Genomic DNA, 54,376 nt, shown 5'->3' on the forward strand with positions numbered 1-54,376 from the left:
GGGCGAAGGGGTGGGTGGAAGAAGAGGTAGACGCGTAGGTTTATCGGCGACGTTCGTGGTTACCCCCTCACCCCACGCTCGCCGCCACCACGGCCATCACCGACAGCAGCAGCACGATCGTCACCAGTTGCAGCGAGGCGACGGGCTGGGTGCGCCAGGCCGTGATTTTGTCGGAGAGCGACAGATGGGCCTCGAAGAATTTCGGCTCGTAGACGGTCTTGAACAGGTGCGGGAAGCTCGGGCCGAGGGTCACGGCGATCAGGGCGTGGGTGAACGAGGCGAAGGCGACGAAGATGGCGACGCCGGGATCGCCGACAAGGTCGTGGTTGCCAACGAGCTTGAGCAGGAAGGCCGCAGTGGCGAAGGTCGGGAAGCTCTGCAGGGCCGCGGTCAGCGCGAGGCCTTCGAGCGCGTTATGCAGGCGGGACTTTCTCGTGGCGGCGATGGTGGCCATGGCACGTCTCCCTGATGACTTGGGGATGACGGTAGCGGCGTCTGGACAGGCGCGACGTGAGATGGATCACGCAGGCCGGCGATGCCGGCTGCGTCTCTCCCCTCCACGTTCACGCAAGCTTCGGCGCACGAGAGCGGGCCGCCTATGTTCCCGGCGCGCGGCTTTGCGGGTTCGTCCACGCGGGCTTGCACACCAAGCAGCCGAAGACGCCGCGAACCCCATGAACCGGGCATTGCGCTCGCACGTCAAAACCTCTGCAAACATTCCTGTGATCTTGCGGATTGCGCCGGCGTGAGACCACGCGCTAGGCTTGCAAAAGGCACAAGACCAAGGAGAGCGGGTGGGAATGACGGTGGAGCAGCTGAATCGCCAACGCGTCGTGCACCTGCTCGATGCCTTCGCGCGCGGCGACATCGAGACGGCGCTGGCCAGCTGCACCGACGACGTCTATTTCCTCACCCACGCCCCGATTGACGTGCTGCCACATCTGGTGCCGCGCCACGGCAAGCAGGAGCTGCGCGAGCTGTGGCAGACGGTCTGGTCGCGCTATTCGGAGGTTCGTTACAAGACGCCGCATATCGTCGCCGAGGGCGAGGCCGTCGCGACCTACATGCACGCTTTTTTCAAGAAGCGCAGCAACGACCGCATCGTGCAGTTCGACATGGCGGTGTTCTACACGTTTCGCGGCGGACTGGTGGCGGAGATGCGCGAGATCATCGATTCCTACGACCTGGTGCAGCAGGTGCTGGAACGGGAGATCGGGCCGCTGATTGCCGGGGCGGACTGAGCGCCGGGACCCGGACAATTACGGGGTTGTATTGTAAATCTCACAAAACCCGTTCAAGTGTGCATTGCGAAAACGTGAATTGCGTTTTGGCCGAAATCTGCTAATTTGTTCGTATACAAATGAGTTGAGCCCTGGCGCCTTGGTGCGCATGGGGTTGTTTGCCGTTTTTTTCCGTAAAGCCAGCTTCAGGACTGCCCCAAATGACAGAGCACAGCCTCTGGCGTTTCTCGCGTGCGTTGCACCGCGCGATCAACGACCGGGATTTTAGGGAAATCGAGGCCCTGATCGACGAGGACGTCGAGTGGGCGCTCTACGGCCCGATCGACATGTTTCCGTTCCTCGGCGCGCGCCAGGGCAAGGATGCCGTGCTCGACGTCATCCGCCAGCTCGCCGACAATTTCCAGGTCCGCCGCTTCGACCGCGAGAGCATCATGCTGGGCGTCGATTCCGCCGCCTCGATGGTGCGCTATTCGCTGACGGCCCTGGATTCCAACAAGCCGATCAGCCTGCGCGTGGCGCAGTTCGCCCAGTTCAAGGCCGGCAAGCTGATCAGCATGCGGGTGCTGATCGACACCTTCGACCTGGTCGAGCAGGCACTCGGCCGCGCCATTCATCTGCCGAAGATGACCAGCGTCGGCTAACGCATGATCCGGCTCCGAAGGGCCGCGTTAGCGCAAAGTGCGAAGCGGTTTTCCGAGAAGATCATGCGCAAACAACAACCTGAAGCGCGACGATGATCATCGCGCTTCAGGGGGGACGCCAACGGGCCCCGCTGTTCGGGACCGATGACGAGGCGATCGCGACGTCCTGGCCTCCAGCCCCGCCGGATGCCGTCGCATCACGAACCTGTCATCGGGCGCGCGCCTTTCGCGCGGCCCGTTGGTTCGCCTCCCCTTGCGAACCGCCACAATTCCGCAACGATAAACCGGCACTTTCAGCGCCGGAATGGCGCATGGTCATTGCGACCGCTATAGTGGGGCGGACAGCATGCGCTGGGGTTCGTGGGCAGGACGATGGAATTCTCGACAGGGTTTGGCTGGACCAGGCTGCCGTTGCTGGCGGCCGCATTCATCTTGGGCTCGGTGCTGACGTTACAGGCACAGATCATTCCGCCCTTCTCGTCACCCGCATCCGACGACGAGGCCGAGGCGGCCGAAGTCCCCGACGTCAATGGTCCCGACATCATGAAGGGCATCGACGTCGACAAGCTCGACTGGAGCCAGATCGGGGTCGATGCGGGGACCGGCATCGACCCGATGGCCGCCAAGAAGTGCGCGCAGGCCGCCGCAAGGGAAGGCCTCGACTGGTCGTCGAATCCCAATGCCAACGGCTCCTCGGCGGTGACCGTGAAGCAATCGGTGTCCTCGTTCTGGGATACCCGAGTCGGCGCCGACATGACGCTGGCGAGCGAGCCCAGGACGATGTCCGAGCTGCTGGCGCAGAAGGCCACCAACGGCGGCAACCTGCCGCAATCCTCGGGCAGCGCCTGGGCGACGGCAACCGCGCCGGGCGCGGGCGCGATCTGGGACAAGACCGCGGTGGAAGCCAGGGTCGATCCCGGCGCCGAGCACAGCAAGATCGGGGCATCGCTGACCAAATCGGTGCCGCTGTCAGGCGACACCTCGCTGACGCTGCAGAACGGCTACAGCGTCAACCAGCAGGGCACCAGTGCGGTCCCCGGCATCGGCGGCCACGTCACGCGCAATTACGAGACCGACCAGAGCGCCAAGGTCACCGTGACCGACACCGGCACCAGCATCGTTGCCGGCCAGACGCTGTCGACCACCGACGACAAATGGCTGCGCAAGCTCGGCGCCGAGCAGAAGCTGTTCGACAACGTCACCGTATCAGGCTCGGTCGGTGAAACCTCGCAAGGCACGCTGAACAAGAGCGTGACGGCGGGCTTCAAGAAGAGCTGGTGAGGCCGGCGCCTCTCCCCGCCTGCGGGGAGAAGGCCATCACCGCGGCAGCATTCACCCTTCCCTAACCATACGCCACGGCAAAACCCCCGAATGGTCCGGCCTTGCCGCATCTCGGCCCATTTGCGGTCAAAATCGGACGCCCTGATACGGCCTGCCTCACAGACGTCGTCGTGCGGGGGACACTCGCGCTGCGCTCAACGCGAACAGGGGAATAACGATGAACGCCATGCGTCCCGAAAAGATCGAAGCCACCGAGACCGAGACGGTCGACACTAACCTCGCCGCCGTGACCGAGGTCGAAGCCGGCATCCGCGACTTCGTCCGCAACGACATCGCCTATCTGCGCCGTCCGGCCGCGACCACCACCGATGCGCCGCCGCTCGATCCGAGCGCGGAAGCCACCGTCAATAACGTCAACTCGCTGATCCAGCGCGTCGCCGGCACTTCGCTCGCCGAGATCGAGAATTTGATCTCCGAGCTCGAGAGCCTGCGCGACCTGCTCCACGCCGAAGGCCAGCGCGTCCAGCGCGAGATCTCCGGCTACGCCCAGCTCAGCCAGGCCGCGATGAAATCGACCCGCATGATCGCCGACAACGTCGCGCAGTGGAAGCGCGCCGCCGACGGCCTGCGCAACAGCTGATCGCCGGTACGAACGCATCATTGGCCGCCGCGTTCCGGAAGGGAGCGCGGCGGTTTTGATTTGTTGGTGGGTCACGCAGCCGTTTCTCCAACACAGGTGTCATCACCCGCCTGTGCGCAATTGCGCACAGGGGCGGGTGATCCAGTATTCCACCAGCGCCGGTGATTGAATCGATAGGCCGCGGCGTACTGGATGCCCCGGACAAGCCGGGGCATGACAGCGGAGAATGTGGCGCGGCCAACGGCCACCATTGAACCCTCCGGCCCACCCCGGCGACCAACGCCAAGCGCCCGTGCTACGGCCGGGCTCAGGGGACATTTCAGATGGAAAGCATTCGGCCCGACACCACGGACCCGATCCCGTTGCGGCCCGCGCCGAATCAATTCGGCACGATCATGCTGCGCTTTGTCGGGCTGGTGGCGGTTGCGATCGCCATCCTGGCGTTCGTCTATAGCCGCTGAGCTGCGGCCGGATGCCGGCCGCGATCGTTAACGAATTCTTACCGGGCCGCTTCCGCCGTCGAGGCTTCCAGCGTGTAGGCGCCATCGGCGTAGCCCTTCGCCACCATGCCCGCGACCAGCATCACGGCCAGCGTCGCGGTCGCGAAGATGAATCCAACAAATTTGAGTGCGCCGCGATCAGCCATGGTCCTCGTCCCCTGTCGTCTGCCTATTCGTTTCAAATAGACAGCGACAGGTTCATAATTAGTTAGCAACTGACTGGTTCCGCGAAACTGCTTCGCCGTAACCATGTTGCGCAGGCTTATGGCAGCCACCCGGAATCGCGTCCATAGCGCGCGGGCAACACTCGCGCACTCATTTGCCCGTTCATCTTGGAACAGATCTAACCGCCCTTGCGCAGCGGCACGAAGGCGGAGGCGGTGATGGAATAGACCTCCTCGCCGCGCTGGTTGGTGCCGGTGGTGCGGGCCGTCAAAATGCCCCAGCCGGGACGGGAGGCGGAGGCGCGCTTGTCGATGACTTCATTGACGTAAGCGACGGTGTCGCCGGCGAGCACCGGCCTGATCCAGCGCAGGTCGCGAAAGCCCGGCGACGGGCCCCACACCGCGACCTCCTCGCCGCGCGAGGCGGCCTCGCGTGCCAGGCGCTGGCCGTCGGCGACAAGCAGGCTCATGCAGGCCGAGCCGACATGCCAGCCCGAGGCCGCGAGCCCGCCGAACAGCGAGTTCTTGCCCTCCTCCTCGTCGAGGTGAAAGCGTTGCGGATCGAACTTGGCGGCGAAGGTCTTGATCTTTTCCGCCGTGAACGTATAGGCGCCGATCTCGCGGCGCTGACCGATCGCGATGTCTTCGAAGAACCGCATCAGGCCGCTCCCTCGCGCCGCTTGATCAGGATCGGCGAGGTCATCTCGGCGAGCGCCTGCCCCGCCGCATTGCGCGCGGTGCATTTGAACTTGACAATGCCGAGCTCAGGTCGGCTCTTCGAGGCCCGCGCCTCCAGGACATCGACGTCGAGCGTGAGATCGTCGCCGGGCCGCAGTGGCGACAGCCAGCGCACCTCGTCGACGCCGGGAGATCCCAGTGACGCGGCGCGCGTGATGAAGCCGTCGGCCATCATCCGCATCATCAGCGAGCACAGGTGCCAGCCCGAACCGGACAGGCCGCGCAGCATGCTCTCAGCTGCTGCCGCCTCGTCGAGGTGCATCGGCTGCGGATCGAACTCGGCGGCAAAGGCCAATATCTCGTCGCGGGTGACGTGGCGCGGGCCGAACGTTCCGAACCGGCCAGGCGGGAAATCTTCGAAGGTCAGGGTCATCTCGGAAAGCTTTGCGGGAATGACAGATTGTGGCCGCACTTTGCGGCAATCTCAACCCGCCGGCCCGCATGGCTCGTGCTACATACTTGAGATCGGCGTTGATTTGAGTCGGATCGATCGACGGCCGAAGCCCGATTTGAAGTCCCGATTTGCCTTGCGATTTGCCTTGGGGAGAGCAATGTTCTCATTCAGCGACCTGTTCCAGTGGGACCGCTTCATCACGCCGACGATCATCAAGACCTTCTACTGGCTGGTGATCGCGCTGATCTGCCTGTTCGGGCTCTCCGGCATCTTCTCAGGGTTGGCCGCGATGGCGATCAGCCCATTCGGCGGCTTCCTGGTGCTGCTGTCGTCGATCGCCAGCGTCGTGGTCGGCATCGTGTTCTCGCGCATCGTCGCGGAGCTGATCCTGATCGTCTTCCGCATCAACGAGCATCTCGGCGCGATCCGGGACCAGGGATCAGGGATGCGGTGATTCCCGTCATTCCGGGGCGCCTCGAAGAGGCGAGCCCGGAATCCATTGAGCCACAGAACAAGCGTATAGATGGATTCCGGGCTCGCGCTTCGCGCGCCCCGGAATGACCAGCTCCTACGTATTAAACCTGAAATGCATCACGTCGCCGTCGGCGACGACGTAATCCTTGCCTTCGAGGCGGAGCTTGCCGGCATCGCGGGCACCGGCTTCGCCGCCGAGCGCGACGTAATCGTCATACGCGATGGTCTCGGCGCGGATAAAACCCTTCTCGAAATCGGTGTGGATCACGCCGGCCGCCGCCGGCGCCTTGGTGCCGCGATAGATGGTCCAGGCGCGCGCTTCCTTCGGGCCCACGGTGAAGTAGGTGATGAGGTCGAGCAGGGTGTAGCCGGCGCGGATCAGGCGATCGAGGCCGGCTTCTTCGAGGCCCAAGGTCTCCAGGAAGTCCGCGCGCTCGTCACGCGAGATGGTCGCGATCTCGGATTCGATCTTGGCGGAGATGACGACGGCAACCGCGCCCTCCTTCGCCGCCTGCTCCTCGACCGCCTTGGAGAAGGCGTTGCCTGTCGCGGCCGAGCCTTCCTCGACGTTGCAGACATAGAGCACGGGCTTGGACGACAGCAGGCCGAGCATCGAGAAGGCCCGCTCCTCCTCCGCCTTGCGCTCGACGAGGCGCGCGGGCTTGCCTTCGCGCAAGAGCACCAGGGTGCGGTTGACGAGATCGAGCTGCTCCTTGGCGTCCTTGTCGTTGCCCTTGGCCTTCTTGGTGAGATTGTCGACGCGCTTCTCGAGGCTGTCGAGATCGGCGAGCATCAGCTCGGTCTCGATGGTCTCGATGTCCGCGAGCGGGGCGATCTTGCCTTCGACATGGGTGATGTCGGAGTCTTCAAAGCAGCGCACGACATGCGCGATGGCGTCGACCTCGCGGATATTGGCCAGGAACTGGTTGCCGAGGCCTTCACCCTTGGAGGCGCCGCGCACGAGGCCTGCGATGTCGACGAAGGTCAGCCGGGTCGGGATGATCTGGCCCGACTTGGCGATGGCCGCGAGCTTGTCGAGCCTGGGATCGGGCACGGCGACCTCGCCGACATTCGGCTCGATGGTGCAGAAAGGATAGTTCGCGGCCTGCGCCGCGGCCGTCTCGGTCAGCGCATTGAACAAGGTCGACTTGCCGACATTGGGCAATCCGACGATCCCGCATTTGAATCCCATGGTGGTCCTGGCCTCCGCGCTTCGCGCGCAAATGTCTTTCGAACTCGTCATGCGCGGGCTTGATCCGCGCATCCATCGTCTTCGAAGGATGGATCGCCGGATCAAGTCCGGCGATGACAGGTGTTATTCCTTGCCGTTCTCGTCCTTGGTCAAAAACCCCTTCGCCTGCATGGCCAGATGCACCCTGTTGGCGAAGGTCGCGTCCGTGCCCTTGGCAAGCAGCGCGGCATGCTCGGCCACCGCATCGCAGAGCGTCGCCACCCATTCGTTGTCGGCCTTGGCGAAGTCCGACAGCACATGGCCGTGCACCAGCTCCTTGACGCCGGGATGACCGATGCCGAGCCGCACCCGGCGATAATCGTTGCCGATATGCGCCGAGATCGAACGCAGGCCGTTATGGCCGGCAATGCCGCCGCCGATCTTCACCCGCACCTTGCCTGGCGGCAGCTCGAGCTCGTCGTGGAACACGGTGGTGTCGCCCGCGGCGATCTTGAAGAAGCTCGCCGCTTCCTGAACGCTGCGTCCGGACTCGTTCATGTAGGTCGTGGGCTTGAGCAGGATCACGCGCTCGGGTCCGAGCGCACCTTCCGAGGTCTCGCCCTGAAAGCGGCGGCGCCACGGCGCAAAACCATGACGCCGCGCGATCTCGTCGACGGCCATGAAGCCGATATTGTGCCGGTTACGTGCGTATTTCGCGCCGGGATTGCCGAGCCCAACAAAGAGTCGCATGACGCGGCGCGCCCCCCGCTCGGCGCGCGGTCAAGGACCGCGCGCCAGCTTCGAGAGATTACTTCTTCTTGTCGCCGCCGGCGGGAGCCTTGGCAGCAGCGGCAGGAGCAGCAGCCGGAGCCGCAGCACCAGCGGCCGGAGCAGCCGCAGCGCCCGGGGCCGCACCAGCAGCGGCAGCCGCAGCAGCGGCCTTCTGCTCTTCGGCGTAACCGGACGGCGGCACGATGGTGACGAGGGTCGCGTCCTCGCGGGTCAGCGCCTTGACGCCGGCCGGTAGCTTGACGTCGGCCAGATGCAGGGAGTGACCGATCTCGAGCGAGCTGACATCGGCCTCGATGTATTGCGGGATGCTCTCGACGCCGCATTCGAGCTCGATCGCGTGGGCGACGATGTTGACGGTGCCGCCGCGCTTCACGCCCGGGGAGGTTTCGGCCTTCACCACGTGCAGGGGAACGCTGATGCGGATGGTGGCGCCTTCGCCCAGCCGCATGAAGTCGACATGGATCGGGAAGTCCTTGACCGGATCGAGGTGATAGTCGCGCGGAATGACGCGGTGCTTCTTGCCCTCGAGGTCGATGTCGACCAGCGTGGTCAGGAACCGGCCGGCAAGGATGCGCTGGCGCAGTTCACGATCCTCGATCGAGATCGTCAGCGGGGGCTGGTTGTTGCCGTAGATCACTCCGGGCACTCGCCCGGCGCGACGCTCAGCCCGGGCGGCCCCCTTGCCGCTCTTCGGACGTGCGGTCGCCTTCAATTCCTTGACGGTCGTCGCCATGTCGTTAAGTCCTTGTTTTTGCAAAAGTTAATGGGCCGCAAGGCGGCCCATGGCATGGTCCACAGCAAGCCTCCAGGGGTGCGGGGGCCGCGGACGTGGCGGGCTTTTACCCGGAAGCTGCGGAAATGACAAGGAGAATGGGCTGGCAGCCCGCGGTTCGCACCCTCCCCTGGAGGGCCAGGTGCTTACCCTCCCCTGGAGGGGGAGGAGTCAGAGACCGCGCTTAAGACGTCGGAGTCCCCCCCAGCCTCGCCTCCAGCGCCGCGATCCGCACCTTCAGCGCCTCGTTCTCCTCGCGTGCCAGGCGTGCCATGTCCTTGACCGCCTCGAACTCCTCGCGCTTGACGAGGTCCATGTCGCGCAGGAATTTTTCGGCCTGGCTGCGCATCACGGAATCGAACTCGCGCTTGACGCCCTGGGCAGCACCGGCGGCGTCGTTCATCAGGCGGCCGATCTCGTCGAAAAACCGGTTATTGGTCTGGGTCATTGTGGGCCTCCGATAAACTTTGCGCGAACACGCAGAATGACAATGGCAATCCGACGGGGCCGGTTCAAGGGCGAAGCGGCGGTATCCTTGTCATGCATCGGTTTCCTTGCAATCGTATTCAACGTCCCCGCATAAGAGGAATCACGGGGCGTCTGCCGGCGCCGACCGCCGCGATCCCGCTTGGACATAGAAGGCGCGATGCCGTTTCTGCTCATCGACTTCCCCGCCTTCAACCCGATCGCGCTCGAGATCGGTCCGTTCGCGATCAAATGGTATGCCTTGGCCTATATCTGCGGCATCGTGTTCGGCTGGCTTTATGCCCGCGCGCTGCTGAAGAGCGAACGCCTGTGGGGCGGACCCGCGCCGATCTCGCTGCTTCAGATCGATGACTTCATCCTGTGGGTCACGCTCGGCATCATCATCGGCGGCCGCGCCGGCTACGTGCTGTTCTACAACCTGCCCTTCTTCATCGACCATCCCGCCGCGATCTTCAAATTGTGGGAGGGCGGGATGTCGTTCCACGGCGGCTTCCTCGGCTGCGTCGTCGCGGTGATGTGGTTCGCCTGGCGCAATGGCATCTCGATCCTGTCGCTCGGCGACATCACCACCGCGGTCGCCCCGGTCGGGCTGTTGCTCGGACGCATCGCCAATTTCATCAACGGCGAATTGTGGGGCCGCGCCACCGACCCGACCCTGCCCTGGGCGATCATCTTCCCCAACGATCCGACGCAACTGCCGCGGCATCCGAGCCAGCTCTACCAAGCCGGCATGGAGGGCATCCTGCTGTTCACGGTGCTCGCGATCATGATCCGGTTCGGTGCCTTGAAGCGCCCCGGCATGATCCTCGGCGCCTTCATCCTGGTCTATGGTCTGGCCCGCATCGCCGGCGAGCATTTCCGCGAGCCGGACGCGCAGCTCGGTTTCCTCTGGGGCGGATTAACCATGGGCATGCTGCTGTCGATCCCGATGCTTATCGTCGGCCTCATTCTTATTGTATTGGCAGTGAGGCGCGGTGCGCCGACGCCCTTCCAGGCCATTCGTTAATTCATTTCGAGAAGATCGCCGTGACCGACCAGCCGCTGCTCAACGAGATCAAGGCGCTGATCAAATCTTCCGGGCCCATGCCGGTCTGGCGGTACATGGAACTGTGCCTGATGCATCCGCGCTACGGCTATTACGTCTCGCGCGATCCGCTCGGGCGCGAGGGCGACTTCACCACGGCGCCCGAAGTCAGCCAGATGTTCGGCGAGCTGTTGGGGTTGTGGACCGCCTCGGTCTGGAAGCAGATGGGCTCGCCGCAGTTCCTTCGGCTGATCGAGCTCGGCCCCGGCCGCGGCACCATGATGGCGGATGCGCTGCGCGCGCTCCGCGTGCTGCCCCCGCTCTACCAGGCGCTCCACATCCACATGGTCGAGGTCAATCCCGTGTTGCGGGACCGGCAGAGCGCGACGCTCGCCAACGTGCGCAACATCGCCTGGCACGACAGCATCGACGAGGTGCCGGAGGGCCCCAGCATCATCCTCGCCAACGAATATTTCGACGTGCTGCCGATCCACCAGATGGTCCGGCTCGAGAACGGCTGGCACGAGCGCGTGATCGAGATCGATCCCAACGGCAAGCTTCAGTTCGGCGCGGCGCCGGAGCCGACGCCTCGCTTCGACGTGCTCCTGCCGCCCGTGGTGCGCGCCGCCCCCATCGGCGCCGTGTTCGAGTGGCGCCCCGACGGCGAGATCATGAAGCTTGCCACGCGCGTGCGCGACCAGGACGGCGCGGCGCTGATCATCGATTACGGCCACCTCCGCAGCGACGCCGGCGACACGTTCCAGGCGATTGCGCGCCACAGCTTCGCCGATCCCTTGAAGGCGCCGGGCCAGGCCGACGTCACCGCCCATGTCGATTTCCAGGCGCTGGCGCGCGCGGCCGAGGATGTCGGCGCGCGCGTGCATGGGCCGGTGACGCAAGGCGACTTCCTCAAGCGGATCGGCATCGACACCCGCGCCGCCGCCCTGATGCAGAAAGCTGCGCCCGACGTTGCCACCGACATTTCGGTGGCGCTCAGACGCCTGACCGATACCGGGCGTGGCGGCATGGGCTCGATGTTCAAGGTGCTCGGCATCTCCGAGCCGCGGCTAGCAAGCCTAGCCGGCCTCAGCGATCTCGAACAGGCAGGAGAGGCCTCATGACGATAGCTTCGTCGCTGCTGTCGGCCGTGCCCGGCCTGCGCCATGCCTTCTTCACCCGCGAAGGCGGCGTCTCCGGCGGCATCTATTCCGCGCTGAACGGCGGGCTCGGCTCCAACGACGACCAGACCCTGGTCGCCGAGAACCGGCGCCGCATGGCCGAGCATGTCGGCGTTGCGCCCGAGCGCTTCCTCAGCCTGCACCAGATCCATTCGCCCGACGTGCTGGTTGCCGAGGCACCGTGGCCGAGCGGGCCACGACCCAAGGGCGATGCGCTGGTGACGAAGACGCCGGGCATCGCGCTCGGCGTCTCCACCGCCGATTGCGGGCCGGTGCTGTTCGTCGATCCGAAGGCGCGCGTGATCGGCGGCGCGCATGCGGGGTGGAAGGGCGCACTGACGGGCGTGCTGGAATCCACCATCGCGGCGATGGAGCAGCTCGGCGCCACGCGCGGCGGCATCATCGCCGCGATCGGCCCCTTGATCCGCCAGGACAGCTACGAGGTCGGCAACGAGTTCGTCGCGCGCTTCATCGAACAGGATGCCGAGAACACTGTGTTCTTCATCCCCTCGGTGCGCGAGGGCCACGCGATGTTCGATCTCGCCGGCTTCATCCGCAAGCGGCTCGAGGCCGCAGGCATCCTGATGATCGACGATCTCGGCCTCGATACCTACGCCGACGAGCGCTTCTTCAGCTATCGGCGTTCGGTCCATCGCAAGGAGCCGGATTACGGCCGTCACGTTCACGCGATTGCGCTGGATGGGTGAACACAGGGGCAACCCCGTGTCATTCCGGGGCTCGCGAAGCGAGAACCCGGAATCCATCGTGCGGCAATTCACGCGGCGAAATGGATTCCGGGTTCGATGCTTGCGCATCGCCCCCGGAATGACAGTGGGGATGTGTCGCGCCTGCCCTAGACCTTAATCGATTTTAACGATATCGCTGCCCTCCATAATGAGGGACGCGTCATTCATCTTCCGCCGCGCGGGTTCGCGCGTGCTGGCGGTCATGCTGCTGGTGGCGGCGGCCGCGCTGGGCGGCTGCGCCGGCGGCGGCGGCAGTGCCGCCAATTCCTATGCGATGGCGCCGAGCGCCGGCAGCGGGGCCACTATCGCCTTCGAATCGATCGACGGGCCACCTCCGCAAGTGTTCGACCGCATGGTCGGCGTGCTCGACAGCGAATCCAAGCTGCGCAGCCTGTCCGTGGTCTCCCGCGAAGGTACGGCTGCCTATCGCGTGCGCAGCTACCTCTCCGCCCAGGTGGTGCGCGGCAAGACCGTGATCGCCTGGGTCTGGGACGTCTACGACGCCAACCAGCAGCGCGCGCTGCGTCTCTCCGGCGAGGAACCGACCTCGGCCAAGGGCGGGCGCGACGCGTGGTCGGCTGCCGACGACCTCGTGCTGCGGAAGATCGCCCAGGCCGGATTCAGCGGACTTTCCAACATGATCAACGGAACGCCGGATGCACCCGGCGCGGCTCCGGCATTGCGGGGACCGGCGGTGGCCAGCGTCGTCAAGGACGCTCCCGCGCAGGACATGCCGGCATCAGCGCTCGGCTATGCCGAGCAATAACCCCCGCTAAACCACGGCCTCAACTTGCGGCCAAGCCGTTGGCCCGACTCAGGATTTTCGAAGGGAAAACGTAGCATCCCGGGTTGCCATCGCGGCCTTCCGCCTGATATTTCCTCGCCCGTCGTAACCGTGCTGCCAGCGGGTATTTTCTGATGTTGAAGGTCGTATCCAGCAAAGCGCGGGAGGAAGCGTCCATGTCGGCCAAAAACGGCTCCATCAAGCTCGTCGCCGGCAACTCCAATCCGGCCCTCGCCCAGGCGATCGCGCAAGGGCTCGACCTGCCGCTGACCAAGGCGGTGGTGCGGCGCTTCGCCGACATGGAGATCTTCGTCGAGATCCAGGAGAACGTCCGCGGCTCGGATGCCTTCGTCATCCAGTCGACCTCGTTCCCCGCCAACGACCATCTGATGGAATTGCTCATCATCACCGACGCGCTGCGCCGCTCCTCGGCGCGCCGCATCACCGCAGTGCTGCCCTATTTCGGCTACGCCAGGCAGGACCGTAAATCAGGCTCGCGCACGCCGATCTCGGCCAAGCTCGTCGCCAACATGATCACGCAGGCCGGCGTCGACCGCGTCATGACGCTCGACCTGCATGCCGGCCAGATCCAGGGCTTCTTCGACATCCCGACCGACAACCTCTTCGCCGCGCCGCTGATGGTGCGCGACATCAAGGACAAGTTCGACCTGACCAAGACGATGGTGGTCTCGCCCGACGTCGGCGGCGTCGCCCGCGCGCGCGGTCTCGCCAAGCGCATCAACACCCCGCTCGCGATCGTCGACAAGCGCCGCGAGCGGCCGGGCGAGTCCGAGGTCATGAACGTGATCGGCGACGTCTCCGGCCACACCTGCATCCTCGTCGACGACATCGTCGATTCCGGCGGCACGCTGGTGAACGCGGCCGATGCGCTGCTCGCCAAGGGCGCCAAGGACGTCTACGCCTACATCACCCACGGCGTGCTCTCCGGCGGCGCGGCGGCGCGCATCGCCGGCTCCAGGCTGAAGGAGCTGGTGATCACCGATTCGATCCTGCCGACCGACGCGGTGACCAAGGCGCCGAACATCCGCACCCTGCCGATCGCCAGCCTGATCTCGGATGCGATCGCGCGCACGGCGGCGGAAGAATCGGTGTCGAGCCTGTTCGACTGATTTGATCTAGCACCGTCATTCCGGGGCGGCGCGTCACCGCCGAACCCGGAATCCATCTTGCAGCAATCCGTGTCGATCAATGGATTCCGGGCTCGCGCTGCGCGCGCCCCGGAATGACCATTGCCTACCCCACGATCCCCGCCGCGACCTGGCCGCGCAAACGCTCCAAGCCGTGCAACGTCTCCGCACAGGCGGTCGCGACCTCGACGCCCTTGATCGCAAAGTGCTTGCGGAAGAAATCGTAGTGCACCTCGGTCTCGTGGAATTGCTGCGGCGTCAGCACGGCCGAGAACACCGGCACCTCCGTCCGCAGCTGCACGTCCATCAGCGCCTTGATCACGGTGTCGGCGACGAATTCGTGGCGGTAGATGCCGCCGTCGACGACGAGACCGGCCGCGACGATCGCGGTGTAGCGCCGCGTCTTGGCGAGGACCTGCGCGTGCAGCGGAATCTCGAACGAGCCCGGCACCTCGAACACGTCGACATGGGTGAGGTGGCGGGCTTCCGCCTCCTTCATGAAGGCGATGCGGGCTTCCGCGACCACGTCGCGGTGCCAGCAGGCCTGCACGAAGGCCACCCGCTGCGGCTTGGCGAAGCGCGGATGCGCAGGGGCCGGATCCACGGGAACCGGCGGCGGCGTTTGGGACGTTTCGGTTTGGGGGTCTTGCAGCATCTGATTCATGGCTTTCCTCGGTTTAAGGACCAGAATCAGGGCACACGGAACGACAAACAGCCGCATCGTCTCGATGCGTCTGCCAGCGACCGTTCTCTTTCATCCGGACTTTAACCGTCGGCTTCGGAGTTGCACCGAATCTGCTGACCCTTCCGTTCGGGATAAACCCTTGCGGAAGGCGCTCGCGGGCTTGGGCCTGTCGGCCCTTACCGCCGGTGGGGACTTTCACCCCGCCCTGAGAACATCGGCCGTCCGGGATGAACGGCCTATCAGGAAATATGCCGCCGCCGGGCAGTCGCGGCAAGCGTGTTCCGCATGGGCCAAGCGCATGGTGCCATGCCGCGGCGGCGGTTCGGCCCTCGCCCCACGGAATTTGCGGCGAGCTTTTTTGCCGAATCCGATTCCGGTTTGTTCTCGTCCGTTAAGAATTGTGGCGGAGATGAGCTGTGGACGAACGAGTCCTGGCTTGTGGACGGACTCGCGACCCCGTTGCGCAGATTCCGCAAATCACATCACTTGATCCGCGACAGGCCCGCGCTGATCCGAGGGATCGCAACAGCGACTCCGAGGGGATTGCAAAGGCTGATCCGAGGGACGCCGCAGCGACGTTTAGGGAGTGCGCGCCGGGCCCAACCGCGTGCGTATCAAAGACAACAAGAAGGCAAGAGGTCGAGACGGCATGTCCCTGCTCGAAGGCACTATCGATTCCAGAAACCATCCGCTCGCGGTGGTCGAGGACATCGCCGCCAGCAACAACTGGCCGTTCGAACGCTCCGGCGAGGACGAGCTCACGATTGTCTCCAAGGGACAATGGACCGACTACCAGCTCTCCTTTACCTGGATGGGAGAGATCGAGGCGCTGCATCTGGCCTGCGCCTTCGACATGAAGATTCCGCCCGCGCGCCGCGGCGAGGTGCAGCGGCTCGTCGCCGCCGTGAACGAGCAGCTGTGGGTCGGCCATTTCGACCTGTGGACCACCACCGGCATGGTGATGCACCGCCAGGCCCTGGTGCTGCCGGGCGGCCTCACCGCCTCGCCGGCGCAATGCGAGGTCATGCTTGCCGGCGCCATTCATGCCTGCGAGCGCTACTTCCCGGCGTTCCAGTTCGTGGTGTGGGCCGGCAAGAGCACGGCGGAGGCGATGGACGCGGCAATGTTCGATACGGTCGGAGAAGCGTAGGGCCTCCCAAGGCGCGAGGGCGGCAGCTCCCTCCCCACGTCATCCCGGACAAGCGCGCCCAAAGCGCGCGCAGATCCGGGATCCAGACCGCGTGATTTCGCTTGTGGCACAACGCTTGTTGCTCTGCCCTCCGTCCATTAGAACGGCCTGTGGTTATGGGTCCCCGCCTTCGCGGGGACGACACCGAGTATTTGGCGACACCGATGGCGAACAGCACCCTCCAAAACGTCACCGGCACAATCCTGCTTGCCGGCGCCGGCAAGATGGGAGGCGCGATGCTGACCGGATGGCTTTCGGGCGGACTCGATCCGCGCCGCGTCGCGGTGATCGAGCCGCACATTGCGCCCGAGATCTCCGCGCTGGCCGCCAAGGGCGTCGTGCTCAATCCTGATGTGAGCGCCGCCGGCGCCGTCGAGACGCTGGTCGTGGCGGTGAAGCCGCAGATGTTCCGCGAGGCCGGCGCCAAGCTGAAGCCGTTCGTCTCGGAGAAGACGTCGGTGGTCTCGATCATGGCAGGCACCACGATCGCCTCGCTCCAGGAGGTCTGTGGCGGCGCCGTGGTGCGCGCGATGCCGAACACGCCGGCAGCGATCGGCCGCGGCATCACCGTCGCTGTTGCCGCGAACAACGTCAGCGCCGCGCAGCGCGCGGTGGCGGATGCGCTGCTGCGCGCCACCGGCTCGGTCGAATGGGTCGAGGATGAAGGATTGATGGACGCGGTCACCGCCGTGTCCGGCTCGGGCCCGGCCTATGTGTTCCTGCTCGCTGAGGAGCTCGCCCGCGCCGGCGTCGAAGCGGGATTGCCGGAGGCGCTGGCGACCAAGCTCGCCCGCGAGACCGTCGCCGGCTCCGGCGAGCTGCTGCACCAGTCGGAGCTGCCGTCCAGCGCCCTGCGCCAGAACGTCACCTCGCCCGGCGGCACCACGGCCGCCGCGCTCAGTGTGCTGATGGGCGAGCCGGGCCTGCGCGAACTCATGATCCGCGCCATCGCCGCGGCCACGCAGCGGTCGAAGGAATTGGCGAAGTAGACGGATCAGAGCGCTTCGGCGGCCGAATGCGCGGCGATCCCGGTCGTTGCCGATAGGGAGAGCAATCGTGAACCTCTACGCGAAACTTCTCGAACGACAGGCCGAGCGGCGCCCCATCAAAATCGGACTGATCGGGGCGGGCAAGTTCGGCGCAATGTATCTCCATCAAGTCCTGCGTACGCCGGGCGTCCATCTCGTTGGAATTGCTGACCTGTCCCCATCGCGTGCCCGCGAAAACCTGTACCGGGTGGGGTGGCGCCCGGAGCAGTTCGCCGCGACCTCACTCGGGGATGCTCTCAAGTACGGCACGACCTTCCTGACCGACGACTGGGAAGCGCTTGTGAAGTGCGAAGGCATCGAGGTGATCGCAGAGTGCACCGGCAATCCTGTCGCGGCGGTCGAGCACTGCCTCGGCGCCTTTTCTGCAGGCAAGGCCGTCATCAACGTGACCGTCGAAGCCGACGCCTTCTGCGGACCGATCCTCGCGCAGAGAGCCAGGCAGGCCGGCGTGATCTACAGCCTGGCCTATGGCGATCAGCCGGCTCTCGCTTGCGACCTCGTAGATTGGGCGAGGGCCTGCGGTTTTCCCGTCGTGGCAGCGGGCCGTGGCCACAAATGGCTGCCGCATTACCGGGAATCGACGCCCGAAACGGTCTGGGATCACTGGGGATTGTCTGCAGAGCAAGCTGCGCGCGGGGGCATGAATCCAAAAATGTTCAACGCGTTCCTCGACGGCTCCAAGCCTGCGATTGAATCTGCCGCGATCGCGAACGCAACCGGCCTGGAGGCGCCCTCGCATGGCCTTGCATTCCCACCGGGATCGGTCGACGACATCCCCACGCTGATGCGCCCCCGTTCGGAGGGCGGCATCCTGGAATCCAAGGGCCAGGTCGAGGTCGTATCCTGCCTGACGGCCGAAGGCAGGCCCATCCCCAACGACATCCGCAAGGGCGTGTGGGTCTGTTTCGAAGGCGACAGCGATTACATCCGCAACTGTTTCCAGGAATACAGCGTCGTCACCGATCCGAGCGGTCGTTACATGAGCTCCTACAAGAAGTGGCATCTCATAGGGCTGGAGCTTGGAATTTCAGTTGCCTCGATCGCTCTGCGCAATGAGGCGACAGGCGTCGCCACGACGTTCAACGCCGATGTTGCTGCCACAGCCAAGAAGGACTTGCGCGAGGGAGACATGCTCGACGGAGAAGGTGGCTACACCGTCTTCGGCAAACTGACGCCCGCCAGCACCTCCCTTGAAAAGCGCTATCTGCCACTCGGGCTTGCGCACAATGTGCGATTGACCAAGGCGGTAGCCAAAGACACCTGCATCACCTGGGCGGATGTGGCGATTGACGAGAGGCTGTCTGCCGTGCGTCTCCGCAGGGAGCAGGAAACGTCGTATTCGTCTCCAAAAGCGCGGAAGCTGGATTAGGCGAAATCCACAGCCGCGTTAAGCCCCGAGCCGCTTGTTGAACATCTCGACATTGACGAGCCCGCGGGCGTGGCGGCCTTCGCCGAGCTTGCGCGGGCCCTCGAATGCCTCAACCTCGAAGCGAATGACGCGGCGCTCGACCGCGACCACCTTTGCAGTGGTCCGCACGGTCGCACCGACGAGCGCGGCGGCAAGATGGCGGATGTCGACCTCGGTACCGACAGTGACCCAGCCCGGCTGAAGCGCTGAGCGGATCGCATCACCCGATGCCATCTCCATCTCCAGGATCATCATCGGCGTCGCGTAGACAAAAGGCATGCCTGACACGAAATGCCCGACGGTGCGCTCCACCGGGACCACCAGCGTGCGCTCGGCGCTCATGCCTGTTGTGATGAAGTCGCGTGCGTCCATGGACCCCTTACACTCAGTGTCGTCCCGGACAAGCGCGCCTTAAGCGCGCGCAGATCCGGGACCCATAACCACAGGATCAAGTTTGGCGAAGGCTCGGAGTTACCAGCTGGCCCAATACCACTCCCTGTGGTTATGGGTCCCCGCCTTCGCGGGGACGACAGCGGTGAATGCAGAACCGTCGACCGCTACTTCTTCGCCGCCGCCGCACGCTCCACGAAGGTCTTGCCGCCCTTCATCTTGTGACGGAGCGGGGCTTCGTTGATCTGGATGACGACGGCATCGGCATCGACGCCGAGATTCTTCACCAGCGCCTGGGTGATGTCGCGCATCATGCCGGCCTTCTGCTCGTCGGTACGGCCTTCGGCCATGCTGATGGTGATCTCAGGCATTGTTCTCTCCCTGCTGCTGTCGTCATGGCCGGGCTTGTCCCGGCCATCCACGTTCTCTTCTATCAAACAAGACGTGGATGCCCGGGACAAGCCCGGGCATGACGCGGCCTGCGAATAGCTAGCCCCACTTCACGTCATGGCGGCCCAGGACCTCGCGCACTTTTGCGACGAGATCGGCTTCGCTGCACGAGAACTGCGCCGGCCGGGTCTCGCGCCATTCCTGGTTGGAGGCGATCGCAGCGGCCGCCTTGGCGCCCTCGATCAGGTCCTTGACCTGCACTTCGCCGCGCGCCTTTTCATCCGAGCCCTGGATGATGACGCAAGGTGAGTTGCGGCGATCGGCATATTTGAGCTGGTTGCCCATGTTCTTCGGGTTGCCCAGATAGAGCTCGGCGCGGATGCCCGCGGTACGCAAGCTCGCGACCATCTTCTGGTAGTCGGCCACGCGGTCGCGGTCGAACACGGTGACGACGACCGGGCCGAACTCGGGCCGCGTGTCGAGCTTGCCGAGCAGCGTCAGCGCGGCCTGCAGCCGCGATACGCCAATCGAGAAGCCGGTTGCCGGCACCGGCTCGCCGCGGAAGCGCGAGACGAGGCCGTCATAACGCCCGCCGCCACCGACCGAGCCGAAGCGCACCGGGCGGCCCTTCTCGTCCTTGGTATCGAGCAGGAGTTCGACCTCGTAGACGGGACCGGTGTAATATTCGAGGCCGCGCACGACCGAGGGATCGATCTTGATACGATCCGCACCATAGCCCGAGGCCGTGACCAGTTTTGCAATCTCTTCCAGCTCGCTGACGCCGGCCTGACCGACTTCGCTCTTGGCGAGATAGGTTTCTGCCGCGGCAATTGCTTCTCTCCAATCCTCGCGCGGCTTGGTGATGGCGAGAACAACATCGGCTTCCGCCGCACTCAAATTGGCGCCTTTGGTGAAGTCGCCCTTGCCTTCCTCCCCGCCATCCCAGCGTCCGGGACCGAGCAGCTTGCGCACTTCATCGGCGGAAAACTTGTCGAGCTTGTCGATCGCGCGCAGCACGGTCAGTCGGCGCGCCGCATTGTCCTCACCAGCGAGGCCAATGGCTTCCAGAACGCCGTCGAGCACCTTGCGGTTGTTCACCTTCACCACGTACTGGCCGCGCGCGATGCCGAGCGCCTCCATCGTGTCCGCCGCCATCATGCAGATCTCGGCGTCCGCCGCCGGCGTCGCCGAGCCGACGGTGTCGGCATCGAACTGCATGAACTGGCGGAAGCGGCCCGGGCCGGGCTTCTCGTTGCGGAAGACGTAGCCGACGCGGTAGCTGCGATAGGGCAGCACCAGACCGTCGGTGCCGTAGCGCTCACCGACATAGCGCGCGAGCGGCGCGGTGAGGTCGTAGCGCAGGCTGATCCATTGCTCGTCGTCGTCCTGGAACGAGAACACGCCCTCGTTGGGGCGATCCTGGTCCGGCAGGAATTTGCCGAGCGCGTCGGTGTATTCCATCGCCGGCGTTTCCACCGGCTCGAAACCGTAGAGTTCGTAGACGGCGCGGATCTTTTCGACCATCTCGCGCGTCGCCCGGATCGCGGCAGGGTCGCGATCCTCGAGCCCGCGCGGCAGGCGCGCCTTCAGTTTCTGGGGTTTTTTGGGTTTCTCGGCCATGCGGGCGTTTACCAGCCGCGGCGCGGGGCGGCAACTGCCCTACGGCTGCTCCATTCGCGCCCGGAGCGCGTCCGCGTCGGCCTTCGGCAGCGATTTCAGCGTCGGCTTGATGGTCTCGCCGCCGACGATCTTGCCGTTGCGCATGAACATCCAGTCCGAGATGTCGGCCTCCGCGAACTTGACCTTATCGCCGGCTCGCTTGCCCGGCAGATCGCGCGGCTCGTTGGCGAAGACGCCGGTCAAGGTCCCGTCGGGCAGCTTCTTCACCTCACCGATCCAGATGTGCTCCCCGCCCTTGCGGGTCGTAAAGCGCACCTTCAAAGCGTGACCAGACTCGGACGGCTTGGGCGATTCATAGGAGGCCCAGAAGGTCGGCAGCGAGCCGCGGGCGCGAGCGATCGCGGTGTTCATCTCGGGATCGCCGGTGCGCACATCGACGATCGGCGAGCGGTCTTGCGCAGCAACCTCGTGCGTCGGGCCGACGGTCAGGATGCCGAAAACGCAAACGCCGGTGATGGCGGCGAGAACGACCCATTTCATGGGTTGGGAGAGCTTTGTTGCCATGATCGCGATGTCCGGGACGCTTGTTGTGTCCTGGCTTTGTCGCACGTCGGCAGCAGCACGTTCAGTGCGCAATAAGCCACAAACGTTGCGCTTTTTACCCTCCCCTGGAGGGGGCCCGGGACGAGCGTAGCTCGCCCGTGGTCGGCTCGCATCTGAGCGTAGCGAAGATGAGAGACGGGGTGGGGTGAGGGTCTCTCCACATCGAACACTGCCCGTGTTGAGAGATCACCCCACCCCGCTCGCGCTGCGCGCGATCGACCCACGGGCGAGCTACGCTAGTCCCGGACCCCTCCAGGGGAGGGTGATCAAAACACCTTGCGGATCCAGTTGTGGGGATCGTTGGTGCGGCCGTACTGGATGTCGACGAGCTGCTTGCGCAGGCCCATGGCGACGGGGCCGGCGGCGCCGCCCGAGATGTCGAAATCGCCGCTGACCGAGCGCACCTTGCCGATCGGCGAGATCACCGCGGCGGTGCCGCAGGCGAAGGCTTCCTTCAGCCTGCCTGAGGCCGCGTCCTTGCGCCACTGCTCGAGCGTATAGGGTTCTTCGCGCACCGTCTTGCCGGCGTCGCGGGCGAGCGTGATGATGGAGTCGCGGGTGATGCCGGGCAGGATCGTGCCGAGCGGCGGCGTCGACAGCGAGCCGTCCTCGAACACGAAGAACACGTTCATGCCGCCGAGCTCCTCGATGTAGCGGCGCTCGACCGCGTCAAGGAAGACGACCTGGTCGCAGCCGTGCTGGATCGCTTCGGCCTGGGCGCGCAGGCTCGCGGCATAATTGCCGCCGCATTTGACCGCGCCGGTGCCGCCGATCGCGGCGCGCGTGTAGTTCTCCGACACCCAGATCGAGACCGGCGCGGGCCCGCCCTTGAAGTAGGAGCCGACCGGCGAGGCGATCACCGCAAAGATGTATTCGGACGACGGCTTGACGCCGAGGAAGGTCTCGCTCGCGATCATGAACGGCCGCAGGTAAAGGCTGCCTTCGCCGCCCGGCATCCAGGCGCGGTCGATGCGCACGATCTGCTCGACCGCCTCGATGAAGACGTCTTCGGGCAGCTGCGCCATCGCCATGCGATCGGCCGAGTCCTTGAAGCGGCGCGCATTGGCGTCGGGACGGAACAGGTTCACCCCGCCATCGTCGCGCTTGTAGGCCTTCAGGCCTTCGAAGATCTCCTGGGCGTAGTGCAGGACCGCGCCGGCGGGATCGAGCTGGAAGTTGGCGCGTGCCTCGATCTTCGCCTCGTACCAGCCGCCCTTGGCCTGGTTGTAGCGGACGATTGCCATGTGATCGGTGAAGACCCGCCCGAAACCGGGATCCACCAGCTTGGCGACGCGGTCCTTCTCGGGCGTCGGATTGGATGCGGGCTGGATGTCGAATGTCATGCTCATGTCCTTGCCTCCCGCTGCCGGTGGCGGCGCTGTTTCTCGCGCCCGCCTGCCCGTTCGGGCCCGGCTGGCTTGATTGGTTTCTGGCCGGACCGCCGCCAGCCATGTTACGGCCGGTTTCCGCAGCCAGCATGTCATCGAGGACATGCTTTTGCGGAAGGCGGAAGTCCAGTATGTTTTGCCGAAATGCCGCTCGACAATCGCACGGTAGATCTGCTTCGGCCGTCGCCGCCTGTCCGGCTCTCTCCGGCCGTCCTGCTCCGATGCCACCCGGCGCGAAACGATCTAAAATTTCGTGCGGGTCGATCGTTTTGTAACATTGAACCCAAGATACGTCAATATGCCTGACATAAATTTCGCGACTCCTTCTCAAGACGCTGCCGCGCCCCGGCCGGCCGCAGGCGATGGAGGCAATTTGCGCTGGGATATCATCGAGCTGCTGTTCTTCGCCTATCGCGATTTCGTCGGCGATCCCGACCAGGAGCTGGAGGCGTTCGGCTTCGGCCGGGCCCATCACCGGGTCATGCATTTCGTCTACCGCTATCCCGGGCTCAAGGTCGCCGACCTGCTCGACGTCCTGCGCATCACCAAACAGTCGCTCGGCCGGGTGCTGAAGCAGCTCCTGGACGAGGGTTATATCGTGCAGAAGACCGGCGACAACGATCGTCGCCAGCGCCTGCTCTACGCGACGCCGAAGGGCGAGGCGCTGGTGCAGAAGCTCGCCGGGCTGCAGACCACGCGGATCACCAGGGCGCTCGCGGAGATGGGTCCGCAGGACGCCGAGACGGTCAAGCGCTTCCTGCGCGCGATGATCGACCGCGACGATCCGGACAAGGTGCTGGAGACGATCTTCGCTGCCGTCAAACAAGACGCCAAGGAGTGACCGTGCCGCTCGCTGCCACGCTCGCGCGCCCGCCGGTGCAACCGGCCGACGATGCCCCGCATCTCTTGCTGGTCGACGACGACCGCCGCATCCGCGACCTGCTCTCGCGCTTTCTTGCAAGTGAAGGCTACCGCGTCACCACCGCGGCGAGCGCCGGTGATGCGCGCTCGAAGCTGATGGGCCTGCATTTCGATCTCCTGATCCTCGACGTCATGATGCCCGGCGAGACCGGCTTCGACCTCGCCCGCTTCATCCGCACCTCGTCGTCGGTGCCGATCGTGATGCTGACGGCGCGCCACGAGGCGGAAGCCCGCATCGAGGGCCTGCAGATCGGCGCCGACGATTACGTCGCAAAACCGTTCGAACCGCGCGAGCTGGCGCTGCGCATCAACAACATCCTCAAGCGCGCCGCGCCGCCGCCGCAGGCCACGACGATCGAGAAGATCGCCTTCGGCCCCTATGTCTACCATCTCGAACGCGGCGAATTGCGCCAGGGCGAGGAGGTCATCCACCTCACCGACCGCGAGCGCGAGATGCTGCGGATTCTCGCGGAGACGCCGGGCGAGACCGTGCCGCGCAGCGCACTGACCGGCAATGGCAGCGTCAACGAGCGCGCCGTCGACGTGCAGATCAACCGCCTCCGGCGCAAGATCGAGACCGATCCCGCCAATCCGCTGTTCCTGCAGGCGGTGCGCGGCATCGGCTACCGCCTGGTGGCCTCGCCCTGAACCGCAGTGAAGCGCGCCAGATGAGCACGATAGATACCGGCCTGACGCTTCTGAAGAGCGCCGCCGGCCGCGTCTCCGCCGCGAACGGCTGGATGGGCAACGCGTTCAAGGGCTGGATGCCGACCGGCCTCTACGCCCGCGCGCTCCTCATCATGATCGTACCGATGGTGGTGCTGCAATCGGTCGTCGCTTTCGTGTTCATGGAGCGGCACTGGAACACGGTGACGCGCCGCCTGTCGGCCGCGGTGGTGCAGGACATCGCCGCGCTGATCGACGTCTACAAGGGCTATCCGCAGGACAAGGACCGCACCGAGATCCGCCGCATCGCGCAGCAGCGGCTCGGCCTCGTCGTCGATTTCCTGCCTGCCGGCGACATGCCGCCGCCGGGACCAAAACCGTTCTTCTCGCTGCTCGACCAGACGCTGTCGGTGCAGCTCGGCCGCCAGATCGGCCGCTCGTTCTGGATCGACACGGTCGGCCGCTCCAACCTGGTCGAGATCCGCATCCAGCTCGACGACGCCGTGATGCGCGTGTTCGCGCAGCGCAGCGCCGCCTATGCCTCGAACTCGGAGATCTTCCTGTTCTGGATGGTCGGCACGTCCTCGATCCTGTTGATCGTCGCGGTGCTGTTCCTGCGCAACCAGATCAAGCCGATCCTGCGCCTCGCCGATGCCGCCGAGAGTTTCGGCAAGGGCCGCGAGGCCCCGAATTTCCGGCCGCGCGGCGCGCGCGAGGTGCGGCGCGCGGCCGTCGCCTTCCTGGAGATGAAGTCGCGCATCGAGCGCACGATGGAGCAGCGCACCGCGATGCTCGCCGGCGTCAGCCACGATCTGCGCACCATCCTGACCCGCTTCAAGCTCGAGCTGGCACTGATCGGAGACAGTCCCGAGCTCGAAGGCATGCGCAAGGACGTCGACGAAATGTCGATGATGCTGGAGGATTACCTTGCGTTCGCCCGCGGCGATTCCGGCGAGCAGTCGCAGCCGACCGACATGGCGCAGGCGCTCGAGGAGCTGCGCAGCGATGCCGAGCGTCACGGCCATACCGCGACCGTCGCCTTCAACGGCCTGCCCGTGGTGACGGTGAAGCCGGCTTCGTTCAAGCGCTGCCTCGCCAACCTCGTCACCAACGCAGCGCGCTACGGCAAGAACATCGCCATCACCGGCCAACGCGATCACCGTTATTTGACCGTCACCGTCGACGATGACGGCCCCGGCATTCCCGCCCACTTGCGCGAAGAGGTATTCAAGCCGTTCCTGCGGCTGGACAACGCCCGCAACCAGGACGAAGGCGGCACCGGCCTGGGGCTCGCGATTGCCCGCGACATCGCCCGCTCGCACGGCGGCGACATCACGCTCGGTGACAGCCCGATGGGAGGATTGAGGGCGAGCGTGCGGATACCGGTGTAGGTGGGGTCTTCCCTTCTCCCCTTGCGGGAGAAGGTGGCGCGAAGCGCCGGATGAGGGGTATCTCTCCGCGCGTCCAAGCCTCATTGAATTCGCGGAGAGAAACCCCTCACCCGTCTCGCCGCTTTGCGGCGATCCACCCTCTCCCACAAGGGGAGAGGGAAAGAGTACACCTACTTCGGCAGCAGCGCCTTCAGCTTGTCCATGTCGCGCGTGTTCATCTTGAAGCCGCCGGGCATGACGATGTCACCGGGCTTCTGATCCGGCTTGCAGGCCCCGAGCCACTTGGCTTGCAGCGTCGTCGTGCTATCGCGCCCCGCCGCACCAGCAACGCCGCCTTTGGCGTGTGAGGTCGTCTTCACCGTGTAGGCCGAGTTGAAGTCTCCGGTGATCTCGGCATGCGAGGTCGTGCTGACGCCGGCGACGCTGCACTCGGAATCGCTGACATAGCCGGTCGCGGTCTTCTTGATCTCCTGCTTGGCGCAGATCTGCTTGGCCATCGGGGAGACGTTGTTGCTCATCTCCTTGTCGACGGTCTCGTCGGTGCAGTGCTGCATGGTCATCTCGGGCATGGGCGAGCCCGATGTGACCAGCTTCATCTCCCAAAGACCGGCCTTGCGCAGCGGCAGTTCGTCGGCGCTGGCGCTGCCTGCCGACAACGCGAGGCAAAGCATCGAGCCGAGCAAAGCGAGTTTGCGCGTCATGAGGGAAGCTCCCGGCTGAGAGAGGTGCGGCGCCTACGACAGCGCCTCAGTACAGTGTGCGGATCGGCCGGTCGGCGGCGCCATAAGGCACCCAGCGGCACGAGAACGAGATGTAGCCGCCCTCATAGCCCTGCACGGCCAGGAATTTCGCCACCTTGCCGTAGCGGGCGCAATGATCGACCGCGACCTGGCGCGCATCGACCCGGGTCGCCATCGAATAGGCGATGATGCCGCCGGTGTCGTTGCCCTTGAACGGCGGCACGTAATCGGCGCGCGCCGACTGGCTCGCCATCATGCCTGAGACAACCAGGCTGGCAAGAAGGCCCGCGGCCGCAATGATTCGCATTCCCGTCACTCCAATTGGCTGGCGCCAGTTTACGGTGCCGCGACGCACGTGAAAAGAACCGAACCCCTGTTGGCCGCGACACTTGGTCAAGTCCTTGCGAAGTGTTGCCGCGCTGCACTTGACCTCCTCCAACCTTCGCGGCACCGTCCGGCCTTCGCAAGACCTTAGCTGCCCGGATTGATCATGCGCGCCCCCTTCGAGAAATCGCTCCGTTTCGCCGCCGTGCTCGGCCTCATGTTCGGAGCATTGTCACTCGGCGAGGCCAGGGCCGCCAATCCGCTGGAGCTGAATTTCTGGCTGAGCGGGCCGCGCTATGACGGCGCCGTCGCCCCTTGCGACTGGGCTCTGCCGAGGATCGTGCACGAATTCGCCGAAAAGGAATCCAAGTTCTGGAATTCTTCGTTGCAGATCACCGGCTTCTCCGCCGTTCGCGAAACCGCGTTCCGGCCCTGGCAGTCCGACAACATTCCGCGCCGCTATTGCACCGGCGAGGCCATGCTCAATGACGGCAAGCCGCGCAAGGTGCATTTCTCGATCATCGAGGATGGCGGCTTCGCCTCCTACGGCAACGGCGTCGAATGGTGCGTCGTCGGGGTGGATCGCAACTGGGCCTATAACCCGGCGTGCCGCGCCGCCAAGCCCTGATTCCAGCAGCGGCTGGCTGGGCTGATCAGCCGGCCGACGACAGCTCCAATTTTGTTCTTGAAATGTTCCCATCGCCTGCTAGGCTGTTTGTACAGTCTAGTTGAGGGGCGTCGCCATGTTTTACTCCAGATTGCGTTCGTTGTCCCGTTTGATGATCTCGCTCACTCTTGCTGCGGGGTTGGCTAGCCTCGCCGGCGGTGCGAAGGCACAGGACAAGCGGCAGAACGCCCCGGGCGAGTTCGATTTCTATGTGCTGGCGCTTTCATGGTCGCCCTCGTTCTGCGAGGAAGCCGCCGAACGCGGCGGCCGGTCCCAGATGCAATGCGGCGGACGGCCCTACGCCTTCGTGGTGCATGGGCTGTGGCCGCAATACGAGAACGGTTTTCCGGAATACTGCCAGCGCCCGGCGCCGCGGCTGAACCGCAACATCGTCTCCTCGATGCTCGATTTGATGCCGGCGCCGGGCCTGATCTTCAACGAATGGGACAAGCACGGCACCTGCTCCGGGCTGGAGGGCCGCGGCTATTTCGAGATGATCCGCAAGGCGCGCGCTGCGATCAAGATTCCGGCCGAATATCTCGATCTGGCGCAGGCCAAGACCGTCGCGCCAGCGGAGGTCGAGGAGGCCTTCATCAAGGCCAATCCGGGTCTCAGCAATGCCGCCGTCTCGGTCACCTGCAACCGGACACGGCTGTCCGAGGTCCGCATCTGCCTCAGCAAGGACCTGCAATTCCGCGCCTGCGACGAGATCGAGCGCCGCGCCTGCCGCCGCGACCAGGTGACGATGCCGCCGATCAGGGGCGGGTAGCTCAGTCATTGCGAGCGCAGCGAAGCAATCCAGAGTGCCTCCGCGGACGCATTTCTGGATTGCTTCGCTGCGCTCGCAATGACAGGGGTTAGGATCGCGCCAGACAACGTAGTCCTCTCCGCCATGAACTACCGCCACGCCTTCCACGCCGGCAGCTTCGCCGATGTCATCAAGCACATCGTGCTGGCGCGCATCCTCACTTATCTGCAGGACAAGCCGGCAGCGTTCCGCGTCATCGACACCCACGCCGGCGCCGGCCTCTACGATCTCGACAGCGACGAGGCGCGCCGCGGCGGCGAATGGCTGACCGGCATCGCGCGGCTGCTGCAGGCGCGCCTGTCCAACGAGAGCGCAGCGCTGACGAAGCCCTATCTCGACATCGTCCGCGCCTTCAATCCGAAGGGGGAGCTCAAGGCCTATCCGGGCTCGCCGTTGATCGCGCGCGGCCTGCTCAGGCCGCAGGACCGGCTCGTCGCCTGCGAGCTCGAGCCGAAGGCACGGAAAGCGCTGATCGATGCGCTGCGCCGCGACGAGCAGGCCCGCGTGGTCGACCTCGACGGCTGGGTGGCGCTGCCGGCCTTCGTGCCGCCGAAGGAGCGGCGTGGCCTCGTGCTGATCGATCCGCCGTTCGAGGCCAAGGACGAGTTCGAGCGGCTCGGCGAAGCCTTCTCGGCAGCGTTCGCGAAATGGCCGACCGGTATCTACGTAATCTGGTATCCCGCCAAGAACCGGCGCGCCACCGACACGCTGGCACAAACCGTCGCGCGGCTCGCAGCTGCAGCAAAGCCGCCCGGAAAATGCCTGCGCCTCGAATTCAGCGTCGCGCCGCAAGCCGACAGCGCCGCCCTCACCTCCACCGGTCTCTTGATCGTCAACCCGCCCTACACGCTGCACGGCGAGCTCAAGACCATTCTGCCGGAGCTGGAAATACCGCTCGGCCAGGGCGGTGCTGCCAGATTCCGGCTGGAGGTGCCCAAGCCTTAGCGCCAAGCATTGACGCCAAGCCGTAACACTCCGGCATTCTTGGGAAAAATATGCAGGACCGGTAGTCAATCTGCAAAGAACCGTATTATGCTATTTCCGTGACTGGCTTTACGTTCCGCTTCCGCGAATGGTTGCGGCGGAGTGAAGGCCCTAAGAAAGATCCCGCCGGACCGATCAGGTCCGTCCAAGGATGGCCAGCTCCCGGGCTCCGTAAGGCCCGGTCATGTCGCGACGTGAGTCTGCGTCGCGACGGAGGAGCAATGAGGGGGAGTTTCCCGATGGCCATGACGGGAACGGTCAAGTTCTTCAACGGCGAGCGCGGCTACGGCTTCATCAAGCCTGACGACGGCGGTCGCGATGTTTTCGTTCACATCACCGCTGTGGAGCGGGCGGGACTGAAGGACCTCGCCGAAGGACAGCGTATTACTTTCGAAGTCGAACCGGACAAGAAGGGGAAGGGACCGAAGGCGGTCAATCTGGTGATCCTCTCCTAGCAAGCCTGGCGAAAAAAAATCCCGGCCGCGAGCGGCCGGGAGGCTGGTCCGGTATTTTCTTCTTTGGATGTCAGAAGCGATAGTTCACGCCTGCGCGGACAACGTTGGCGCTATAGCCGTTTGACACGCCCGTGATTGCGAACTGGCTGGTCGACAGATCGATGTAGAGATATTCGAGCTTGGCGCTCCAGTTCGGCGCGAGGCCGACTTCCGCACCGGCGCCGATGGTCCAGCCGGCACTGGTGTGCGACTCCGACCAACCGAAGGTTTGTGCGCGCAGCTCGCCGAAGGCGAGACCGGCGGTGCCGTAGAACAGCACGTTGTTGAACGCATAGCCGGCGCGGCCGCGCAGGGTGCCGAACCACGGGTTGGAGAACTTCCACGGCGCAAACGTGTCGTCGGCGCCGGCGGCCTGGATGTCGCCCTCGACGCCGAACACCCACGGGCCGTTCTGGAAATTGTAGCCGGCCTGCACACCGGCGACGAAGCCGGACGGCTTGGTGGGGTTGTTGTCGACCGAGCCCCATTCATAGCCGATATTGCCGCCGAGATAGGGACCCGCCCAGCTATAGGCATTAAGCGGCTGATTGACGGTATAGGGCGCGCGCTGCCCGTAACTGAGATCGGCGGCCTCTGCCGAAGCTGTCCAGCCGGCTGCAACCAACGCGGCTGCGCCCACAACGAGCCTCTTCATCACTCACTCCAACGCCACTGTCGCAACCCGAGCGATGCCCGCGCCGCCGCGCGAGCAAAACCGCATGGTTACGGAACCAAGAGCTATTCGCGTAGGATTTATCGAGAGTTTTAAGTTAAAGGGCTGTTAAGCCGGGTTACCGCCCGCTTAACAGACTTAAGGAAGCGTTACCGGGAGCTGCCCGCCATCCTCTGTGCGTGCCGCATGGCAGGAACTTCAAATCAGTCCCCCCAGCGCCTAAATTCGTCCCATGGTTCACGATTCCCCCGACAATCCGGACGACCGCGCGCGCAAGGCGCCGCCGGCTGCGAGCGACACGCCGCCCGAGCGGCTGGCCGGGCCGGACGTAGATCCCGCGGCGGCAGGGGGCGATGACGAGGACGATGCCCTGCTGCCGGACATCCTGGAAGAGAGCGGCGCCGTCGGCGAAGGCCCGCTCGCGACCGGTCACGAGGCGATCGAGCGCGCGGTCCGCCTCGCACCGACCTCGCCTGGCGTCTATCGTATGCTCAATGCGAACGCCGACGTGCTCTATGTCGGCAAGGCCAAGAACGTCAAAAAGCGCCTGTCCAGTTATGCGCGCCAGAGTGCGCCGCTGCCGGCCCGCATCCTGCGCATGATCGCGGCCACCGTCACGGTGGAGATCGTCTCGACCACGACCGAGACCGAGGCGCTGCTGCTGGAAGCCAACCTGATCAAGCAGCTGCGGCCGCGCTTCAACGTGCAGCTTCGCGACGACAAGTCGTTCCCCTACATCCTGATCACCGGCGACCATTGGGCGCCGCAGATCCTGAAACATCGCGGTGCGCAGACCCGGCCCGGGCGCTATTTCGGCCCGTTTGCCTCCGCCGGCGCGGTCAACCGCACCATCACGGCGCTGCAGCGCGCGTTCTTGATCCGCTCCTGCACCGATTCCTTCTTCGAGAGCCGCACCCGGCCCTGCCTGCTCCACCAGATCCGCCGCTGCGCCGGACCCTGCACCCGGGAGATCGATTTCGGCGGCTATTCGACGCTGGTGCGCGAGGCCAGCGACTTCCTCTCCGGCAAGAGCCATGCGGTGAAGCAGGAGCTCGCCGGCGAGATGGAGAAGGCCTCGAACGAGCTCGAATTCGAGCGCGCCGCACTGTACCGCGATCGCCTCGCCGCGCTGTCGGCGATCCAGTCGCAGCAGGGCATCAATCCGCGCACGGTGGAGGAAGCCGACGTGTTCGCCATCCACCAGGAGGGCGGCTTCTCCTGCGTCGAGGTGTTCTTCTTTCGCACCGGACAGAACTGGGGCAACCGCGCCTATTTTCCGCGCGCGGAGAAGAGCTTTACGCCCGAGGAGGTGCTGGGGTCCTTCCTGGCGCAGTTCTACGACGACAAGCCGCCGCCGAGGAACATCCTGCTCTCGCACGATATCGAGGAGAGCGAGCTGCTCGCCAACGCGCTATCGATCAAGGCTGGCCACAAGGTCGAGGTCACCGCGCCCAAGCGCGGCGAGAAGAAGGAGCTGGTCACCCACGCGCTGACCAATGCGCGCGAGGCGCTCGGCCGCAAGCTCGCGGACACCGCGACGCAAAGCCGGTTGCTCGAGGCCATGGCCGCGACGCTGAGCCTGCCGCACGTGCCCAAGCGCATCGAGGTCTACGACAACAGCCACATCCAGGGCACCAACGCGGTCGGCGCCATGATCGTCGCGGGCCCAGATGGCTTCGTGAAGAACCAGTACCGCAAGTTCAACATCAAGTCGGAAGGGATCACGCCCGGCGACGACTTCGCCATGATGCGCGAAGTGCTGGAGCGCCGCTTCAAGCGCCTGATCAATCCGCCCGAGGATGCCGCCAGCAAGGCCAAGGACGACGATTTCCCGCAATGGCCCGACCTCGTGATCATCGACGGCGGCCGTGGCCAGCTCAACGCCGTGCGCGAGATCTTCGCCAATCTCGGCCTGACCCAGGTGTCGCTGATGTCAGTCGCCAAGGGACCGGACCGGGATGCCGGCCGCGAGACCCTGTTCATGCCGGAGCGCGAGGCGATCAAGCTGGAGCCGCGTGATCCCGTGCTCTATTTCATCCAGCGCCTGCGCGACGAAGCCCACCGCTTCGTCATCGGCTCGCACCGCAAGCTGCGCAAGAAGGACATCCGCGAGGCTGGTTTGCAGGAGATTCCGGGCATCGGCCCGTCACGCAAACGTGCCTTGCTGCACCATTTCGGAACCCTGAAGGAGATCGAACGGGCCTCGATCGCCGATCTCGGCAAGGTTCCGGGGGTGAGCGCCGAGAGCGCGCGCAGGATTTTCGAATATTTCCATCCCCAGCCGGGATGAACTAAAGGGGGACCGCAGTCATATGATCGTCGTGTCCGCACCTCATTTGGGGCGCGGGACGGTTGACGTTCAGGCAGCAGCGGTATTGGTAGGACGGATGAACATCGCCACCACACGAGGGACGACCAGCCGCGCGATGTCCCTCCCCAACATCCTGACCTATGGCCGGATCGCCGCGATCCCGGTCGTGGTCGGATGCATCTATGCGCAGTCGATTCTGGATCAGCCGCTCTGGCTGCGCTGGCTCGCGGTCGCCCTTTTCATCGCCGCAGGGGTGACGGATTACCTCGACGGCTATTACGCGCGGATCTGGAATCAGCAATCGGCTTTCGGCCGCATGCTCGATCCGATCGCCGACAAGCTGCTGGTCGCCTCCTGCCTGTTGATGCTGGCCGCGGACGGCATCATTCACGGCTGGTCGCTATGGGCCGCCATCGTGATCCTGTGCCGCGAGATCCTGGTCTCGGGCCTGCGCGAATATCTGGCTGCGCTCCGTGTCAGCGTGCCCGTGACCAAGCTTGCGAAGTGGAAAACCACGGTCCAGCTGGTTGCGATCGGCTTCCTGATCGCCGGCCCAGCCGGCGATCAGGTGGTGCCGGTGGTCTCGATGATTGGGCTCGCACTGCTGTGGGCTTCGGCGATCCTCACCATGTACACCGGCTACGACTATTTCCGCGCCGGCATCCATCACCTCATCAAGGAGGACGAGGGATGAAGGTGAAGTATTTCGCCTGGGTGCGCGAGCGCGTCGGCAAGGCCGAAGAGACGATCGAGCCTCCCGCGAGCGTGCGCACCGTCGAGGAGCTGATCGCCTGGCTCTCCGGCCAAAGCGAAGCCTATGCGTACGCGTTCGAGAAGCCGAAGGTGATCCGCGCCGCGATCGACCGCGCTCACGTCAAGCAGGACGCCGCCATCGCAGGCGCCCGCGAGATCGCGTTCTTCCCGCCCATGACCGGCGGCTAGCCTCATGACCTGCCCCGTCACCATCCGTATCCAGGAAGACGATTTCGACATCGCGCGCGAGATCTCGGTCCTGACGAGCAGCCGGACCGATATCGGCGCTGTGGTGACATTTTCCGGCATCTGCCGCGCCGACGAGGACAGCGCCACGGTCGCCGCGCTGACGCTCGAACATTACCCCGGCATGGCGGAGGAAGAGATCAGGCGCCACGCCGAGGAGGCCGTCTCGCGCTGGCCGCTCAACGGCATCACGGTGATCCACCGCGTCGGCCGCTTGAAGCCGGGCCAGAACATCGTGCTGGTGGTGACCGCCTCGCAGCACCGACAGGCGGCGTTCCAGGCCGCCGAGTTCCTGATGGACTATCTCAAGACCAGCGCGCCGTTCTGGAAGAAGGAAGAGAGCGCCACCGGCACCGGCTGGGTCGAGGCCCATGCCCGTGACGACGAAGCCGCCGCACGCTGGACCAAATCCTGATGGCCAAGCCAACGAAAAAGACCGCGCGCGGCCGCGCCGCGCCTAACCTCGCGAAGGTGGGACCCGGCGAGCTTCTCACGCTGCTCGACTTCGTCCGCTATGCGGTGAGCCGCTTCGTCGAGGCCAAGCTTTCCTTTGCTCATGGCACGACCGACCCCGTCGCGGAAGCCGCGTTCCTGGTCTGCGAGGCGCTGCATCTCAATCCCGACCAGTTCGAGATCTTCGCCAACGCGCGCGTCAGCGCCGCGGAAGGCAAGACCCTCCTTGACCTCATCCATCAGCGCGTCACGACGCGCAAACCGGCCGCCTATCTCGTCAACAAGATCTACATGCGCGGCCTGCCCTTCTATGTCGACGAGCGCGTCATCGTTCCGCGCTCCTTCATCGGCGAGCTCCTGGAGTCGCATTTCGGCGCCCACGGCGAGGCCGGATCGCTGATCGACGACCCGACGGCGGTCGAGCGCGTGCTCGATCTCTGCACGGGCTCGGGATGCCTTGCGATCCTCGCCGCGCATCATTTCCCGAACGCCACCATCGACGCCGTCGACATCTCCAAGGGCGCGCTCGAGGTCGCTGCGCGCAATGTCGGCGAATACGGGCTCGAGGACCGCATCAGCCTGTATCGCGGCGATCTGTTCGCCCCTCTCGGCGGCAATAGATACGACCTGATCATCACCAACCCGCCCTACGTCGACGCCGAGGGCATGGCGGCATTGCCGCCGGAGTGCCGGGCCGAGCCGAAGCTCGCCTTCGATGGTGGCGCCGACGGTCTCGACGTGGTGCGCCGGATCCTGCGCGATGCGCCCGACCACCTGACGGCGGATGGCGGGCTGATTTGCGAGATCGGCCGCGGCCGCGAGCTGGTCGACGAGGCCTTTCCGGAACTGCCGCTGCTCTGGCTGGACACCGAAGATTCCGAGGGCGAGGTGTTCTGGATCGCGACCGCCGATCTCGGCTGATTCATCGCGGCCGATCACGCTCCGTCGGAACAAGTCAAATATCGCCACGTTCATCCCCCGATGAATTTTCTCGTCTTGGGAGGATGTCCGCATGCTCGCGCCATCGGGCGAATTGCTGCGCGCCGGGATGGCGCTCAAGCTCAATCACGTCAAACGCGCTGCTCAATCCTATCTGCGTGACCAGACCAGCCAGGCCACAGGCAAGGTGACATCCTACGCGGTGGCCGGCGGGCTGTTCGCGGTCGCCGGCCTGTTCGTCGTCGCGGCATTCTTCGTCGGACTGATCGCCTTGTACCGCTGGGTCGGGATCACCTACGGGCAGTTCTGGGGATTCGGCGCCGTTGCCGCAGTGCTGCTGGTGCTGGCTGCGGTCTGTGCCGGGGTGGCCATGGCCCAGATGAAACGCAAGGCCAAGCCGGTCGTGCCGCTCGCGAGCCGTCTGCGCGTGGCGGTCGCCACGCCCCGGATCCCGCGTGGAACGGTCAAGGAGGCGGTGAAGGAGGTCGCAACGACGATTCCCCTCGCGCCGCTCGCACCGGGCGAGCGCGGCGGCATCAAAACCTGGCCGGCCCGCGCCAACCGTCCCGTGCAGCTCGGCCTGATGCTCGCGGCGGTCGGCCTGGTCGGACTGACGGCCGCCCGGCGGCGACGCAACAGGCATAGTCTGGAGGCGTGATGCTGGCGCGGCGCCCCGAACAGATCGACTCTTGGCTGCTGGTGGCGGCGACGGCCGTGTTCGTGCTGACCGCGGAGCGCTACTTTCAGGATTCCGGCCTGGCGAGGCCCAGGCCTCCGCAACACCACCGCAAGGGCGAAGCGAATTCCCCGGAAACGCACCCGGCCGGTGCGGCGATGCAGCCGGGCCGCGGCCGCCGGGCGAAAAGCCCGTTCGAGATCCCCTGGGCTGGCTGGAAGGACATTTTCTGGCGGACCTATCAACGCATCGACGAGGATCGCCTGCTCGCGACGGCGGGCGGCGTCGTCTTCTTCGGGCTGCTCGCGCTCTTCCCCGCAGTCACCGCGCTCGTCTCCTCTTATGCCCTGTTCGCCGATCCCGCCACGATCAGCGCCAATCTGCACACGCTTGCGACCATGCTGCCGGAGGGCTCGTTCCAGATCGTCGAGGACCAGGTCGCGCGCGTGGTGTCGAACGGCAATGCGACGCTCGGCGTCACCTTCCTGGTCGGCCTGCTGCTTGCGATCTGGAGCGCCAATGCCGGTGTCAAGGCGATCTTCGACGCCCTCAACGTCGCCTATGAGGAACGCGAGAAGCGCAGCTTCATCCGGCTGAACATGGTCTCGCTGGCCTTCACCGTCGGCGGCATCGTGGCGCTGCTGTTAATGGTGGGAGCCGTCGTCGCCTTCCCGCTTGCGCTCAATCATCTCGGCATGGCGCCGGAAAGCAAGCTGATCGTGGCGCTGGCACGATGGCCGCTGCTGTTCATCATCCTGCTGGTCGCACTCGCCATCCTCTATCGCTTCGCGCCGAGCCGCGATGCGCCGCGCTGGCAATGGCTGAGCCTCGGCGCCGTGATTGCCGCGATTCTCTGGATCGCGGGCTCTGCCCTGCTGTCCTGGTATCTCTCGGAATTCGCCAATTACAACGCAACCTACGGCTCGCTGGGCGCGGCGATCGGCCTGATGACGTGGATGTGGATGTCGGCGATCGTCATCATGTTCGGCGCCGAGCTGAATTCGGAGATCGAGCGGCAGACGCTGCGCGATACCACCACCGGGCGGGCGAAGCCGCTCGGCACCCGGGACGCCGTCTCCGCCGACACCGTCGGCGCCACCGCGCCATTTTGATCGGTGGCGGTCGGGCCGAAGCTAGCCCGACCGCATCCCAGGCGCGATCAGCGCTTGGTTATCACGGCTTCCAGATATTCGCTGTGCACCACGATCGTGCCGTCATCGGCGTGGTTGAACTCTTCTAGCAGCGCCAGGAGATCGCGCGCCAGCGCGGCCTGCCCGTTCGCGTCGAGCGCGGCAAACGCCTTCAGCGTGGGGCCATAGAAGGTCTTGAAGATCTCGAGCCAATGGTCCGGCGAACGATAGCGGAACACGAACATGCGCGGCTCGGCGGCGATCTCCGCGGCCACGCCGCCGAACATCTCCTCGAGCCGTGCCGGTGTGCCCCACATGGCGGGCGATTTCACGCCCGCCGGGGGCGGCAAATGCTTGCCGATGGTCTTGAACAGCTGGCCGATGAAGCCTTGCGGCGTCCAGTTGGCAAGGCCGATCTTGCCGCCGGATCTGCAGACCCGCGCGAGCTCGGAAGCGGCCTTGTCCTGATCCGGTGTGAACATCACGCCGAAAGTGGAAAGCACGACGTCGAAGGCGGCATCCGCAAAGGGCAGCGCCTCGGCATCCGCTTCGCGGAACTCGACGGCGAGGTGTTCGGCCATGGCGCGCTCGCGCCCGCGCTTGAGCAGCGCCGGCACGTAGTCGGTGGATGTGACGTCACACCAGCGCCGCGCCGCCGCCAGCGTCGCATTGCCGTTGCCGGCTGCGACGTCCAGCACCTTGCTGCCGGCGCGCAAGTCAATGGCCTCGCAGAGCTGTTCCCCGACGATCTGCAAGGTGGTGCCGACCACGGCATAATCGCCGGACGACCAGGCGCCGTGCTGGCGCTGCTTGACGGCGGCAAGATCAGGTTGGGGGGCGGCTGGCTTGAGCGCGGCGGATGTCGACATGGCAATCTCCTGCGGTTGAAAACGCCGGGACGATAGGGCGCATGCGGCGCGCTGGCCTTGAGGGCGGCATGATTTTCCGCTGAGAGCGTCTTGATTTCCGCACCTGAGCCGGCAGACGTGTGACGAAACGCTTTGGGCGCGCGGGCCTGAATAGGCTCCGACACAGTCCTATCCCCTCGAATCAACAATGATGTTAGGCTGATCGAAGCTTGGGGGAGCATGAGGCGTGACGAGGTCGAGCGACCCGTGTTTTCCCCGGGTGAGGCAGTCAGCTCTTAAAGGCATAACGCGCGGCATGATTCGCATTTCGACGATCTTCATCGCCATCTGCATGGTCCTGGTCGCGGCCTCGCTCGGGCTCGTGCTCTATTCGGTCGCTGGCATCAGCGGAACGGAATCGGCGATCGTGGCGCTGACCGCGCTGACTTTCCTGATCCTCTACAACGCGGTGTCGATGCGGCTGCGCGACCGCAGCGACGTCGGCGGCCAGATCGCCGATCTCTCGCGCGGCACCGCCGACCTCGCCCGCCAGGTGGCCGAGTTCGGCCGCCGGCTGGCTGCGGTCGAGAGCCGCATCGCCGCGTCCAATTCGACCAATTCCGACCGCATCCAGTCGGTCATCGGCGAGATCAACGAACTTGGCGGATTGGTCAGGCAGCTCGCCACCACCGTGGCGGCCCATGAGGATCTGCTCGCCGGCCACGCGTCGGCCCCCGCACCCGCCCCGGTCTCAAGGCCCGAGCCGGAAACGCCGATCGATCTGGCTGCCCCGTTCGAGGAGAAGCCGCTCGCTCCTCCTCCGCTTCCGCAGCCCCCGCTACGGCCGGCGTCGCCGACGGTGCAGGCCGCCCCCCCGGTTCAGACCGCGCATGGACGCAACCAGACCCAATTGCTGGCGACGCTGCGCAATGCGGTCGACGAGAACCGCATCGATATCTTCCTGCAGCCGATGGTCACGCTGCCGCAGCGCAAGGTGCGGTTCTACGAGGCGGTGACGCGCCTGCGCGACGAGCGCGACCAACTGATCGCCGCCGAAGAGTTCATCAGCATCGCGGAAGCCTCGGGCCTGATCGGGCGCATCGACAACATGGTGATGCTGCGATGCGTGCAGGTGCTGCGGCGCCTGATGGTGCGCAACAAGGACGTCGGCGTGTTCTGCAACGTCGCGGCGTCCACGCTGGGCAATTCCACCACCTTCGCGCAATGTCTCGATTTCCTGGAAGCCAACCGCGCGCTGGCGCCCTCGCTGGTGCTGGAGTTCAAGCAGTCGACCTTCCGCAATCTCGGCCCCGCCGAGACCGAGAACCTCGCGGCGCTCGCCCAGCGCGGCTTCCGTTTCTCGATCGACCATGTCACGGATTTGCGCATCGAACCGCGCGAGCTGGCCGATCGCGGGGTCCGCTTCATCAAGGTGCCTGCCGCGCTGCTGCTCGATCCCAAGCAGGCCTCCGCCTCCGACATCCACCCGTCCGACCTCTCCGACCTGCTCGGCCGCTTCGGCATCGATCTGATCGCCGAACGGATCGAAGGCGAGCGCGCCGTGGTCGACCTGCTCGACTATGACGTACGTTTCGGCCAAGGGTTCCTGTTCGCACCGCCCCGGCCATTGCGGCCGGAGGGGGCATCTGCTACCGGCGGGGCCTCGCCGAACCAGGCGCAGGACATTCAAGGATCCAATGGCTCCGCCACACCCAACTCAGGCGCGACCTCTTCGGCGCCTCCGCCCCAACGCGTCACCGGCAACGCAGCGCTCGCTCGTCGCATCTGATCGGCCGCGCACGCCATGACCGCGCTGCATTTTGCCGAAGGCCTGCGCGAGCTCGTGGGCGGTGTGGAGGTCGTGCTCAGCGATATCTGGGGCGTGGTCCATAACGGGCTGGAATCCTTCGCCGAAGCTTGCGAGGCGCTGCACACCTATCGCAGCCGCGGCGGTACGGTAATCCTGATCACCAACGCACCGCGCCCTGCCGACTCCGTGCAGCGGCAATTGCGCAAGCTCGGCGTCCCCGATGAGACCTATGACGCGATCGTATCTTCAGGCGACCTGACCCGGCTCTACGTCGCCGAGCATCCCGGCCGCAAGATGTTCTGGCTCGGCCCCGAGCGCGACAACTCGATCTATCGCGGCCTCGATGCGGTGACCGCGCCGCTGGAGCAAGCCGATTACATCGTCTGCACCGGCCTCTACGACGACGAGACCGAGACGGCGGAAGACTATCGCGGCATGATGCTGCAGGCGCGCGAGCGCAAGCTGACGCTGGTCTGCGCCAACCCCGACATCGTGGTGGAACGCGGCGACCGGTTGATCTACTGCGCCGGCGCCATCGCCGAGCTCTACCGCGAGCTCGGCGGCGAGGTGATCTTCTACGGCAAGCCGCACCGGCCGATCTACGAGCGCGCCATGGCGCTTGCCGGTGAACGCCAAGGCTACCAGATCGACCGGAAAAAGGTGCTGGCGATCGGCGATTCCGTCCGCACCGACTTAACCGGCGCCCGCGAATTCGGCATCGACTGCCTGTTCGTCACCCGCGGCATCCATGCCGAGGAGTTCGAGGGCCTCGACCAGCTCGACCCGAATTCGGTCATGGAGCTGTTCGGCCACCCGCCGAAGGCGCTGATGCGCGAATTGAAGTGGTGACGGCGGAGCGCGCGCAGCTGCAATGGACTTAGACCAAAGGGCAAGCCTCAGACGCCGTCATGGCCGGGCATAGCCGTCCGAAGGACGGCGTCGCTTGCGCTCGCCTATGACCCGGCCATCCACGTCTTCCTTTTTTTGCATCCAAGAACGTGGATGCCCGGGACAAGCCCGGGCATGACGTTCCAAACGGAAAATTGTTGTCCGGCGAAGAGCGCCCTTACGCGCTCGCCATGTCCGGGAAGACCGCCTCGATCTTGGTCTTCAGCGTCGCCGCATTGAACGGCTTGACGATGTAGTTGTTCACGCCGGCCTTCTTGGCCGCGATCACGTTCTCGGTCTTGGATTCGGCCGTGATCATGATGAAGGGCGTGGTGGCGAGGTTCGGATCCGCGCGGACTTCGCGCAAGAGGTCGTAGCCCGTCATCGGCTCCATGTTCCAGTCGGAGATCACGAGCCCGTACTTCTTGCCGCGCATCTTGTTCAGCGCTGCCGAACCGTCGCTGGCATCATCGATATTCTCGAAGCCAAGCTGCTTCAGCAGATTCCGGATGATACGGATCATGGTGCTGTAGTCATCCACCACCAGAACCGGCATCGACAAATCAACCGCCATCTCGACTCCCCCAACGCAAACCCAGGAATATTACGATCGGACCTGCCAGGCCGGCGCCCGGCAGTTCCACGCCTCAAGGACTAGCACCAAGGCCTTAAACAGCGCGTTAACTGCGGTCAGCTCCGAAGGCTTGAAATCGTGTTCAATGTCTGCCCGCCCCGCCGCTTGACTTCGCGGTGCCGGTCGCGCCACGGTCCGGGCCGGTCCTGCCCGGTTCGAGAATTCCCCTGATGGCTCCGCCTTTTACCGTCATCCGCGATACAACGCCGGATTCCGCGATTCCGAGGGGCGCCGTGGTTGCCATGGGCAATTTCGACGGCGTGCATCTCGGCCATCGCGCCGTCATCGCGGCTGCCCTGGAGATGGGCAGGGCGCATGGCCGGCCTGCGCTGGCCTTGACCTTCGAGCCGCATCCGCGACGGTTCTTCAGCCCCAACACCCCGCAATTCCGCCTGACGGACGAGCGGGCCAAGCTGCGGCTTCTGGCCGGTACCGGGCTTGCCGGCGCCGTGGTCATGACCTTCGACAAGGCCCGTGCCGGAACCAGCGCGCAAGATTTCATTCACCATGACCTGATCGGGCGGCTCGGCGTCAGCGGCATCGCGGTCGGCTACGACTTCCATTTCGGCAAGGGTCGCGTCGGCTCCCCGAGCCTCCTGGTCAACGAGGCGCCCCGGCTCGGCATCGAAGTCGACGTCCAGCCGCATGTCGATATCGACGAGCGGCCGGTCTCCTCCAGCGCGATCCGGATCGCCCTCGCCGAGGGCCAGCTCGACGAGGCCACGACCATGCTGGGCGCGCCCTGGTTCATCACCGGCGAGGTCATCCACGGCGAAAAGCGCGGCCGCGACCTCGGCTATCCCACTGCCAACATCCGCCTGGACGCCAATTGCGGCCTCAAGCACGGCATCTACGCGGTCCGGGTCGGCCGCGGCACCGAGCGGCTGGACGGGGTGGCCAGCTTCGGCCGCCGCCCGACCTTCGACAATGGCGCCCCGCTGCTCGAAATCTTCCTGTTCGACTTCAAGGGCGACCTCTACGGGCAGGCGCTCGACTGCGCCTTCATCGGCTTCATCCGCGATGAGCTGAAATTCGATGGTCTAGAGGCCCTGATTCACCAGATGGACGACGATTCCGCCCGCGCCCGCGCCATGCTCGCCGCCGCCCCGGACGCGTTTCCGCGCCTGGGCGTGATCGATTGAGAGGCGAAACCGGGCCCCCGGACCTTTGCGCTTCCTCCGCCCCCCTGCTATGGAGAGCCCATGTTTGCGCGGCGCATCATAGGGATTAGCGGCCCGGCTTCCGCCTGAGCCTGAAGGCTCGGCGCAAGACCGGGATTTCGTCGTTTCACCCGCGATTCCGCATCGCCATCCGTTCCCGCGCCCCTTCCGAGCCAGTCAGCCTCATGTCCGAAAAGCCGCAAAAGTCCCAAAAGTCTGAAGCCAAGGACTATTCGAAGACCCTGTTCCTGCCGCAGACCGAATTCCCGATGCGCGCCGGCCTGCCGCAGCGCGAGCCGGAGATCCTCAAGCGCTGGTACGAGATCGGCCTCTACGAGAAGCTGCGCCAGAGTGCGAAGGGCCGCGCCAAGTTCGTGTTGCATGACGGCCCGCCCTACGCCAACGGCAACATCCATATCGGCACGGCGCTGAACAAGATCCTGAAGGACCTCGTCACCAAGAGCCAGCAGATGCTCGGCTACGATTCCAACTACGTGCCGGGCTGGGACTGCCACGGCCTGCCGATCGAGTGGAAGGTCGAGGAGGAGCATTATCGCAAGAAGGGCAAGCAGAAGCCCGACTTCCGCGACAGCGCCGCGATGATTGATTTCCGCAAGGAGTGCCGCGCCTATGCCACGCACTGGCTCGGCGTGCAGCGCGAGGAGTTCAAGCGCCTCGGCGTGATCGGCGATTGGGACCATCCCTACGCCACCATGAGCTATCCGGCCGAAGCCCAGATCGCGCGCGAGCTGATGAAGTTTGCCGCAAACGGCACGCTCTATCGCGGCTCCAAGCCGGTGATGTGGAGCGTGGTTGAGAAGACCGCGCTGGCCGAAGCCGAGGTGGAGTACGAGGACCACACGTCCGATACGGTCTGGGTGAAATTCCCGGTGACCTCGCCCGCGCACGGTGCGCTCGCCTCGGCGAGCGTCGTGATCTGGACCACCACGCCCTGGACGCTGCCGGGCAATCGCGCCATCTCGTTCTCGCCGAAGATCGCTTATGGCCTCTACAAGGTGACGGACGCCCCCGCCGACAATTGGGCCAGGAACGGCGACCTCCTCATCCTCGCCGATGCGCTCGCGCAAGACGTCTTCAAGCAGGCGCGCGTGACGGCTTATGAGAAGGTCCGCGACGTCCCCGGCGACACCATGGACGCGATCGAGTGTGCCCATCCGCTCAAGGGCGTCGGCGGTGGCTACGACTTCATCGTGCCGCTGCTGCCTGGCGACCATGTCACCGATGACACCGGCACCGGCTTCGTGCACACGGCGCCCGGCCATGGCCGCGAGGACTTCGATGTCTGGATGGCGGCGGCGCGCGATCTCGACGCGCGCGGCATCAACACCGCCATCCCCTATACCGTCGACGAGAATGGCGCCTACACCGATCATGCGCCGGGCTTTGCCGGCAAGCGCGTCATCACCGACAAGGGCGAGAAGGGCGATGCCAACGAGGCCGTGATCAAGGCGCTCGTCGAGAAAGGCATGCTGCTCGCCCGCGGCCGGCTCAAGCATCAATATCCGCACTCCTGGCGCTCGAAGAAGCCGGTGATCTTCCGCAACACGCCGCAATGGTTCATCGCGATGGACAAGGACATCGCGGTGGGCGGCAAGACGAAGAGCGGCGACACGCTGCGCGCCCGCGCGCTGCAGGCGATCTCGGTGACGCAATGGGTGCCGCCGTCCGGCGAGAACCGCATCAACGGCATGATCGAGGCACGCCCCGACTGGGTGATCTCGCGCCAGCGCGCCTGGGGGGTGCCGATCGCCGTGTTCGTGCGCGAGAAGGGCGACGGCTCCGCCGAGATCCTCCAGGACGAGGCCGTCAATGCGCGCATCGGCGACGCCTTCGAGAAGGAAGGCGCCGACGCCTGGTACGCGACGGGCGCGCGCGAGCGCTTCCTCGGGTCCCGCGCGAGCGAGGACTGGCAGAAGGTCGATGACATTCTCGACGTCTGGTTCGATTCCGGCTCGACCCACGCTTTCGTGCTCGAAGATCCCGTGCAGTTTCCCGGGCTCGCCGGCATCAAGCGCAAGGTCGACGGCGGCGCCGACACGGTGATGTACTTGGAAGGCTCGGACCAGCATCGCGGCTGGTTCCACTCCTCGCTGCTGGAAAGCTGCGGCACGCGCGGCCGCGCGCCTTACGACATCGTGCTAACCCACGGCTTCACCCAGGCCGAGGACGGCCGCAAGATGTCGAAGTCGCTCGGCAACACCATCGAGCCGCAGGCCGTCATCAAGGAATCTGGCGCCGACATCTTAAGGCTCTGGGTCGCATCCAGCGACTACACCGACGACCAGCGCATCGGCCCCGAGATCCTGAAGAACACCGTCGAGACCTACCGCAAGCTGCGCAACACCGTGCGCTGGATGCTGGGCACGCTGCATCATTACAAGCCGGCCGACGCAATCGCGCCGGCCGAGATGCCCGAGCTCGAGCGCTTGATGCTGCACGAGCTCTCGGGTCGCGCCGCCGCGATCGGCAAGGCCTACCGGGAGTTCGACTACAAGACCGTGGTCGCGATCCTGTCGGCCTTCCTGAACAGCGAGCTCTCCGCCTTCTACTTCGACATCCGCAAGGATACGCTGTATTGCGATCCGCCCTCGTCACTGACGCGCAAGGCGGCGCTGACGACCATCGACCTGTTGTGCGCTTCGACCCTGAAATGGCTGGCCCCGATCCTCAGCTTCACTGCGGAGGAGGCGTGGCGCATGTACCGGCCCGACGCCGAACCGTCCGTGCACCTGACGCTGTTCCCGACCGATCTCGAAGCCTTGCGCGACGACAAGCTCGCCGCGAAATGGGAGACGATCCGCAACGTGCGTCGCGTCGTCACCGGCGCACTCGAGCTGGAACGCGCCGCCAAGAACATCGGCTCCTCGCTCGAGGCATCGCCGGTAATCTATGTCGTCGATCGCGCCATGCTGGCGACCTTGTTCGACATCGATCTGGCTGAAGTCTGCATCACCTCGAACTACGAGGTGCGGGAGGGCGAGGCGCCGGCCTCGGCGTTCCGCCTCGATGCCGTCCCCGGCGTCGCGGTCGTGGTGGAGAGGGCGATCGGCACCAAATGCGCCCGCTCCTGGAAGATCTCGCCGATGGTCGGCGAAGACGCCGAATACCCCGACGTCACCCCGCGCGACGCCAAGGCGCTGCGCGAGTGGAAGGCGCTGGGGGTGAGCGTCTGATCGGTCGGCCATGACCCCGCTCCGTGCCGGCATCCTCGCGGCCATGGTCACGCTCGTGGCCGACCAGGCCTCGAAGCTCTGGCTGTTGAACGTGTTCGACCTCGCCCGTCGCGGCGCAGTGCGGGTGACGCCGTTCTTCGACCTGGTGCTGGCCTGGAATATCGGCATCAGCTTCGGCTGGCTCCAGAACGACAGCCAGGCCGCGCAGCTCGCGCTGATGGCCGTCAAAGTGATCGCGGTGGTTGCGCTGGCGATCTGGATGGCCCGCTCGCACACCATGCTCGCGACCGTCGCGCTCGGTCTGATCATCGGCGGCGCCATCGGCAACGGCATCGACCGCTTGGCCTATGGCGCGGTGGTGGATTTCGCCCTGTTCCACATCGAGATCGCCGGAAATACCTATAATTGGTATGTGTTTAACCTCGCGGACGTGGCCATCGTTGCTGGGGTGGCAGCGCTATTGTATGATTCCTTCCTGGGGGTACCCGCCGCAAAAGCGCCCTGATCCCGGCCGATACGGACCGGCAGCTGGAACCCGGCTTTTGCAAGGGTGAAGCCGCGTGTGGGCGGCAATCTGCTACAATATGAAACAGGTACGGTGATGCGCAGCTCGAAGACCAGCGGTTCGATGGTTCGGGGCTCCCAATCGGGGGGCTGGCGGGCACTGAAATTGGCCGCCGTCGCGCTCGGCATCGGCCTCGTCATGTCGATCGGTGGCGCCCGTGCTGCCGACGATGACGACGACGACGACATGACCTTCGAAGAGAAGCTCATCGACAACCTGATGACCGGCCTTGGCGCCCGGAGCATGGAAAAACCCGGCATCGAATACCGCGAGCGTTCGCCGCTGGTCGTGCCGCCCAAGCTCGACCTGCCGCCGCCTGCCGCAGCCGAGGCTGCGGCTGCGCCGAACTGGCCGAAGGACCCCGACGAGAAGCGCCGCAAGGAGGCCATCGCCCAGCGGAAGAAGTCCGGTAACAAGGCAACGGAGTACTGGAAGAACGCCCAGCCGCTGTCGCCCGCCGAGTTGAACGCCCATAGGACGGCCGCCGCCGAAAAGACCGGCAATGACCCGGTCCAGCCGGGCACCAACGTGGCCAATCCGACGATGAGCCCTGCCGAACTCGGATATACCGGAGGGCTGTGGAAACTCTTCAAAGGGAACGGGCCCGAGTCCAAGCAGTTTACGTCGGAACCGCCACGCCAATCGCTGGTGGAGCCGCCGCCGGGATATCAGACGCCGTCGCCGAACTACGCCTACGGCGCCGGCCCGGATAATTCGAAGCGGACCTATTTCGACGTCCGATCCGGCAAGGAGAAGGAACAATAGCGTTCCTGTCCTGTCGCGACATTCTGACCCAGGCGAAGCGAGGGTCGGGCGGTGCATGTCCGCCCACCGCGTTCAAAATTGCTTATCAGTAACTTGCCTAAGCGTTGAGTTCTCTGCTTCGTGACGCGAAGCCTCAGCCGCACGGTGTAGCCTGCCGTGCCCTCCGAGCCGGAGATCCGGGCTCGGCACCTCACAACCAGGGATCATGATGTCCTCTTACCGATCGGCTGCCTGCCTCCTTGCCGCGCTGCTTTCGACGAGTGTCCTTTCGGCCGGCGCCGCCCTTGCCCAGACCACGGTGACATCGGCTCCGCCCGCCAGCTTCACGCTCGCCAACGGCATGCAGGTCGTGGTGATCCCGGACCGCCGCACCCCCGTTGTCACCGAGATGATCTGGTACAAAGTCGGCTCGGCCGATGAGACGCCCGGCAAGTCCGGCCTCGCGCACTTCCTCGAGCACCTGATGTTCAAGGGCACCGCGAAGCATCCGGCAGGCGAATTCTCCCAGACCGTGCTGCGTGTCGGCGGCAACGAGAACGCTTCGACCTCGGTCGACTACACCAACTACTATCAGCGCGTGCCGAAAGAGCAGCTGCCGACCATGATGGAGTTCGAGGCCGACCGCATGACGGGCCTCGTCCTCAAGGACGAGAACGTGCTGCCCGAGCGCGACGTCGTGCTCGAAGAGTACAACATGCGCGTCGCCAACAATCCGGATGCGCGGTTGAACGAGCAGATCATGGCCGCGCTCTATCTCAACCATCCCTACGGGCGGCCGGTGATCGGCTGGCATCAGGAGATCGAGAAGCTCGATCGCGAGGATGCGCTCGCCTTCTATCGTCGCTTCTACGCGCCGAACAACGCGATCCTGGTGATCGCCGGCGACGTCGACGCCGCCGAAATCCGCCCGCTGGTCGAGCGCAATTTCGGCTCGATCCCCGCGCAGCCCGCGATCCCGGCGCGGCGCGTTCGTCCGCAGGAGCCGGAGCCCGCCGCCCCGCGCACCGTCACGCTGGCCGACCCGCGCGTCGAGCAGCCGAACATGCGGCGCTATTATCTCGTGCCCTCGGCGACCACGGCCGCGGCCGGCGAGAGCGCGGCCCTCGACGTGCTGGCGCAGCTGATCGGCAGCGGCAGCAATTCCTATCTCTACCGTGCCCTCGTGGTCGACAAGCCGCTCGCGGTCTCCGCCAGCGCCAGCTATTCGAGCATCTCGCTCGACCCGACCCAGTTCGCGATCTCGGCTGCACCGAAACCCGGCGTCAGTTTTTCGGAGGTCGAGCAGGCGGTCGACGGGGTCCTCGCCAACGTCGCGCAGAACCCGATCCGCGCCGAGGATCTGGAGCGGGTCAAAACCCAGCTCATTGCCGAAGCGATCTACGCCCAGGACAACCAGGCTGTGCTGGCGCGCTGGTACGGCGGCGCGCTGACCACCGGCCTGTCGATCGAGGACATCAGGAGCTGGCCCGATCGCATCCGCGCCGTCACCGCCGAGCAGGTCCGCGCCGTTGCGCAGAAATGGCTCGAGAAGAAGCGTTCGGTGACCGGCTACCTGATCAAGGACACTGCAACCGCCAAGCGCGAGGAGAAGCGCTCGTGACCTATTCCTTCGTTCGCCGCATTGCATTCTCCGTTGCCGCCGGCGCGGTCCTCGCATTCTCTGCGGTCTCGCCGTCGCAGGCCGCCGCAAAGATCCAGCACCTGATCTCGCCGGGCGGCATCGAAGCCTGGTTCGTGCAGGACGCAACCGTGCCGCTGATTGCCATGGAATATTCCTTCGCCGGGGGCTCGGCGGAGGACCCCAAGGACAAGCCGGGCGTTGCCAATCTGGTCGGCTCTCTCCTCGACGAAGGCTCAGGCGATCTCGATTCCAAGACGTTCCATGAACGGCTCGACCGCCGCGCCATCGAGCTGTCCTTCAACGCCACCCGCGACACCCTCCGGGGCAGCCTTCGCATGCTGCGCGACAACAAGGACGAGGCCTTCGACCTGCTCAGGATGGCGCTGACCTCGCCGCATTTCGACACGGCCGACGTCGAACGCATCCGCTCGCAGGTCATATCGGGCCTGCGCCGCGAGACCACCAATCCGACCTCGCTGGCGAGCCGCAAGTTTCTGGAGCTCGCGTTCGGCGATCACCCCTACAGCCGGCAGAGCAACGGCAACCTCGACAGCGTGCCGACCATCACAATTGCCGACCTGAGGAATTATGTCGGCCGTGTCCTCGCCAGGGATGGCCTCAAGATTGCGGTCGTCGGCGACGTCGATCCGGCTACGCTCGGAAAGCTGCTCGACCACACCTTCGGCAGCCTGCCCGCCAAAGCCAATCTGACGCCAGTCCCCGACGTCGAGGCTGCAAAGCCGCCGCAACGCGCCTTCGTGACCCTCGACGTGCCGCAGACGGTGATCACCTTCGGCGGACCCGGCGTGAAGCGGAGTGATCCGAGCTTCATGGCGGCCTACGTCGTCAACCACATCCTCGGCGGCGGCGGCCTATCGTCCCGGCTCTATCGCGAGGTGCGCGAGAAGCGCGGACTGGCCTATTCGGTGTACGAGTCGCTGCTCTGGATGCAGCACTCGGCGATTTTCATCGGCAATACCGGCACCCGCGCCGACCGCGCCGGCGACACCATCGAGGCCATCGAACAGGAGGTGCGCCGCATCGCCGAGGAGGGCCCGACGCAGAAGGAGCTCGATGAGGCCAAGTCCTATCTCAAGGGCTCGCAGATGCTGGCGCTCGACACCTCGTCCAAGCTGGCACAGGCGCTGCTGCAATATCAGCAAGACAAGCTGCCGATCGACTATATCGAGAAGCGCAACGCCATCGTCGACGCCGTGACGCTGGACGATGCCAAGGCGGCCGCCAAGCGGCTCTGGGGCCAGGGGCTGCTGACCGTCGTCGTCGGCCGGGCCCCGCAGGCCGCCGTGCAACCGGCGGCTGCACCGGCGACGAAGTCGAACTGATCTCTTTTCTCGACGTTTCCTGAATGGCCGGGGCCATCCCGGCCATTTGCGTTTCACGGCAGCGCCATTGCTGACGACGGATGTCCGCGGTATGTCCTGACATCACGAATGGTGCCAGCATGCTGCGGATATCCCGCGATCTCGTCATCGACGAGGACGACATCGAGATCGGCTTTGTCCGCGCCTCCGGCCCGGGCGGGCAGAACGTCAACAAGGTCGCGACCTCCGCGCAGCTGCGCTTCGACACGCGCAAGCTGACCTTGCCCGAGGACGCGGCGCTGCGCCTTGCCCGCATTGCCGGCCAGCGCATGACCAAGGACGGCGTGATCGTGATCCACGCTCAGCGCTTTCGCACTCAGGAGCGCAACCGTCAGGATGCCATCGACCGTCTCGTCGAGATCCTCAAGGAGGCCATGGTCCGGCCGACGCCTCGCCGTGCGACGCGGCCGACCTTCGCCTCCAAGCAGCGCCGGCTCGAGGGCAAGAAACGCCGCAGCGACATCAAGGCCGGCCGCGGCCGGAGCTTCGACGATTGATGCGAAAAACCTCCGGTCGCGCGAGCGACCGGAGATTTGCCGTTCGCGAGCTGGCGTCAGTAGCGCTTGCCGGCCGCAGCACCGCCGGTCGCCGCATCGTCCGTGGTGCCCTTGCGCGTCGCGCTGCCGGTGGTCCCGACGGACCCCTTCGTGCCTTTGCCCGACTTCATGCCGACCTTCTCGCCGGCTGCGCCCTGCTGTGCACCGAGATCCTCATCCTCGCTGCCTGACGCGCCTCCTTGCATGGGCTTGCTTTGTACGGTGCCGCCAGGCCTCGTCCCAGACGAGGTGCCTTGGGCGAGAACGGGCGTTGCAACGAGGGCCGCGAGAGCGCAAGCGATCGCAGAGGTCTTCACCAACTTCATCCATTTCTCCTGGAATGTCGCGATGAACCGTCGGTTGCCTTCTGCACCGTTCGCCTGCACCGGACCGGTTCATCGCAAAGAGAGTTCGAACGGCGCGGTGTGATGCAAGCCGCGTCGTGTGGTGATCGTTTAGGGTTTTCGCGGCGCTTTCGCGGAATTGTGCTCCTCATATGCGGCGGCGCGGAACATGCCAAGCATTCCCGACGGACGAGGCGCGCCGAAAATGTCCCCCATTTCGGGTGTGGGAAGCTCGACCTGACCCATGCATTTGTCGCTGCGCGGCATTAGACTTGAGAATATTCGCCGAGTGAGCCTCATGCCCGTCCGCCAGCTGCCAGAACAGGTCGTCAACCGCATCGCCGCCGGCGAGGTGGTCGAACGTCCGGCGAGCGTGGTCAAGGAGCTGGTCGAGAACGCTATCGATGCCGGCGCGAGCCGCATCGACGTCTTCACCGACGGCGGCGGGCGGCGGCGAATCGGCATCACCGACGACGGCAGCGGCATGATCGCAAAAGACCTTGCGCTCGCCGTCGAGCGCCATGCCACCTCCAAGCTCGACGACGAGGACCTGCTGCAGATCCGCACCCTCGGGTTTCGCGGCGAGGCCCTGCCCTCAATCGGCTCGGTGGCGCGCCTCTCCATCACCACGCGGCACGCCAGCGAGCCGCACGCCTGGGCGTTGTCGGTCGAGGGCGGCGAGAAGTCCGGGATCATGCCGGCGGCGCTGGCGCATGGCACGCGCGTCGAGGTTGGCGACCTCTTCTACGCGACGCCGGCGCGGCTCAAGTTTCTGAAAACTGACCGCACCGAAGCGGAAGCCATCCGCGAAGTGGTACGGCGCCTCGCGATGGCGCGGCCCGACATCGCCTTCACGCTCGCCGGCGAGGAGCGCGCACCGGTGACCTGGACCGCGGCGCTGCCCGGCGCGGCCGGACGGCTGACTCGGCTTGGCGACATCCTCGGCGCCGAGTTCCGCAGCCACGCCATCGAGGTCCATGCCGAGCGCGAGGGCGTCGTGGTCGCCGGCTATGCCGCGGCTCCCGCGCTGACCAAGGCCAACGCACTCGGCCAATATCTCTTCGTCAACGGCCGGCCGGTGCGCGACAAGCTCATTCTCGGCGCCGTGCGCGCGGCCTATTCCGACTATCTGCCGCGCGACCGCCATCCGGTGCTTGCGCTGTTCGTCACGCTCGATCCGCGCGAGGTCGATGCCAATGTGCATCCGGCCAAGACCGAGGTGCGCTTCCGCAATGCCGGCCTCGTCCGCGCGCTGATCGTGCATGGCTTGAAGGAAGCGCTGGCGCGCGAGGGCCGCCGCACCGCCGCCAATAGCGGCGAGAGCGCGCTGTCCTCGTTCCGCCCAGCCTTCACGCCGCCACGTCCGGCAAGCTGGGACTGGCGCGCCTCGCCAGCCGCCCCGGTGGCGCCGATGCCGTCGTTCGAAGGCGCCGCCGCGCCCGCCTTCGCCGAGCGTGCGCAGGCTGCCTTCGACGTCGGCGCGCCCAGTGCTGACGTGCGGATCGAGAGCCAACCCGCCGGCGATCTCGTCGATCGCCCGCTCGGCGCGGCGCGCACGCAGATCCACGAGACCTACATCGTCTCGCAGACCCGCGACGGCCTGATCATCGTCGACCAGCACGCCGCGCATGAGCGCATCGTCTACGAGCGGCTGAAGGCCTCGCTCGCCGCCAACGGCGTGCAGCGGCAGATCCTGCTGATCCCCGAGATCGTCGAGATGGATGAGGCCACTGTGGAGCGCCTGCTGGAGCGCAGCGAGGAGCTGGCATCGTTCGGCCTTGCCATCGAATCCTTCGGCCCCGGCGCGGTCGCGGTGCGCGAGACGCCGTCGCTGCTCGGCAAGACCAATGCCGGCGGCCTGTTGCGCGATCTCTCCGAGCACATGGCCGAATGGGACGAGGCGCTGCCGCTCGAACGCCGCCTGATGCACGTCGCGGCGACCATGGCCTGCCACGGCTCGGTGCGCGCCGGCCGCCGGCTGCGGCCGGAGGAGATGAACGCGCTGCTCCGCGAGATGGAGGAGACGCCGAACTCCGGCCAGTGCAATCACGGCCGGCCGACCTATGTCGAGCTGAAGCTCAGCGACGTGGAGAAGCTGTTCGGGCGGCGGTGACGGTGCCGTAGGGTGGATTAGCCGAAGGCGTAATCCACCTCTTCTGCGTCCGCAGTGAGAGACAGTGGCGGATTACGCTTTGCTAATCCGCCCTACGCAAGAACACAAACTCCGTGTCGTCATAGGCGCGCCGCTCCAGCTCCTCGAAACCTTCAGGCGTCACGAACTGCGCGGCCTTCGCCTCTTCCACCACGAGCAGCGCGCCGGGCGTGAGCCAGCCGCCGTCGCGAAGGCTCGCGAGCGCCTTCTCGGCAAAGCCCTTGCCATAGGGCGGATCGAGGAACACCAGCGAGAACGGCTCGACGGGATGCGCGGGGCCGAGATCGGTCGCATCGCGGCGATACACCTTGGTGACGCCGCCGAGGCCGAGCGCCTCGACATTGTTGCGCAACAGCGCACGCGCCTCCGCGCCGTTGTCCACGAACAGCGTGAACTTCGCCCCGCGCGAGGCCGCCTCGATGCCGAGCGCGCCGGTGCCGGCGAAGAGATCGAGCACGCGCGCATCCGCAATCGGATCGTCATAGGCGTGCACGAGGATGTTGAACACGGACTCGCGCAACCGGTCCGCCGTCGGGCGGATGTCACGCGAAGACGGTGAGGCGAGATTGCGCCCCTTCAAACGACCGCCGACGACGCGCAACTTCAATCCTCCCGCGGCGTCAGGTCGCGTTTGCCGTGATAACCGCGCTTGGGACGGCGCGGCGGGCCGTAGCCGCTCGCCTCCATCTCGTTGCGCTCGCGCGCCTCCTCGCTGCCGGTGCGCTGCACCAGCACGCGGCGGCCCTTGCGGTCGTTGATGACGGCGCGCTTGCTGGCGGGCTTCTTCTCGCTGGTCGCGTCGTCGATGCGCGAAGATGACTTCGAGGACGCGTCGAACTGCGCGCCCGACTTCTCGATCACCTTGTCGCCGAGCTGCTCGCGCAGCACGCGCGCGCGGATCTCCTCGACCTGGCCTTCCGGAATCTCGCCGAGCTGGAACGGTCCGTAGGAGACGCGGATCAGCCGGTTCACCTCGAGGCCGAGATGGGCGCAGACATTGCGCACCTCGCGGTTCTTGCCCTCGCGGATCGCGAACACCAGCCAGACATTGGCGCCCTGGTCGCGCTCCAGCGTGGCCTCGATCGGACCATACTTGACGCCCTCGATCTCGATGCCGTTCTTGAGCTGGTCGAGCTGCGCCTGGGTGACGTCGCCATGGGCGCGGACGCGGTAGCGGCGCAGCCAGCCGGTGTCGGGCAGCTCGAGCGTGCGCGCGAGGCCGCCATCGTTGGTGAGCAGCAGCAAGCCCTCGGTGTTGAAGTCGAGCCGGCCGACGCTGATCAGGCGCGGCAGGCCTTCGGGCAGATTGTCGAACACGGTCGGACGGCCCTCGGGGTCGTCATGCGTCGTCATCAGCCCGCGCGGCTTGTGGTAGAGAAAGAGGCGCGTGCGCTCGCGCTCCGGC

General features: G+C 65.5%; 60 protein-coding genes and 1 riboswitch (1 of these 61 cut by a window edge). Of the genes, 38 read left to right on the forward strand and 22 right to left on the reverse strand.

The window, feature by feature from the left end; all coding sequences use genetic code 11:
• Positions 1 to 67: 67 nt before the first annotated feature.
• The gene (locus I6F21_RS31045) at positions 68 to 454 is read right to left on the reverse strand and encodes a hypothetical protein (protein ID WP_225140461.1); all 387 of its coding nucleotides are present in this window, start codon (positions 452 to 454) and stop codon (positions 68 to 70) included.
• 346 nt (positions 455 to 800) lie between these two features.
• Between I6F21_RS31045 and I6F21_RS31050 the strand changes: the two genes are divergently transcribed.
• From I6F21_RS31050 to I6F21_RS31070, 5 genes are all read left to right on the forward strand, one after another.
• Positions 801 to 1,241: a nuclear transport factor 2 family protein gene (locus I6F21_RS31050; RefSeq protein WP_225140462.1), complete on the forward strand. Its 441-nt coding sequence runs from the start codon at positions 801 to 803 to the stop codon at positions 1,239 to 1,241.
• Between the two features lie 200 nt (positions 1,242 to 1,441).
• A complete protein-coding gene (locus I6F21_RS31055; protein ID WP_225140463.1) occupies positions 1,442 to 1,882 on the forward strand; it encodes a nuclear transport factor 2 family protein in 441 nt (146 codons plus the stop codon).
• A gap of 372 nt (positions 1,883 to 2,254) precedes the next feature.
• Entirely contained in the window at positions 2,255 to 3,163 is a 909-nt protein-coding gene (locus I6F21_RS31060) for a hypothetical protein (protein ID WP_225140464.1), read from the forward strand.
• 217 nt (positions 3,164 to 3,380) lie between these two features.
• Positions 3,381 to 3,803: a hypothetical protein gene (locus tag I6F21_RS31065; protein WP_036009414.1), complete on the forward strand. Its 423-nt coding sequence runs from the start codon at positions 3,381 to 3,383 to the stop codon at positions 3,801 to 3,803.
• A gap of 323 nt (positions 3,804 to 4,126) precedes the next feature.
• Positions 4,127 to 4,264 carry a hypothetical protein gene (locus tag I6F21_RS31070; RefSeq protein ID WP_225183989.1) on the forward strand — a complete coding sequence of 46 codons (138 nt, stop codon included), beginning with the start codon at positions 4,127 to 4,129 and terminating at the stop codon, positions 4,262 to 4,264.
• A gap of 38 nt (positions 4,265 to 4,302) precedes the next feature.
• Here the strand turns inward: I6F21_RS31070 and I6F21_RS31075 are convergent, their stop codons facing one another.
• From I6F21_RS31075 to I6F21_RS31085, 3 genes are all read right to left on the reverse strand, one after another.
• Positions 4,303 to 4,449, reverse strand: a complete 147-nt coding sequence (locus I6F21_RS31075) for a hypothetical protein (RefSeq protein WP_036009412.1) — start codon at positions 4,447 to 4,449, stop codon at positions 4,303 to 4,305.
• Positions 4,450 to 4,646: 197 nt separating this feature from the next.
• Positions 4,647 to 5,126 carry a MaoC family dehydratase gene (locus tag I6F21_RS31080; RefSeq protein ID WP_036027193.1) on the reverse strand — a complete coding sequence of 160 codons (480 nt, stop codon included), beginning with the start codon at positions 5,124 to 5,126 and terminating at the stop codon, positions 4,647 to 4,649.
• The gene (locus I6F21_RS31085; RefSeq protein ID WP_036027191.1) at positions 5,126 to 5,578 is read right to left on the reverse strand and encodes a MaoC family dehydratase; all 453 of its coding nucleotides are present in this window, start codon (positions 5,576 to 5,578) and stop codon (positions 5,126 to 5,128) included. Before I6F21_RS31085 ends, I6F21_RS31080 begins: the two co-directional genes overlap by 1 nt.
• Before the next feature lie 178 nt (positions 5,579 to 5,756).
• Between I6F21_RS31085 and I6F21_RS31090 the strand changes: the two genes are divergently transcribed.
• Entirely contained in the window at positions 5,757 to 6,053 is a 297-nt protein-coding gene (locus I6F21_RS31090) for a DUF4282 domain-containing protein (protein ID WP_028134403.1), read from the forward strand.
• A gap of 114 nt (positions 6,054 to 6,167) precedes the next feature.
• Here I6F21_RS31090 and ychF read toward each other — a convergent pair whose 3' ends face one another.
• The 4 genes from ychF to I6F21_RS31110 all read right to left on the reverse strand — a co-directional run bounded on the left by ychF (position 6,168) and on the right by I6F21_RS31110 (position 9,256).
• Positions 6,168 to 7,265, reverse strand: coding sequence for a redox-regulated ATPase YchF (gene ychF / locus I6F21_RS31095; protein ID WP_036009406.1), 1,098 nt, complete (start codon positions 7,263 to 7,265; stop codon positions 6,168 to 6,170).
• 123 nt (positions 7,266 to 7,388) lie between these two features.
• Positions 7,389 to 7,994, reverse strand: a complete 606-nt coding sequence (pth, locus tag I6F21_RS31100; RefSeq protein WP_036009403.1) for an aminoacyl-tRNA hydrolase — start codon at positions 7,992 to 7,994, stop codon at positions 7,389 to 7,391.
• Positions 7,995 to 8,052: 58 nt separating this feature from the next.
• Positions 8,053 to 8,769, reverse strand: a complete 717-nt coding sequence (locus I6F21_RS31105) for a 50S ribosomal protein L25/general stress protein Ctc (protein ID WP_225140465.1) — start codon at positions 8,767 to 8,769, stop codon at positions 8,053 to 8,055.
• 223 nt (positions 8,770 to 8,992) lie between these two features.
• The gene (locus I6F21_RS31110; protein WP_225140466.1) at positions 8,993 to 9,256 is read right to left on the reverse strand and encodes an accessory factor UbiK family protein; all 264 of its coding nucleotides are present in this window, start codon (positions 9,254 to 9,256) and stop codon (positions 8,993 to 8,995) included.
• Between the two features lie 198 nt (positions 9,257 to 9,454).
• Here I6F21_RS31110 and lgt point away from each other — a divergent pair, with 198 nt between their 5' ends.
• From lgt to I6F21_RS31135, 5 genes are all read left to right on the forward strand, one after another.
• Positions 9,455 to 10,300, forward strand: a complete 846-nt coding sequence (gene lgt, locus I6F21_RS31115) for a prolipoprotein diacylglyceryl transferase (RefSeq protein ID WP_225140467.1) — start codon at positions 9,455 to 9,457, stop codon at positions 10,298 to 10,300.
• A 20-nt stretch (positions 10,301 to 10,320) separates the two neighbouring features.
• Positions 10,321 to 11,439 (forward strand): SAM-dependent methyltransferase, encoded by a 1,119-nt coding sequence (locus tag I6F21_RS31120; protein WP_225140468.1) that lies wholly within the window; start codon positions 10,321 to 10,323, stop codon positions 11,437 to 11,439.
• On the forward strand, positions 11,436 to 12,203 hold the full coding sequence (pgeF, locus tag I6F21_RS31125; RefSeq protein WP_225140469.1) for a peptidoglycan editing factor PgeF: 768 nt from the start codon (positions 11,436 to 11,438) through the stop codon (positions 12,201 to 12,203). The genes I6F21_RS31120 and pgeF overlap by 4 nt, the downstream gene beginning before the upstream one ends.
• Before the next feature lie 187 nt (positions 12,204 to 12,390).
• The gene (locus I6F21_RS31130) at positions 12,391 to 13,008 is read left to right on the forward strand and encodes a hypothetical protein (protein WP_225140470.1); all 618 of its coding nucleotides are present in this window, start codon (positions 12,391 to 12,393) and stop codon (positions 13,006 to 13,008) included.
• A 194-nt stretch (positions 13,009 to 13,202) separates the two neighbouring features.
• Positions 13,203 to 14,156: a ribose-phosphate pyrophosphokinase gene (locus I6F21_RS31135; RefSeq protein ID WP_036009398.1), complete on the forward strand. Its 954-nt coding sequence runs from the start codon at positions 13,203 to 13,205 to the stop codon at positions 14,154 to 14,156.
• 124 nt (positions 14,157 to 14,280) lie between these two features.
• Here the strand turns inward: I6F21_RS31135 and I6F21_RS31140 are convergent, their stop codons facing one another.
• On the reverse strand, positions 14,281 to 14,838 hold the full coding sequence (locus tag I6F21_RS31140) for a 6,7-dimethyl-8-ribityllumazine synthase (RefSeq protein ID WP_036027167.1): 558 nt from the start codon (positions 14,836 to 14,838) through the stop codon (positions 14,281 to 14,283).
• Between the two features lie 78 nt (positions 14,839 to 14,916).
• Positions 14,917 to 15,076, reverse strand: a riboswitch (FMN riboswitch).
• A 432-nt stretch (positions 15,077 to 15,508) separates the two neighbouring features.
• Between I6F21_RS31140 and I6F21_RS31145 the strand changes: the two genes are divergently transcribed.
• From I6F21_RS31145 to I6F21_RS31155, 3 genes are all read left to right on the forward strand, one after another.
• On the forward strand, positions 15,509 to 16,009 hold the full coding sequence (locus I6F21_RS31145; RefSeq protein ID WP_036009392.1) for a YbjN domain-containing protein: 501 nt from the start codon (positions 15,509 to 15,511) through the stop codon (positions 16,007 to 16,009).
• A 203-nt stretch (positions 16,010 to 16,212) separates the two neighbouring features.
• Complete coding sequence (proC, locus tag I6F21_RS31150) at positions 16,213 to 17,037, forward strand: pyrroline-5-carboxylate reductase (RefSeq protein ID WP_036009371.1); 825 nt, start codon at positions 16,213 to 16,215, stop codon at positions 17,035 to 17,037.
• 67 nt (positions 17,038 to 17,104) lie between these two features.
• Complete coding sequence (locus I6F21_RS31155) at positions 17,105 to 18,466, forward strand: flagellar basal body P-ring biosynthesis protein FlgA (protein WP_036009368.1); 1,362 nt, start codon at positions 17,105 to 17,107, stop codon at positions 18,464 to 18,466.
• Between the two features lie 18 nt (positions 18,467 to 18,484).
• On the opposite strand, the gene I6F21_RS31160 is transcribed toward I6F21_RS31155, so the two are convergent.
• The 5 genes from I6F21_RS31160 to I6F21_RS31180 form a co-directional block, all read right to left on the reverse strand.
• Positions 18,485 to 18,877 (reverse strand): thioesterase family protein, encoded by a 393-nt coding sequence (locus I6F21_RS31160; RefSeq protein ID WP_036009365.1) that lies wholly within the window; start codon positions 18,875 to 18,877, stop codon positions 18,485 to 18,487.
• A gap of 185 nt (positions 18,878 to 19,062) precedes the next feature.
• A complete protein-coding gene (locus I6F21_RS31165) occupies positions 19,063 to 19,317 on the reverse strand; it encodes a tautomerase family protein (protein WP_275498569.1) in 255 nt (84 codons plus the stop codon).
• Positions 19,318 to 19,384: 67 nt separating this feature from the next.
• Complete coding sequence (gene hisS, locus I6F21_RS31170) at positions 19,385 to 20,905, reverse strand: histidine--tRNA ligase (protein ID WP_036009357.1); 1,521 nt, start codon at positions 20,903 to 20,905, stop codon at positions 19,385 to 19,387.
• 39 nt (positions 20,906 to 20,944) lie between these two features.
• Positions 20,945 to 21,469 carry a DUF2314 domain-containing protein gene (locus tag I6F21_RS31175; protein ID WP_036009354.1) on the reverse strand — a complete coding sequence of 175 codons (525 nt, stop codon included), beginning with the start codon at positions 21,467 to 21,469 and terminating at the stop codon, positions 20,945 to 20,947.
• Between the two features lie 305 nt (positions 21,470 to 21,774).
• A complete protein-coding gene (locus tag I6F21_RS31180; RefSeq protein WP_036009351.1) occupies positions 21,775 to 22,857 on the reverse strand; it encodes a branched-chain amino acid aminotransferase in 1,083 nt (360 codons plus the stop codon).
• Between the two features lie 337 nt (positions 22,858 to 23,194).
• On the opposite strand from I6F21_RS31180, the gene I6F21_RS31185 reads away from it, so the two are divergent.
• The 3 genes from I6F21_RS31185 to I6F21_RS31195 are packed head-to-tail and all read left to right on the forward strand — an operon-like array spanning position 23,195 to position 25,874.
• On the forward strand, positions 23,195 to 23,737 hold the full coding sequence (locus I6F21_RS31185; protein WP_050991840.1) for a MarR family transcriptional regulator: 543 nt from the start codon (positions 23,195 to 23,197) through the stop codon (positions 23,735 to 23,737).
• Complete coding sequence (locus I6F21_RS31190) at positions 23,734 to 24,465, forward strand: response regulator transcription factor (protein WP_036009315.1); 732 nt, start codon at positions 23,734 to 23,736, stop codon at positions 24,463 to 24,465. The genes I6F21_RS31185 and I6F21_RS31190 overlap by 4 nt, the downstream gene beginning before the upstream one ends.
• 20 nt (positions 24,466 to 24,485) lie before the next feature.
• A complete protein-coding gene (locus I6F21_RS31195) occupies positions 24,486 to 25,874 on the forward strand; it encodes an ATP-binding protein (protein WP_036009312.1) in 1,389 nt (462 codons plus the stop codon).
• 170 nt (positions 25,875 to 26,044) lie between these two features.
• On the opposite strand, the gene I6F21_RS31200 is transcribed toward I6F21_RS31195, so the two are convergent.
• Both I6F21_RS31200 and I6F21_RS31205 read right to left on the reverse strand, forming a co-directional pair.
• Complete coding sequence (locus I6F21_RS31200; protein WP_036009304.1) at positions 26,045 to 26,575, reverse strand: DUF3617 family protein; 531 nt, start codon at positions 26,573 to 26,575, stop codon at positions 26,045 to 26,047.
• 46 nt (positions 26,576 to 26,621) lie between these two features.
• Entirely contained in the window at positions 26,622 to 26,921 is a 300-nt protein-coding gene (locus I6F21_RS31205; RefSeq protein WP_036027125.1) for a hypothetical protein, read from the reverse strand.
• A gap of 183 nt (positions 26,922 to 27,104) precedes the next feature.
• On the opposite strand from I6F21_RS31205, the gene I6F21_RS31210 reads away from it, so the two are divergent.
• The 4 genes from I6F21_RS31210 to I6F21_RS31225 all read left to right on the forward strand — a co-directional run bounded on the left by I6F21_RS31210 (position 27,105) and on the right by I6F21_RS31225 (position 29,852).
• Positions 27,105 to 27,566: a hypothetical protein gene (locus tag I6F21_RS31210; protein WP_036027123.1), complete on the forward strand. Its 462-nt coding sequence runs from the start codon at positions 27,105 to 27,107 to the stop codon at positions 27,564 to 27,566.
• 115 nt (positions 27,567 to 27,681) lie between these two features.
• On the forward strand, positions 27,682 to 28,374 hold the full coding sequence (locus tag I6F21_RS31215) for a ribonuclease T2 (RefSeq protein WP_225140471.1): 693 nt from the start codon (positions 27,682 to 27,684) through the stop codon (positions 28,372 to 28,374).
• 123 nt (positions 28,375 to 28,497) lie between these two features.
• A complete protein-coding gene (rlmJ, locus tag I6F21_RS31220; RefSeq protein WP_036040013.1) occupies positions 28,498 to 29,358 on the forward strand; it encodes a 23S rRNA (adenine(2030)-N(6))-methyltransferase RlmJ in 861 nt (286 codons plus the stop codon).
• 278 nt (positions 29,359 to 29,636) lie between these two features.
• Entirely contained in the window at positions 29,637 to 29,852 is a 216-nt protein-coding gene (locus I6F21_RS31225; protein WP_008544396.1) for a cold-shock protein, read from the forward strand.
• Positions 29,853 to 29,922: 70 nt separating this feature from the next.
• Here the strand turns inward: I6F21_RS31225 and I6F21_RS31230 are convergent, their stop codons facing one another.
• Positions 29,923 to 30,546, reverse strand: coding sequence for an outer membrane protein (locus I6F21_RS31230; protein ID WP_225140472.1), 624 nt, complete (start codon positions 30,544 to 30,546; stop codon positions 29,923 to 29,925).
• A gap of 250 nt (positions 30,547 to 30,796) precedes the next feature.
• Here I6F21_RS31230 and uvrC point away from each other — a divergent pair, with 250 nt between their 5' ends.
• The 7 genes from uvrC to I6F21_RS31265 all read left to right on the forward strand — a co-directional run bounded on the left by uvrC (position 30,797) and on the right by I6F21_RS31265 (position 37,054).
• Complete coding sequence (gene uvrC, locus I6F21_RS31235; protein ID WP_225114834.1) at positions 30,797 to 32,854, forward strand: excinuclease ABC subunit UvrC; 2,058 nt, start codon at positions 30,797 to 30,799, stop codon at positions 32,852 to 32,854.
• Positions 32,855 to 32,951: 97 nt separating this feature from the next.
• Positions 32,952 to 33,569, forward strand: a complete 618-nt coding sequence (gene pgsA, locus I6F21_RS31240) for a CDP-diacylglycerol--glycerol-3-phosphate 3-phosphatidyltransferase (protein ID WP_036009286.1) — start codon at positions 32,952 to 32,954, stop codon at positions 33,567 to 33,569.
• Positions 33,566 to 33,817, forward strand: a complete 252-nt coding sequence (gene moaD, locus I6F21_RS31245; RefSeq protein ID WP_036009285.1) for a molybdopterin converting factor subunit 1 — start codon at positions 33,566 to 33,568, stop codon at positions 33,815 to 33,817. The genes pgsA and moaD overlap by 4 nt, the downstream gene beginning before the upstream one ends.
• Before the next feature lie 4 nt (positions 33,818 to 33,821).
• Entirely contained in the window at positions 33,822 to 34,289 is a 468-nt protein-coding gene (locus I6F21_RS31250; RefSeq protein WP_225140473.1) for a molybdenum cofactor biosynthesis protein MoaE, read from the forward strand.
• Complete coding sequence (prmB, locus tag I6F21_RS31255; RefSeq protein WP_225140474.1) at positions 34,289 to 35,248, forward strand: 50S ribosomal protein L3 N(5)-glutamine methyltransferase; 960 nt, start codon at positions 34,289 to 34,291, stop codon at positions 35,246 to 35,248. Before I6F21_RS31250 ends, prmB begins: the two co-directional genes overlap by 1 nt.
• A 91-nt stretch (positions 35,249 to 35,339) precedes the next feature.
• Entirely contained in the window at positions 35,340 to 35,924 is a 585-nt protein-coding gene (locus I6F21_RS31260) for a phage holin family protein (protein ID WP_057027666.1), read from the forward strand.
• Complete coding sequence (locus I6F21_RS31265; protein WP_225140475.1) at positions 35,924 to 37,054, forward strand: YihY/virulence factor BrkB family protein; 1,131 nt, start codon at positions 35,924 to 35,926, stop codon at positions 37,052 to 37,054. The genes I6F21_RS31260 and I6F21_RS31265 overlap by 1 nt, the downstream gene beginning before the upstream one ends.
• A 47-nt stretch (positions 37,055 to 37,101) precedes the next feature.
• Here the strand turns inward: I6F21_RS31265 and I6F21_RS31270 are convergent, their stop codons facing one another.
• The gene (locus I6F21_RS31270) at positions 37,102 to 37,941 is read right to left on the reverse strand and encodes a class I SAM-dependent methyltransferase (protein ID WP_225140476.1); all 840 of its coding nucleotides are present in this window, start codon (positions 37,939 to 37,941) and stop codon (positions 37,102 to 37,104) included.
• A 295-nt stretch (positions 37,942 to 38,236) separates the two neighbouring features.
• Here I6F21_RS31270 and I6F21_RS31275 point away from each other — a divergent pair, with 295 nt between their 5' ends.
• Entirely contained in the window at positions 38,237 to 39,709 is a 1,473-nt protein-coding gene (locus I6F21_RS31275; RefSeq protein WP_225126840.1) for an EAL domain-containing protein, read from the forward strand.
• Positions 39,710 to 39,724: 15 nt separating this feature from the next.
• A complete protein-coding gene (locus I6F21_RS31280; RefSeq protein ID WP_225140477.1) occupies positions 39,725 to 40,579 on the forward strand; it encodes a TIGR01459 family HAD-type hydrolase in 855 nt (284 codons plus the stop codon).
• Positions 40,580 to 40,796: 217 nt separating this feature from the next.
• Here I6F21_RS31280 and I6F21_RS31285 read toward each other — a convergent pair whose 3' ends face one another.
• Entirely contained in the window at positions 40,797 to 41,192 is a 396-nt protein-coding gene (locus I6F21_RS31285) for a response regulator (RefSeq protein ID WP_008567674.1), read from the reverse strand.
• Positions 41,193 to 41,422: 230 nt separating this feature from the next.
• On the opposite strand from I6F21_RS31285, the gene I6F21_RS31290 reads away from it, so the two are divergent.
• From I6F21_RS31290 to arfB, 7 genes are all read left to right on the forward strand, one after another.
• Positions 41,423 to 42,394, forward strand: a complete 972-nt coding sequence (locus I6F21_RS31290; protein ID WP_036027101.1) for a bifunctional riboflavin kinase/FAD synthetase — start codon at positions 41,423 to 41,425, stop codon at positions 42,392 to 42,394.
• A gap of 203 nt (positions 42,395 to 42,597) precedes the next feature.
• A complete protein-coding gene (ileS, locus tag I6F21_RS31295) occupies positions 42,598 to 45,606 on the forward strand; it encodes an isoleucine--tRNA ligase (protein ID WP_225183990.1) in 3,009 nt (1,002 codons plus the stop codon).
• 10 nt (positions 45,607 to 45,616) lie between these two features.
• The gene (gene lspA, locus I6F21_RS31300; protein WP_036027098.1) at positions 45,617 to 46,111 is read left to right on the forward strand and encodes a signal peptidase II; all 495 of its coding nucleotides are present in this window, start codon (positions 45,617 to 45,619) and stop codon (positions 46,109 to 46,111) included.
• Positions 46,112 to 46,207: 96 nt separating this feature from the next.
• Positions 46,208 to 46,936 carry a hypothetical protein gene (locus I6F21_RS31305; protein WP_225140642.1) on the forward strand — a complete coding sequence of 243 codons (729 nt, stop codon included), beginning with the start codon at positions 46,208 to 46,210 and terminating at the stop codon, positions 46,934 to 46,936.
• 208 nt (positions 46,937 to 47,144) lie between these two features.
• Entirely contained in the window at positions 47,145 to 48,536 is a 1,392-nt protein-coding gene (locus I6F21_RS31310; RefSeq protein WP_036009336.1) for a pitrilysin family protein, read from the forward strand.
• Positions 48,533 to 49,900: a pitrilysin family protein gene (locus I6F21_RS31315; protein WP_036009252.1), complete on the forward strand. Its 1,368-nt coding sequence runs from the start codon at positions 48,533 to 48,535 to the stop codon at positions 49,898 to 49,900. Before I6F21_RS31310 ends, I6F21_RS31315 begins: the two co-directional genes overlap by 4 nt.
• A gap of 119 nt (positions 49,901 to 50,019) precedes the next feature.
• A complete protein-coding gene (arfB, locus tag I6F21_RS31320; RefSeq protein ID WP_027575820.1) occupies positions 50,020 to 50,436 on the forward strand; it encodes an alternative ribosome rescue aminoacyl-tRNA hydrolase ArfB in 417 nt (138 codons plus the stop codon).
• 56 nt (positions 50,437 to 50,492) lie between these two features.
• Here the strand turns inward: arfB and I6F21_RS31325 are convergent, their stop codons facing one another.
• Positions 50,493 to 50,801: a hypothetical protein gene (locus I6F21_RS31325; RefSeq protein WP_225126843.1), complete on the reverse strand. Its 309-nt coding sequence runs from the start codon at positions 50,799 to 50,801 to the stop codon at positions 50,493 to 50,495.
• Positions 50,802 to 51,117: 316 nt separating this feature from the next.
• Between I6F21_RS31325 and mutL the strand changes: the two genes are divergently transcribed.
• The gene (gene mutL, locus I6F21_RS31330; protein WP_225140479.1) at positions 51,118 to 52,932 is read left to right on the forward strand and encodes a DNA mismatch repair endonuclease MutL; all 1,815 of its coding nucleotides are present in this window, start codon (positions 51,118 to 51,120) and stop codon (positions 52,930 to 52,932) included.
• An 82-nt stretch (positions 52,933 to 53,014) separates the two neighbouring features.
• On the opposite strand, the gene rsmD is transcribed toward mutL, so the two are convergent.
• Both rsmD and I6F21_RS31340 read right to left on the reverse strand, forming a co-directional pair.
• Positions 53,015 to 53,572, reverse strand: a complete 558-nt coding sequence (gene rsmD, locus I6F21_RS31335) for a 16S rRNA (guanine(966)-N(2))-methyltransferase RsmD (protein ID WP_225147360.1) — start codon at positions 53,570 to 53,572, stop codon at positions 53,015 to 53,017.
• 2 nt (positions 53,573 to 53,574) lie between these two features.
• Positions 53,575 to 54,376, reverse strand: the 3' portion of a protein-coding gene (locus I6F21_RS31340; RefSeq protein WP_225140480.1) for a pseudouridine synthase. It continues 1,214 nt past the right edge of the window; only the last 802 of its 2,016 coding nucleotides appear in the window; its start codon lies beyond the right edge, outside the window — the gene reads right to left on this strand; the stop codon is at positions 53,575 to 53,577.

It is taken from the genome of Bradyrhizobium sp. NBAIM03 (assembly GCF_020194055.1).
GTDB classification, from domain to species: Bacteria; Pseudomonadota; Alphaproteobacteria; order Rhizobiales; family Xanthobacteraceae; genus Bradyrhizobium; species Bradyrhizobium yuanmingense.

Bases quoted from the DNA above. Each gene is read 5' to 3' on its own strand.
- ileS (WP_225183990.1), top strand. From the start codon at position 42,598: ATGTCCGAAAAGCCGCAAAAGTCCCAAAAGTCTGAAGCCAAGGACTAT.
- I6F21_RS31180 (WP_036009351.1), bottom strand. From the start codon at position 22,857: ATGAGCATGACATTCGACATCCAGCCCGCATCCAATCCGACGCCCGAG.
- I6F21_RS31325 (WP_225126843.1), bottom strand. From the start codon at position 50,801: ATGAAGTTGGTGAAGACCTCTGCGATCGCTTGCGCTCTCGCGGCCCTC.
- I6F21_RS31075 (WP_036009412.1), bottom strand. From the start codon at position 4,449: ATGGCTGATCGCGGCGCACTCAAATTTGTTGGATTCATCTTCGCGACC.
- I6F21_RS31260 (WP_057027666.1), top strand. From the start codon at position 35,340: ATGCTCGCGCCATCGGGCGAATTGCTGCGCGCCGGGATGGCGCTCAAG.
- I6F21_RS31145 (WP_036009392.1), top strand. From the start codon at position 15,509: ATGTCCCTGCTCGAAGGCACTATCGATTCCAGAAACCATCCGCTCGCG.
- ychF (WP_036009406.1), bottom strand. From the start codon at position 7,265: ATGGGATTCAAATGCGGGATCGTCGGATTGCCCAATGTCGGCAAGTCG.
- mutL (WP_225140479.1), top strand. From the start codon at position 51,118: ATGCCCGTCCGCCAGCTGCCAGAACAGGTCGTCAACCGCATCGCCGCC.
- I6F21_RS31140 (WP_036027167.1), bottom strand. From the start codon at position 14,838: ATGAATCAGATGCTGCAAGACCCCCAAACCGAAACGTCCCAAACGCCG.
- I6F21_RS31105 (WP_225140465.1), bottom strand. From the start codon at position 8,769: ATGGCGACGACCGTCAAGGAATTGAAGGCGACCGCACGTCCGAAGAGC.
- I6F21_RS31055 (WP_225140463.1), top strand. From the start codon at position 1,442: ATGACAGAGCACAGCCTCTGGCGTTTCTCGCGTGCGTTGCACCGCGCG.
- I6F21_RS31225 (WP_008544396.1), top strand. From the start codon at position 29,637: ATGGCCATGACGGGAACGGTCAAGTTCTTCAACGGCGAGCGCGGCTAC.
- I6F21_RS31250 (WP_225140473.1), top strand. From the start codon at position 33,822: ATGACCTGCCCCGTCACCATCCGTATCCAGGAAGACGATTTCGACATC.
- I6F21_RS31230 (WP_225140472.1), bottom strand. From the start codon at position 30,546: ATGAAGAGGCTCGTTGTGGGCGCAGCCGCGTTGGTTGCAGCCGGCTGG.
- proC (WP_036009371.1), top strand. From the start codon at position 16,213: ATGGCGAACAGCACCCTCCAAAACGTCACCGGCACAATCCTGCTTGCC.
- I6F21_RS31060 (WP_225140464.1), top strand. From the start codon at position 2,255: ATGGAATTCTCGACAGGGTTTGGCTGGACCAGGCTGCCGTTGCTGGCG.
- I6F21_RS31080 (WP_036027193.1), bottom strand. From the start codon at position 5,126: ATGCGGTTCTTCGAAGACATCGCGATCGGTCAGCGCCGCGAGATCGGC.
- I6F21_RS31045 (WP_225140461.1), bottom strand. From the start codon at position 454: ATGGCCACCATCGCCGCCACGAGAAAGTCCCGCCTGCATAACGCGCTC.
- rlmJ (WP_036040013.1), top strand. From the start codon at position 28,498: ATGAACTACCGCCACGCCTTCCACGCCGGCAGCTTCGCCGATGTCATC.
- I6F21_RS31050 (WP_225140462.1), top strand. From the start codon at position 801: ATGACGGTGGAGCAGCTGAATCGCCAACGCGTCGTGCACCTGCTCGAT.
- I6F21_RS31270 (WP_225140476.1), bottom strand. From the start codon at position 37,941: ATGTCGACATCCGCCGCGCTCAAGCCAGCCGCCCCCCAACCTGATCTT.
- I6F21_RS31135 (WP_036009398.1), top strand. From the start codon at position 13,203: ATGTCGGCCAAAAACGGCTCCATCAAGCTCGTCGCCGGCAACTCCAAT.
- I6F21_RS31275 (WP_225126840.1), top strand. From the start codon at position 38,237: ATGATTCGCATTTCGACGATCTTCATCGCCATCTGCATGGTCCTGGTC.
- I6F21_RS31175 (WP_036009354.1), bottom strand. From the start codon at position 21,469: ATGGCAACAAAGCTCTCCCAACCCATGAAATGGGTCGTTCTCGCCGCC.
- I6F21_RS31205 (WP_036027125.1), bottom strand. From the start codon at position 26,921: ATGCGAATCATTGCGGCCGCGGGCCTTCTTGCCAGCCTGGTTGTCTCA.
- I6F21_RS31090 (WP_028134403.1), top strand. From the start codon at position 5,757: ATGTTCTCATTCAGCGACCTGTTCCAGTGGGACCGCTTCATCACGCCG.
- hisS (WP_036009357.1), bottom strand. From the start codon at position 20,905: ATGGCCGAGAAACCCAAAAAACCCCAGAAACTGAAGGCGCGCCTGCCG.
- I6F21_RS31280 (WP_225140477.1), top strand. From the start codon at position 39,725: ATGACCGCGCTGCATTTTGCCGAAGGCCTGCGCGAGCTCGTGGGCGGT.
- I6F21_RS31065 (WP_036009414.1), top strand. From the start codon at position 3,381: ATGAACGCCATGCGTCCCGAAAAGATCGAAGCCACCGAGACCGAGACG.
- pgeF (WP_225140469.1), top strand. From the start codon at position 11,436: ATGACGATAGCTTCGTCGCTGCTGTCGGCCGTGCCCGGCCTGCGCCAT.
- I6F21_RS31195 (WP_036009312.1), top strand. From the start codon at position 24,486: ATGAGCACGATAGATACCGGCCTGACGCTTCTGAAGAGCGCCGCCGGC.
- pgsA (WP_036009286.1), top strand. From the start codon at position 32,952: ATGAACATCGCCACCACACGAGGGACGACCAGCCGCGCGATGTCCCTC.
- I6F21_RS31305 (WP_225140642.1), top strand. From the start codon at position 46,208: ATGCGCAGCTCGAAGACCAGCGGTTCGATGGTTCGGGGCTCCCAATCG.
- I6F21_RS31185 (WP_050991840.1), top strand. From the start codon at position 23,195: ATGCCTGACATAAATTTCGCGACTCCTTCTCAAGACGCTGCCGCGCCC.
- I6F21_RS31085 (WP_036027191.1), bottom strand. From the start codon at position 5,578: ATGACCCTGACCTTCGAAGATTTCCCGCCTGGCCGGTTCGGAACGTTC.
- I6F21_RS31200 (WP_036009304.1), bottom strand. From the start codon at position 26,575: ATGACGCGCAAACTCGCTTTGCTCGGCTCGATGCTTTGCCTCGCGTTG.
- I6F21_RS31285 (WP_008567674.1), bottom strand. From the start codon at position 41,192: ATGGCGGTTGATTTGTCGATGCCGGTTCTGGTGGTGGATGACTACAGC.
- moaD (WP_036009285.1), top strand. From the start codon at position 33,566: ATGAAGGTGAAGTATTTCGCCTGGGTGCGCGAGCGCGTCGGCAAGGCC.
- I6F21_RS31265 (WP_225140475.1), top strand. From the start codon at position 35,924: ATGCTGGCGCGGCGCCCCGAACAGATCGACTCTTGGCTGCTGGTGGCG.
- I6F21_RS31290 (WP_036027101.1), top strand. From the start codon at position 41,423: ATGGCTCCGCCTTTTACCGTCATCCGCGATACAACGCCGGATTCCGCG.
- uvrC (WP_225114834.1), top strand. From the start codon at position 30,797: ATGGTTCACGATTCCCCCGACAATCCGGACGACCGCGCGCGCAAGGCG.
- I6F21_RS31160 (WP_036009365.1), bottom strand. From the start codon at position 18,877: ATGGACGCACGCGACTTCATCACAACAGGCATGAGCGCCGAGCGCACG.
- I6F21_RS31215 (WP_225140471.1), top strand. From the start codon at position 27,682: ATGTTTTACTCCAGATTGCGTTCGTTGTCCCGTTTGATGATCTCGCTC.
- I6F21_RS31070 (WP_225183989.1), top strand. From the start codon at position 4,127: ATGGAAAGCATTCGGCCCGACACCACGGACCCGATCCCGTTGCGGCCC.
- I6F21_RS31130 (WP_225140470.1), top strand. From the start codon at position 12,391: ATGAGGGACGCGTCATTCATCTTCCGCCGCGCGGGTTCGCGCGTGCTG.
- arfB (WP_027575820.1), top strand. From the start codon at position 50,020: ATGCTGCGGATATCCCGCGATCTCGTCATCGACGAGGACGACATCGAG.
- prmB (WP_225140474.1), top strand. From the start codon at position 34,289: ATGGCCAAGCCAACGAAAAAGACCGCGCGCGGCCGCGCCGCGCCTAAC.
- lspA (WP_036027098.1), top strand. From the start codon at position 45,617: ATGACCCCGCTCCGTGCCGGCATCCTCGCGGCCATGGTCACGCTCGTG.
- pth (WP_036009403.1), bottom strand. From the start codon at position 7,994: ATGCGACTCTTTGTTGGGCTCGGCAATCCCGGCGCGAAATACGCACGT.
- I6F21_RS31110 (WP_225140466.1), bottom strand. From the start codon at position 9,256: ATGACCCAGACCAATAACCGGTTTTTCGACGAGATCGGCCGCCTGATG.
- I6F21_RS31210 (WP_036027123.1), top strand. From the start codon at position 27,105: ATGCGCGCCCCCTTCGAGAAATCGCTCCGTTTCGCCGCCGTGCTCGGC.
- I6F21_RS31310 (WP_036009336.1), top strand. From the start codon at position 47,145: ATGTCCTCTTACCGATCGGCTGCCTGCCTCCTTGCCGCGCTGCTTTCG.
- lgt (WP_225140467.1), top strand. From the start codon at position 9,455: ATGCCGTTTCTGCTCATCGACTTCCCCGCCTTCAACCCGATCGCGCTC.